Source organism: Litoribrevibacter euphylliae (assembly GCF_042646085.1).
GTDB lineage: Bacteria > Pseudomonadota > Gammaproteobacteria > Pseudomonadales > Litoribrevibacteraceae > Litoribrevibacter > Litoribrevibacter euphylliae.
The window spans coordinates 115,343-173,013 of sequence record NZ_JBHRSZ010000005.1 but is presented as its reverse complement, the minus strand read 5'-3'; the positions used below and the strand labels follow the sequence as shown (position 1 = coordinate 173,013).

General features: G+C 46.5%; 54 protein-coding genes (1 of these 54 cut by a window edge). 25 read left to right on the top strand and 29 right to left on the bottom strand.

Annotation, left to right across the window (positions count from 1 at the left end):
- The 9 genes from ACFOEK_RS13560 to zwf form a co-directional block, all read right to left on the bottom strand.
- On the bottom strand, positions 1-434 hold the 5' portion of the coding sequence (locus tag ACFOEK_RS13560; protein WP_386721839.1) for a YacL family protein. It extends 7 nt beyond the left edge of the window; 434 of the gene's 441 nt are visible here — the first part of the coding sequence; the start codon lies at positions 432-434; its stop codon lies off the left edge, out of view.
- A 59-nt stretch (positions 435-493) separates the two neighbouring features.
- The gene (locus ACFOEK_RS13555) at positions 494-919 is read right to left on the bottom strand and encodes an acyl-CoA thioesterase (protein WP_386721837.1); all 426 of its coding nucleotides are present in this window, start codon (positions 917-919) and stop codon (positions 494-496) included.
- A 13-nt stretch (positions 920-932) separates the two neighbouring features.
- Positions 933-1,694, bottom strand: a complete 762-nt coding sequence (locus ACFOEK_RS13550) for an SDR family oxidoreductase (protein ID WP_386721835.1) — start codon at positions 1,692-1,694, stop codon at positions 933-935.
- Positions 1,695-1,820: 126 nt separating this feature from the next.
- Positions 1,821-3,680: an anaerobic ribonucleoside-triphosphate reductase gene (nrdD, locus tag ACFOEK_RS13545; protein WP_386721833.1), complete on the bottom strand. Its 1,860-nt coding sequence runs from the start codon at positions 3,678-3,680 to the stop codon at positions 1,821-1,823.
- Complete coding sequence (gene nrdG / locus ACFOEK_RS13540) at positions 3,667-4,341, bottom strand: anaerobic ribonucleoside-triphosphate reductase activating protein (protein WP_386721831.1); 675 nt, start codon at positions 4,339-4,341, stop codon at positions 3,667-3,669. The genes nrdD and nrdG overlap by 14 nt, the downstream gene beginning before the upstream one ends.
- Before the next feature lie 270 nt (positions 4,342-4,611).
- Complete coding sequence (locus tag ACFOEK_RS13535; RefSeq protein WP_386721829.1) at positions 4,612-5,256, bottom strand: bifunctional 4-hydroxy-2-oxoglutarate aldolase/2-dehydro-3-deoxy-phosphogluconate aldolase; 645 nt, start codon at positions 5,254-5,256, stop codon at positions 4,612-4,614.
- Between the two features lie 11 nt (positions 5,257-5,267).
- The gene (edd, locus tag ACFOEK_RS13530; protein WP_386721827.1) at positions 5,268-7,094 is read right to left on the bottom strand and encodes a phosphogluconate dehydratase; all 1,827 of its coding nucleotides are present in this window, start codon (positions 7,092-7,094) and stop codon (positions 5,268-5,270) included.
- On the bottom strand, positions 7,091-7,789 hold the full coding sequence (gene pgl / locus ACFOEK_RS13525) for a 6-phosphogluconolactonase (RefSeq protein WP_386721825.1): 699 nt from the start codon (positions 7,787-7,789) through the stop codon (positions 7,091-7,093). Before pgl ends, edd begins: the two co-directional genes overlap by 4 nt.
- A gap of 58 nt (positions 7,790-7,847) precedes the next feature.
- Positions 7,848-9,314, bottom strand: coding sequence for a glucose-6-phosphate dehydrogenase (gene zwf, locus ACFOEK_RS13520; protein WP_386721823.1), 1,467 nt, complete (start codon positions 9,312-9,314; stop codon positions 7,848-7,850).
- Positions 9,315-9,694: 380 nt separating this feature from the next.
- Between zwf and ACFOEK_RS13515 the strand changes: the two genes are divergently transcribed.
- From ACFOEK_RS13515 to ACFOEK_RS13500, 4 genes are all read left to right on the top strand, one after another.
- Positions 9,695-10,552 carry a PhnD/SsuA/transferrin family substrate-binding protein gene (locus ACFOEK_RS13515; protein WP_386721965.1) on the top strand — a complete coding sequence of 286 codons (858 nt, stop codon included), beginning with the start codon at positions 9,695-9,697 and terminating at the stop codon, positions 10,550-10,552.
- Positions 10,553-10,709: 157 nt separating this feature from the next.
- Positions 10,710-11,528 (top strand): flagellin N-terminal helical domain-containing protein, encoded by an 819-nt coding sequence (locus ACFOEK_RS13510; RefSeq protein ID WP_386721821.1) that lies wholly within the window; start codon positions 10,710-10,712, stop codon positions 11,526-11,528.
- Between the two features lie 321 nt (positions 11,529-11,849).
- Positions 11,850-12,968, top strand: a complete 1,119-nt coding sequence (locus ACFOEK_RS13505) for a DUF917 domain-containing protein (protein ID WP_386721819.1) — start codon at positions 11,850-11,852, stop codon at positions 12,966-12,968.
- Positions 12,969-13,010: 42 nt separating this feature from the next.
- Entirely contained in the window at positions 13,011-15,074 is a 2,064-nt protein-coding gene (locus tag ACFOEK_RS13500) for a TonB-dependent receptor plug domain-containing protein (protein ID WP_386721817.1), read from the top strand.
- Between the two features lie 98 nt (positions 15,075-15,172).
- Here the strand turns inward: ACFOEK_RS13500 and ACFOEK_RS13495 are convergent, their stop codons facing one another.
- Positions 15,173-16,081: an ABC transporter substrate-binding protein gene (locus ACFOEK_RS13495; RefSeq protein ID WP_386721815.1), complete on the bottom strand. Its 909-nt coding sequence runs from the start codon at positions 16,079-16,081 to the stop codon at positions 15,173-15,175.
- Between the two features lie 113 nt (positions 16,082-16,194).
- Complete coding sequence (locus tag ACFOEK_RS13490; RefSeq protein ID WP_386721813.1) at positions 16,195-17,073, bottom strand: PhnD/SsuA/transferrin family substrate-binding protein; 879 nt, start codon at positions 17,071-17,073, stop codon at positions 16,195-16,197.
- Positions 17,074-17,218: 145 nt separating this feature from the next.
- Between ACFOEK_RS13490 and ACFOEK_RS13485 the strand changes: the two genes are divergently transcribed.
- The 6 genes from ACFOEK_RS13485 to ACFOEK_RS13460 all read left to right on the top strand — a co-directional run bounded on the left by ACFOEK_RS13485 (position 17,219) and on the right by ACFOEK_RS13460 (position 26,026).
- The gene (locus ACFOEK_RS13485) at positions 17,219-17,620 is read left to right on the top strand and encodes a response regulator (RefSeq protein ID WP_386721811.1); all 402 of its coding nucleotides are present in this window, start codon (positions 17,219-17,221) and stop codon (positions 17,618-17,620) included.
- Positions 17,621-17,743: 123 nt separating this feature from the next.
- Entirely contained in the window at positions 17,744-19,681 is a 1,938-nt protein-coding gene (locus ACFOEK_RS13480; RefSeq protein WP_386721810.1) for a sensor histidine kinase, read from the top strand.
- An 80-nt stretch (positions 19,682-19,761) separates the two neighbouring features.
- Positions 19,762-20,019, top strand: coding sequence for a hypothetical protein (locus ACFOEK_RS13475; protein WP_386721808.1), 258 nt, complete (start codon positions 19,762-19,764; stop codon positions 20,017-20,019).
- A 135-nt stretch (positions 20,020-20,154) separates the two neighbouring features.
- Entirely contained in the window at positions 20,155-22,617 is a 2,463-nt protein-coding gene (locus ACFOEK_RS13470) for an efflux RND transporter permease subunit (protein WP_386721806.1), read from the top strand.
- A gap of 3 nt (positions 22,618-22,620) precedes the next feature.
- Complete coding sequence (gene parC / locus ACFOEK_RS13465) at positions 22,621-24,885, top strand: DNA topoisomerase IV subunit A (protein ID WP_386721804.1); 2,265 nt, start codon at positions 22,621-22,623, stop codon at positions 24,883-24,885.
- Between the two features lie 415 nt (positions 24,886-25,300).
- Positions 25,301-26,026 carry a substrate-binding periplasmic protein gene (locus tag ACFOEK_RS13460; protein WP_386721802.1) on the top strand — a complete coding sequence of 242 codons (726 nt, stop codon included), beginning with the start codon at positions 25,301-25,303 and terminating at the stop codon, positions 26,024-26,026.
- A gap of 143 nt (positions 26,027-26,169) precedes the next feature.
- Here ACFOEK_RS13460 and ACFOEK_RS13455 read toward each other — a convergent pair whose 3' ends face one another.
- The 4 genes from ACFOEK_RS13455 to ACFOEK_RS13440 all read right to left on the bottom strand — a co-directional run bounded on the left by ACFOEK_RS13455 (position 26,170) and on the right by ACFOEK_RS13440 (position 30,375).
- A complete protein-coding gene (locus ACFOEK_RS13455; protein WP_386721800.1) occupies positions 26,170-26,928 on the bottom strand; it encodes an amino acid ABC transporter ATP-binding protein in 759 nt (252 codons plus the stop codon).
- A gap of 52 nt (positions 26,929-26,980) precedes the next feature.
- Positions 26,981-28,060 carry an amino acid ABC transporter permease gene (locus ACFOEK_RS13450; protein WP_386721798.1) on the bottom strand — a complete coding sequence of 360 codons (1,080 nt, stop codon included), beginning with the start codon at positions 28,058-28,060 and terminating at the stop codon, positions 26,981-26,983.
- 9 nt (positions 28,061-28,069) lie between these two features.
- The gene (locus ACFOEK_RS13445) at positions 28,070-29,248 is read right to left on the bottom strand and encodes an amino acid ABC transporter permease (protein ID WP_386721796.1); all 1,179 of its coding nucleotides are present in this window, start codon (positions 29,246-29,248) and stop codon (positions 28,070-28,072) included.
- Between the two features lie 113 nt (positions 29,249-29,361).
- Positions 29,362-30,375 (bottom strand): amino acid ABC transporter substrate-binding protein, encoded by a 1,014-nt coding sequence (locus ACFOEK_RS13440; RefSeq protein WP_386721795.1) that lies wholly within the window; start codon positions 30,373-30,375, stop codon positions 29,362-29,364.
- Positions 30,376-30,591: 216 nt separating this feature from the next.
- On the opposite strand from ACFOEK_RS13440, the gene ACFOEK_RS13435 reads away from it, so the two are divergent.
- Positions 30,592-31,200 (top strand): DTW domain-containing protein, encoded by a 609-nt coding sequence (locus ACFOEK_RS13435; RefSeq protein WP_386721794.1) that lies wholly within the window; start codon positions 30,592-30,594, stop codon positions 31,198-31,200.
- 46 nt (positions 31,201-31,246) lie between these two features.
- Here ACFOEK_RS13435 and rsmD read toward each other — a convergent pair whose 3' ends face one another.
- On the bottom strand, positions 31,247-31,891 hold the full coding sequence (rsmD, locus tag ACFOEK_RS13430; protein WP_386721792.1) for a 16S rRNA (guanine(966)-N(2))-methyltransferase RsmD: 645 nt from the start codon (positions 31,889-31,891) through the stop codon (positions 31,247-31,249).
- A 332-nt stretch (positions 31,892-32,223) separates the two neighbouring features.
- On the opposite strand from rsmD, the gene ftsY reads away from it, so the two are divergent.
- The 6 genes from ftsY to trmB all read left to right on the top strand — a co-directional run bounded on the left by ftsY (position 32,224) and on the right by trmB (position 37,715).
- Positions 32,224-33,504: a signal recognition particle-docking protein FtsY gene (gene ftsY / locus ACFOEK_RS13425; RefSeq protein WP_386721790.1), complete on the top strand. Its 1,281-nt coding sequence runs from the start codon at positions 32,224-32,226 to the stop codon at positions 33,502-33,504.
- A gap of 55 nt (positions 33,505-33,559) precedes the next feature.
- Positions 33,560-34,219: a cell division ATP-binding protein FtsE gene (ftsE, locus tag ACFOEK_RS13420; RefSeq protein WP_386721788.1), complete on the top strand. Its 660-nt coding sequence runs from the start codon at positions 33,560-33,562 to the stop codon at positions 34,217-34,219.
- 8 nt (positions 34,220-34,227) lie between these two features.
- The gene (ftsX, locus tag ACFOEK_RS13415) at positions 34,228-35,412 is read left to right on the top strand and encodes a permease-like cell division protein FtsX (protein WP_386721786.1); all 1,185 of its coding nucleotides are present in this window, start codon (positions 34,228-34,230) and stop codon (positions 35,410-35,412) included.
- A 133-nt stretch (positions 35,413-35,545) separates the two neighbouring features.
- A complete protein-coding gene (gene rpoH / locus ACFOEK_RS13410) occupies positions 35,546-36,409 on the top strand; it encodes an RNA polymerase sigma factor RpoH (protein ID WP_386721784.1) in 864 nt (287 codons plus the stop codon).
- A 178-nt stretch (positions 36,410-36,587) separates the two neighbouring features.
- On the top strand, positions 36,588-36,986 hold the full coding sequence (locus tag ACFOEK_RS13405; RefSeq protein ID WP_386721783.1) for a DUF423 domain-containing protein: 399 nt from the start codon (positions 36,588-36,590) through the stop codon (positions 36,984-36,986).
- Between the two features lie 12 nt (positions 36,987-36,998).
- The gene (gene trmB / locus ACFOEK_RS13400) at positions 36,999-37,715 is read left to right on the top strand and encodes a tRNA (guanosine(46)-N7)-methyltransferase TrmB (RefSeq protein WP_386721781.1); all 717 of its coding nucleotides are present in this window, start codon (positions 36,999-37,001) and stop codon (positions 37,713-37,715) included.
- A 31-nt stretch (positions 37,716-37,746) separates the two neighbouring features.
- On the opposite strand, the gene hemW is transcribed toward trmB, so the two are convergent.
- Positions 37,747-38,907, bottom strand: a complete 1,161-nt coding sequence (gene hemW / locus ACFOEK_RS13395; RefSeq protein ID WP_386721779.1) for a radical SAM family heme chaperone HemW — start codon at positions 38,905-38,907, stop codon at positions 37,747-37,749.
- Between the two features lie 209 nt (positions 38,908-39,116).
- Between hemW and ACFOEK_RS13390 the strand changes: the two genes are divergently transcribed.
- A complete protein-coding gene (locus tag ACFOEK_RS13390; protein WP_386721777.1) occupies positions 39,117-40,742 on the top strand; it encodes a methyl-accepting chemotaxis protein in 1,626 nt (541 codons plus the stop codon).
- A gap of 80 nt (positions 40,743-40,822) precedes the next feature.
- Here ACFOEK_RS13390 and ACFOEK_RS13385 read toward each other — a convergent pair whose 3' ends face one another.
- From ACFOEK_RS13385 to ACFOEK_RS13350, 8 genes are all read right to left on the bottom strand, one after another.
- Positions 40,823-41,419, bottom strand: coding sequence for an XTP/dITP diphosphatase (locus ACFOEK_RS13385; RefSeq protein WP_386721775.1), 597 nt, complete (start codon positions 41,417-41,419; stop codon positions 40,823-40,825).
- A 36-nt stretch (positions 41,420-41,455) separates the two neighbouring features.
- Entirely contained in the window at positions 41,456-41,929 is a 474-nt protein-coding gene (locus ACFOEK_RS13380; RefSeq protein ID WP_386721773.1) for a DUF4426 domain-containing protein, read from the bottom strand.
- A gap of 9 nt (positions 41,930-41,938) precedes the next feature.
- The gene (gene metW, locus ACFOEK_RS13375; protein ID WP_386721771.1) at positions 41,939-42,547 is read right to left on the bottom strand and encodes a methionine biosynthesis protein MetW; all 609 of its coding nucleotides are present in this window, start codon (positions 42,545-42,547) and stop codon (positions 41,939-41,941) included.
- A gap of 67 nt (positions 42,548-42,614) precedes the next feature.
- Positions 42,615-43,766 carry a homoserine O-succinyltransferase MetX gene (metX, locus tag ACFOEK_RS13370; protein WP_386721769.1) on the bottom strand — a complete coding sequence of 384 codons (1,152 nt, stop codon included), beginning with the start codon at positions 43,764-43,766 and terminating at the stop codon, positions 42,615-42,617.
- A gap of 140 nt (positions 43,767-43,906) precedes the next feature.
- Positions 43,907-45,877: a dynamin family protein gene (locus ACFOEK_RS13365; protein ID WP_386721767.1), complete on the bottom strand. Its 1,971-nt coding sequence runs from the start codon at positions 45,875-45,877 to the stop codon at positions 43,907-43,909.
- A 306-nt stretch (positions 45,878-46,183) separates the two neighbouring features.
- A complete protein-coding gene (locus ACFOEK_RS13360; RefSeq protein WP_386721765.1) occupies positions 46,184-46,786 on the bottom strand; it encodes a YggT family protein in 603 nt (200 codons plus the stop codon).
- A gap of 102 nt (positions 46,787-46,888) precedes the next feature.
- Positions 46,889-47,713 carry a pyrroline-5-carboxylate reductase gene (proC, locus tag ACFOEK_RS13355; RefSeq protein ID WP_386721763.1) on the bottom strand — a complete coding sequence of 275 codons (825 nt, stop codon included), beginning with the start codon at positions 47,711-47,713 and terminating at the stop codon, positions 46,889-46,891.
- A 52-nt stretch (positions 47,714-47,765) separates the two neighbouring features.
- On the bottom strand, positions 47,766-48,482 hold the full coding sequence (locus ACFOEK_RS13350) for a YggS family pyridoxal phosphate-dependent enzyme (protein WP_386721761.1): 717 nt from the start codon (positions 48,480-48,482) through the stop codon (positions 47,766-47,768).
- A 331-nt stretch (positions 48,483-48,813) separates the two neighbouring features.
- On the opposite strand from ACFOEK_RS13350, the gene ACFOEK_RS13345 reads away from it, so the two are divergent.
- From ACFOEK_RS13345 to pyrI, 4 genes are all read left to right on the top strand, one after another.
- Entirely contained in the window at positions 48,814-49,848 is a 1,035-nt protein-coding gene (locus tag ACFOEK_RS13345) for a type IV pilus twitching motility protein PilT (RefSeq protein ID WP_386721759.1), read from the top strand.
- Between the two features lie 78 nt (positions 49,849-49,926).
- Positions 49,927-51,060 carry a PilT/PilU family type 4a pilus ATPase gene (locus ACFOEK_RS13340; protein WP_386721757.1) on the top strand — a complete coding sequence of 378 codons (1,134 nt, stop codon included), beginning with the start codon at positions 49,927-49,929 and terminating at the stop codon, positions 51,058-51,060.
- 336 nt (positions 51,061-51,396) lie between these two features.
- Positions 51,397-52,323, top strand: coding sequence for an aspartate carbamoyltransferase (gene pyrB / locus ACFOEK_RS13335; protein ID WP_386721755.1), 927 nt, complete (start codon positions 51,397-51,399; stop codon positions 52,321-52,323).
- A gap of 11 nt (positions 52,324-52,334) precedes the next feature.
- On the top strand, positions 52,335-52,808 hold the full coding sequence (pyrI, locus tag ACFOEK_RS13330; protein WP_386721753.1) for an aspartate carbamoyltransferase regulatory subunit: 474 nt from the start codon (positions 52,335-52,337) through the stop codon (positions 52,806-52,808).
- Here pyrI and ruvX read toward each other — a convergent pair.
- From ruvX to gshB, 4 genes are all read right to left on the bottom strand, one after another.
- Positions 52,805-53,227, bottom strand: coding sequence for a Holliday junction resolvase RuvX (ruvX, locus tag ACFOEK_RS13325; RefSeq protein ID WP_386721750.1), 423 nt, complete (start codon positions 53,225-53,227; stop codon positions 52,805-52,807). The genes pyrI and ruvX overlap by 4 nt on opposite strands.
- Positions 53,228-53,309: 82 nt before the next feature.
- Positions 53,310-53,861 (bottom strand): YqgE/AlgH family protein, encoded by a 552-nt coding sequence (locus ACFOEK_RS13320; protein WP_386721748.1) that lies wholly within the window; start codon positions 53,859-53,861, stop codon positions 53,310-53,312.
- A gap of 36 nt (positions 53,862-53,897) precedes the next feature.
- The gene (locus ACFOEK_RS13315; protein ID WP_386721746.1) at positions 53,898-54,842 is read right to left on the bottom strand and encodes an energy transducer TonB; all 945 of its coding nucleotides are present in this window, start codon (positions 54,840-54,842) and stop codon (positions 53,898-53,900) included.
- A gap of 160 nt (positions 54,843-55,002) precedes the next feature.
- Complete coding sequence (gshB, locus tag ACFOEK_RS13310) at positions 55,003-55,965, bottom strand: glutathione synthase (RefSeq protein ID WP_386721744.1); 963 nt, start codon at positions 55,963-55,965, stop codon at positions 55,003-55,005.
- A 315-nt stretch (positions 55,966-56,280) separates the two neighbouring features.
- Between gshB and pilG the strand changes: the two genes are divergently transcribed.
- From pilG to ACFOEK_RS13295, 3 genes are read left to right on the top strand one after another with little or no spacing between them, the layout of a single operon-like run.
- Positions 56,281-56,667, top strand: coding sequence for a twitching motility response regulator PilG (gene pilG, locus ACFOEK_RS13305; RefSeq protein ID WP_284379640.1), 387 nt, complete (start codon positions 56,281-56,283; stop codon positions 56,665-56,667).
- Positions 56,668-56,704: 37 nt separating this feature from the next.
- Positions 56,705-57,085 carry a twitching motility response regulator PilH gene (gene pilH / locus ACFOEK_RS13300; RefSeq protein WP_386721742.1) on the top strand — a complete coding sequence of 127 codons (381 nt, stop codon included), beginning with the start codon at positions 56,705-56,707 and terminating at the stop codon, positions 57,083-57,085.
- Between the two features lie 35 nt (positions 57,086-57,120).
- Positions 57,121-57,648: a chemotaxis protein CheW gene (locus tag ACFOEK_RS13295; protein ID WP_386721740.1), complete on the top strand. Its 528-nt coding sequence runs from the start codon at positions 57,121-57,123 to the stop codon at positions 57,646-57,648.
- Positions 57,649-57,671 lie beyond the last annotated feature (23 nt).

The window sequence follows — 57,671 nt, the reverse complement described above, 5'->3', positions numbered from 1 at the left end:
TCTGTTCCAACAAACTCCTGCCACGCGAGAATTAGGGTCTGGAAATCTTCTAAACCACAGATGGCATGACCTTGTTGATCATCCAGTGACAGTTCTTCCGAATCAAAACCCATTGACTCATCGTCACCTAACAAAGCCTCGTGATCATCAAACAGCGAGTCGCCATAATCACCTTGGCCACCCTGTTCCGCATAGGTGCTGGTGGCTGAAATGATGGCATCTTCCTGCGTTAACTTAAGTCGGTAATCGGCCCAACGCTTTTGCCATTGATTCGTTTGCTTGTTCAGCAAGCGATCCAGCTGGCTGAGAATGTCTGCAATTTGTTGATGATGAGCACCAAGGTCGTGGGTTAGCCAGTCACCAAAGGCTTCGTGATCCATTGAGCAGCATGCTACGGGGCGGTTAAGGGCGTCGAAATTGAATTGATATTCCATAAACTAAGCGATCGAAAACAATAAAAAAATAGAGTTAGAATCAGATAACTGACGTTGGGTTACTGGGTGAGGTTTTGGAACAGGTTTAACAGCTCCGTCGGGGGGCTGGCAAATTTTCGGGTGCTGAGGTTAATCCAACTGCCTTCCACTGACACGGTGGCGGCTTTGATGTCTTTGCCTGACTCTTTGGGCAACCAGAAGTTATGAGCAAACTTCCAACGTTTACCGGTTTTACTGAGTTCGACCACTTCAAAATCTACCGTGAACGAATCGGACATACCGATTTCTTTTCGAAACGTGGTCTCTTCCCGAAACAATACCGCGCCTATGCCGAGCTCCATAAAGCGTCCTTGTGAAAAGCCGTGTTCTTGCAGAAAGGTAAAGCGAACTTGTGTTGCGAAGTCGTTATAGGCGCTATGGCGTACATGCTGGTTCGGATCGAGATCCGACCAGCGTGGCTGAAATTGCATTTGAAATAATGACATGAGGATACGCGCTTTAGGCGTCAGATTTATGAATGGACAGCGGCGACCAGCTTTGGCAGGTCGGCATCACTTCCAAGGTATTTACATTGACGTGTGCAGGGGTATTGGCAACCCACAAAATGATATCGGCAATGTCATCCGGAGTAAGGTGTTCAGTGTTGTCGTACAAAGAGTCAGCGCGACCTTCGTCGCCCTTAAATCGAACCAGCGAAAATTCGGTTTTGGAAAAGCCCGGTTCGATGTTGGTGACTTTAACGCCGGTGCCGTGCACGTCAGAGCGAAGGTTACGGGTAAATTGTTGAACGAACGCCTTTGAGGCACCGTAGCAGTTACCGCCAGGGTACGGCCAGTTTCCGGCCATGGAGCCAACGTTGATTACGTGACCGTGTTTGCGTTCAACCATGCCTGGCAGGAGTGCTCGGGTGCAGTACATCAAGCCTTTGCAGTTGGTGTCGATCATGTCTTCCCAATCGTCCAGATTGGCTTTGTGAGCCGGCTCCAAGCCTAATGCCAAACCGGCGTTGTTGATCAGCACATCCGGTTGATTGAACGGCTCTGGCAGTTCATAAAAGGCATCCAGCACACTTTGGCGTTCACGTACATCCAGCGAGATGGCATGGACGTCGGTGATCTTAGACAGTTCGTTAGCCAGTGCATCCAGTCGCTCTTTACGACGACCTATGATCACCAAACGATAGCCGTCTTCGGCAAACTTCTTTGCACACGATTGACCAAACCCGGACGTGGCTCCTGTGATGATGGCTGTTTTTGACACCTGATTGCTCCTTCCAGAAAAACGAATACGTGTTCAGACATTGGCTGAAAGTTTAATAGTTCGCCTAACGGAAAGACAGTTTCTTTTCTCAAGTGTAAAAAACAACGGATTACGTTCCGGTGAAGATCAACTCACCGTTTCGGCTGTAGTCATGGAAAGACTATGGTCTCCCGGCTGTTGATTGGATTGGCTATACGGTTGTCGATGGTAGTGTCGCAACTGATGCTCTTCTTGACGCGCCTGACTGAAGGCCGAGACTCGTTTGAGATAACCAATCACGCGGGTACCGTAATCGATGTTCTGACTGTGGCATTCCGGGCAGGCGTGCAGAGTCCGCTTGTCAATGTGATCACATTCATTGCAGATGGTGATTTTGACATTGATGCAGAAGTAATTGCAGCCTGTGGTTGCCGCGATGTTATACAGCCTCAGGTATTGTTCGGGGGTTAACGCTTCGTCGAGATTGAGGTGCAGGGCTGAACCGCCATCAAGGTATTCAGTCAGTTCTTTACCGTGCAGGATAAACTTATCCACCGCATTGCAATCATCGTCTTCTACCACATAAAAATAGGAGTTGTAGCAGTCTCGGTTCACTTGGTAGCCGTCGGCTCGATCCCACTTGGCGTTCTTAACACCGAGGTTTTCGGCTGGTACAAACTCGGTATTAAACAGGTAACCGGTTTCTTGTTTTGCGGCTTGATTAGCTGCGTAGATCACTTTTAAGCGTGCTTGCACAAAAGCCTTATAGTCGGCGTTATTTCCGACGGTAATGCCTTGGCTTTCAGCGGCTTCGGCCATGCCGTTGATACCGATGGTAAGAAATTGCTTGTTCAGGCTGATGAAGCCGGAGTCATAGACCGGTAGCATGCCATGTTCCTGATATTCTTCCATCAAAGTACGGTAGGCCATCTGATACTTTTGAATCTTTTCCACTTCCGCTTTTAAGTCACGACCATCCTGCTCCAACCGATTCATATTCAGGGTGATGACGTTGATGGAACCGGTAGAAACCCCACCAGCACCTAAGGTGTAAGAGAAGGTGTTGTCGGTGATTTCGTTACGCAGTCGGCAGCAGGAGGCCAAAGAATCGGCACTGTCCGATTGATAAATAAAGAAGCTGTTGCCGTCGGCCATTTGTTCGGCACAGAAACGGCTGAACTCGGTATCCCGACATTGGCCTTGGCCGGTCAGCATCGCTGCAGTAACAACCGGGAAGGTGAGAATGGCCTTCTTGCGTTCCTCATTAAACCAACTCATAAAGAAACGCTGCAGCGCATCCACCGATTGCCATTGAGGTTTGCGCATTTCACCCTGCTTATCCGGGGGAAACACAAAGTCACCAAACATGGAGTCGAAGTAATATTGATCGTAAATGGAGATGTTCCAAAACACGCTTTGATAACCGCGTGCTGCCGCCGGCTGATTCAGCGCATAGACCACATGCTGCAGATGATTGGCGATGGCTTTGGGGTGATCTTGCAGATAATTCTCACCATAGTCCTGACGGGCAAAGTGATCGAAGTAAGTGAGAAACTCCACGGTGGCGACCGCCCCAGCAAATTGAGCGCTGACCGCAAAGACCAGATTCACAAAAGAACCGCAGAAGGATTCGAGGTGTTTCGGCGCACCGGATTCGCCGCCCAAACCTTTCAGGCCGTCTAATAAAAACGGGTACATGGTGATGGAGGTACAGTAAGGCTTGAGACTGGTTTCATCGTGAACATAAATCTCATGTGCTTCGATCTGACGTTCGTATTCCTCGGCCAGTTCATCACCAAAGAGCTGCCCGATTTGTTGCTTCACCTTCGCTCGATTGATCTGAATGATGGCGTCCTTCATTAATTCAGCTTCCAGTGTGGCGATATTCTTGTGCGTAACGTTGGCGTTGGCGTCCACTTTTGAGCCTTCCGCCGCGTTATTGGCGTGAATATAAGACTCGATGAAATCCAACTTGTCGGTGATTTGTGCTGAATTAAGCCGAAGCATATGAAACTCCTTGCTGATGGGTAAATGTGTTAAGTGTCTGTGTCGTGTGAAGGTTGTTTTGAGACGAGTTTTGAAGCATGTTTTGTTGCGAGCTTGACGAGGCGTTTTGTTGAAACCAATGCGTACGGTCTTGCCAGAGCTCGCCGTCTTTTAATTCGATAAAACGTTGGTTGGTGATTGTGCTGTCTAAGCCGCCTAAGGTTTCGATCCAGGGGCCGAGTTTGACGAAATCGAGATGGGCTCTGAGTGAACGAGCAACATGATTGCCGCCCGTGTATAAACAGGTGGTTAGCCCTTGTGCTTTGGCGAGTTTAAGTTTGTTGGTCAGTGCCTGTCGATTCCATTCGCCACCGAGAAATACCACGGCGGATATCAATCCTTGATATTGCGACAGATAAGCCAGAAAGGCGTCATCGGTCAGCGCATTCCCACTCTCGGCATCCCAGGTGTGTTCGCTGTGACATCCCGCGCAGGCGAATGGGCAGCCATGAATGGTAAACGCCAGGGAAATGTGGTGTGGCAATTCCTGAAACACCACATCAGGCGCCGAACAGTTAAAAGCATTGGGTGATTCGTGCTCTGTGATGTCATCAAGATTAAGCAGAGAAACAGATAAAGGAGGGTTCTGAGCGTCTTTCACTGTGTCCGGCGTGGTGTCCATGACAATATCCATATGGTTAGTGTGTCTATATGTAGTGGCTATTTATTTTTATAGGTACTATATGTAGTGTGTCTTGGTTTCGCTAGGCGAGTTTATTGATCTGGATCAAGAGTTGAAATGGCAAAAGAGGACGGCTTGGCAAGGAAGTTGTTTGTCTAAATCAGCACGAAATATGGGGAAAAGCCGGGATGACTGGCATCCCGAAGCAAGGGTGAGTGTCAGAATGAGATGAATGTGTTGGACGCATTCATTGATGCTTTAGATTGCACGTTATTGTTTGAGGTGGGACGTTGCAATTTGAGAGAGCCGGGTGATTTCTGCCCAGTTTTGTTGCTCGATTAACGGACTCGGACACACCCAGCTACCACCGACCGCCATGGCTGTGTCTAACGACAAATAAGCGCCTGCATTTTCGGCGTTAATACCACCGGTAGGACAGAAGCTCAGTTCTGGAAAGGGCGCTGCGAGCGCTTTGAGCATGGGAATGCCGCCCGCTTGCTCGGCGGGGAAAAACTTCACTTCATTGATGTTGTGTTCTAAAGCCAGCATGGCATTGGACGCATTGGCAATACCTGGCACAAAGGGAACTGGGCTGTCTTGCGCGTAATGAGCCAGCGTTTTGGTGATGCCGGGGCTGATCAAGAATTCCGCGCCCATATCCAGGCAGAGCTCGAATTGACGTTCGTTGATGACAGTGCCAGCGCCAACACAGGCTTCGGGTACTTCTTGTTTGATCAGTTTAATGGCTTCCAGCCCGTGTTCGGTGCGCAAGGTAATCTCCAGAAAGGGAATACCACCGGCCACCAGTGCCTGTGCTAACGGCACCGCGTGCGCCAGATCATTGATGACAATGACAGGCAAGATAGGCTTTTGATCGGGGCTGTAGTTTTCTATCAGTTGTTTAAATGAATTCATACGCTTCCCTTCTATCCTTGTTCTTCCCATTGAATGCTGATTGCGCCCTGGCTGGTTGGTCCGACCGAATGACGGAAGACACTGAACAGCTCGCGTCCGATGCCGGTGACATGACCACTTGGCGGTTGCGCAAAAGGGCGGGTACTGAGGTCGCTGTTGGTCACTTTGAGTTCGCCAGTATGGCAGTTGAGCTCCACCATATCGCCTTCTTCAATCTGGCTGATGGCACCCAGCTGCATGGCTTCCGGACAAACGTGTAGCGCCGCCGGGACTTTCCCCGATGCGCCGGATAAGCGCCCATCAGTGACTAATGCCACTTTCTGGCCGCGATCTTGTAGCACGCCGAGCAATGGCATCAGTTTGTGCAGTTCCGGCATACCGTTGGCTTTCGGGCCTTGAAAGCGAACCACCGCCACAAAATCCCCGGTCAGTTGATTGTCATGGAAAGCGTCCATGAAATCGGCCTGATCGTGGAAAATCCGCGCCGGGGCGTGAATGTGCCAGTGTTCTTCTGGTACCGCTGATACCTTGATGATGGCGTCTCCCAGATTGCCTTTCAGACGTTTAATGCCGCCCATGGCCGCAAACGGGTCGGCAACGGTTCGGATGATGTCTTTATCTGTGCCTGTGCCAGCCGGGTGATAGCGGATGTGATCGTCTTTAAACTCCGCTCTGTGGGCATAAGCGCGTAATCCTTGGCCTGCGACGGTTTTTACGTCCTCGTGTAACAGGCCTGCCGCAAGCAGCTCAAAAATAACCTGACTGGTGCCGCCGGCATCATGGAATTGGTTGATGTCGGCCTGCCCGTTCGGATATACCCGAGCGATCAAAGGAACCACCGAGGACAGTTGATCAAAGTCATCCAGGGTAATCTTGATCCCGGCACAGCGCGCAATGGCGGTCAGGTGAATAATGAGGTTGGTGGAGCCACCGGTAGCCAGTAAGGTGACCATGGCGTTGATGATGGATTTCTCACTCACCACATCGGCAATGGGGGTGTAGTGCTCGGTTAATCCAGTAATTTCAGACACTCGTACCGCCGCTTGTTTTACAAAGGCGTGGCGCAACTCGGATTCTGGTGAACAAAATGCGGAGTCAGGTAGGTGTAAGCCCATCGCTTCCATCAGCATCTGATTGGTGTTGGCGGTGCCATAGAAAGTACAGGTGCCAGGGCTGTGATAAGACTGAGTTTCGGAATCCAATAACTTGTCACTTGAGGCTTTGCCTTCAGCAAATAATTGTCGGGTCTTGGCTTTTTCACTGTTACTGATGCCTGTGGACATGGGCCCGGCTGGAACAAAAATGCAGGGCAAATGCCCGAAACGTAATGCCGCCATTAACAGACCAGGAACGATCTTATCGCAGACCCCCAAACACAAGATGCCATCGAAGACGTTATGCGACAGCCCGACAGCAGCAGCCAAGGCGATGGTGTCTCGACTGAATAATGACAGCTCCATTCCTGCCTGGCCTTGAGTCACGCCATCGCACATAGCCGGAACGCCGCCTGCGACCTGTGCGGTATGTCCCAGCGCGAGCAAGGCGTGTTTGATGATGTCGGGGTAATCTTTGAGTGGTTGGTGGGCCGACAGCATGTCGTTGTACGCAGTGACAATGCCGATGTTGGCGTTGCTGTGCAGCTGTTTCAAAATGACTTTTTCTGATGCTTCCGATGCCGCAAAAGTATGTGCAAGATTGGTACAACTGAGTTTGGATCGGTGCGGTTTGGTTTCCGCCTGTTGACGCATCAAGGCTAAATAATTGGCTCGGGAAATGGCACTGCGTTCAGTTATTTGATCCGTTACTTGTTGTACGACAGGGTGTACCGGATGACTCATGAATTAGGGCTCCAACATAGCGTGATCGGACAGGTGGCTTTTTTCAGTAGATGTTCAATAGGTAGGTTGGGGTTGTCGAGGTTGGTTTTCGCTTTTTCAAAGACCTCTCGTTTCGAGCCCCCGGTGATTAACAGATAAATGTGTTCACTGTTTAATAGCGCGGTGAGACTCAGACTGATGCGAGCGCCTTTGCTATCGGAATTTACCGCGATTACGGGTTCGGAGTGGGGTGCCGTTAAGCCGTGTTCCAGCTCGTTGGAGTCAGGAAACAGCGAAGCAATATGGCCATCGTCGCCCATTCCAAGCAGTACCAGATTGAATGGCTTGTGCATGGTCATCAAGGACTGATTGATCACGGCTGGAGCGTCACTGAACGGGCAGCTTGGGCGAAGTGAAACCAGGGATGCCTCCGCCGCGGCATGTTGTAGTAGCGTTGCTTCGATCATGGTCTGATTGCTGTCCGGGTGACCGAGTTCAACCCAACGCTCATCGGAAGGGCACACGGTGACTCTGTCCCAGGCCAAGGGCTGGTGGCTGAGCTCTTCATAAAGCGGCTTTGGGGTATTGCCGCCACTGACAATGAAGCTGGCCTGACCGTAATGTTCAATGGCACTTTTAAGGTGATCACTGAGTTGCAGTGTGACACTGTCAATCATGGCTGGGTGATTGGCGAAGGTTTGCTCTTGCAGTTTCATCGGATACCTCCCGAATGGACAACAAAGGAGTAGACGTTGCTCGGTTTGGTTATGCACATCAGTGATTTTCCTGCCAAAGTCGTCCGTCTCGTGCTAACAAAAGGGTGGATGCCGCCGGCCCCCAGATTCCACCGTGATAGAACTCCGGTCGTGAACCGCTTTGTTTCCATGCGCTTAGAATAGGGTCAATCCATTGCCATGCGGTCAGTAATTCATCTTCGCGCAGGAACAAGGTTGGGTTGCCTTCGATGGCATCTGATAGCAGTCGCTCATAGGCGTCCGGGGCTCGATCTTTACGCGCGTGCTCGGCGGTAAGATTGAGCAGCACAGGTTTAACGCTCATGCCTTTACCGATGCGTTTTTCGCACAACTGCAGCTTAATGCCATCGTCGGGTTGCAGACGAAAGATTAATTTATTCGCCATGGACGCCGGATTTTGCAGTTCGAATACCGAGTGCGGCACTTCTTTGAATTGAATGACGATTTCACAGGCTCGGTCTGGTAAGCGCTTTCCAGTTCTGAGATAGAACGGGGTGCCCGCCCAACGCCAGTTGTCGATTTCGACTTTCATGGCAACGAAGGTTTCGGTATCTGAGTGTGGATTAACACCGGGTTCTTGGCGATAGGCTAAGGTTGGCTGGCCGTGTTGTGACCCTTCCTGATATTGGCCTCGCACCACGTTGGCATTGATTTGATCTCCAACGATGGGCTTCAGCGCTTTCAGTACTTTTACTTTTTCATCGCGAATGGACTCGGCGTCCAGTTGTGCTGGAGGTTCCATGGCGACCATACAAAGCAGCTGCAGCAAATGGTTTTGCATCATGTCTCGCATGGCTCCGGCGGACTCATAAAAGCCGGCGCGTTGCTCGACACCCAGTGTTTCTGCAATGGTGATTTGGATGTGGTCGATGTAACGTTGGTTCCACTGATGCTCAAAAATAGAGTTCGCAAAACGCAGTGCTAACAAATTCTGTACGGTCTCTTTACCGAGGTAATGGTCGATTCGATAGATCTGCTCTTCGTTGCAGTATTTGTCGACTTCTTTGCAGACGTTGACGGCACTTTGGTAATCCATGCCAATGGGTTTTTCTAATACAACTCGAGCGTCACCGGTTAACATTTGATGGCTGTACAGGTGCTGGCAAATGGTGCCGTACATGTCGCTGTGGGTTGCGAGATAAAAAATCTTGGCAGCTTCCGGCCGATTCAAAAAGTGCTTCAAGGTGGTGTCGTAGCTGCTGGGATCGGTAATGTCCATTTGAGCGTAGCTCAGACGTTTCGAAAAGCTGGTCCAGGTTTCTTCATTAAAGAGGTCTTTATTGAGGTGCTTGACCAGAGCTTTCTTAACGATGTCCAAAAAGTCCGAGCGTTCATAATCGCGGCGTGCGACCGCAATGATTCGACCTTCGGGATGAATGCGTTGATCAAGATGAAGGCAATAGAGTGACGGGATCAATTTGCGCAGGGATAGGTCACCCGCTGCACCAAATAGAATGAGTTCAAAAGAATTTGTAGAGTCTGACATCATGTCTCCTACCTGAGTCCTATGCGTGTCTTTCAGTTGCGTAGTGTGCTTGCAGTTGTGTTGAGAAAAACCAATGAATCCCTGGGGTTATCTCTTGTTCGATGTTACCGGTGTCCTGATTTGATCTCTATTAAGTTTAGATGAAGAAGGTCAATTCAGAGAGCCGGTGACTGTTTTTCGGTTGCTTAAGCCATCCGAGAATTACTTATCTTTTTTACTCTTATACCAAGCTATCCAATTACTGTGCCAGTGATTTTATGTACAAATTGTATCCAGATTGGGTGCCGTAGGTGAAAGTGTTTAAAAAATGATCTGAATCAATGGCAAGAGAGTCGATCTCTATTAACCTAGTAAAACAGTCAGGTATGAGCGTGCAAACAATGTCAACGAATACCCCTCTCCGTGTGCTGCTGTTGTTTGTGCTTAGGCTGATACCTTACTTGTCATTTTCTAACCCTCCTTTGCCTTTACGGAATCGTAAAGGCATTTTTTTGTTTCTGTGTTTGGGGCTAACGGCGGGTAGTGTATGGCCAGCGACCGCTCTGGCCGAGACGATAAGTTTCGGTATCAATACTGCGGAAGGTGGCATTACCAAACCGCGTTATGTGACGGCGTTGGAATCCTGGTTGGTAGATAAATCCTGTCAGATCAAGGTGACAGCACAAGTTCAAGGTTCGCAAGGCGATTTGGTGTTTGACCTTCGCAACGTTGTTGAAGCGAAGGACTCCCCTTTGTTAAGGGCTTCGGGCATATCATCGACGGACTTAAACAGTGTCTGGTTAATTAAGCGTGTGTCACTTGGTGGCGGTGTGGCCAGTCTAAAAGGAGAGCGAGTGGCCTTGTTGTCGAAGGCCTCTAAGATTGGTTATCAACGACCGATCGCTCAGCTCGCATCTTTTGGGGTAGCTACCGAGGATCTGACGGTTCTACACTCTGATCAATATCAAGGTGTCATGACGTTACTTCTGCATGGAGATGTGTTTGCGGCGGCCGTACCGCGTGTATTTGCAACTTTGTGGATGGAGCCTAATGATCTTGCCATGTTGATCGAAGATTCTTCAGATCATAGGACGTCTGCTGTTCAGGCCGGGATCTGGCTGGACTCGGAGGCGTTATCGCAGTCTTCGGATCTAGTACGTTGTATTCAGGCTCTGTCTCAGTTGAACCGCGAAGGTCGTCGGGATGTAAAAATGCGACTCTTTCCTGAGTGGGTATCGGGGTTTACGCTGGAGCCTTAATCGGTGAATTTCCGGCTGGAAAAGCGACTGTTCGATAGTATAAAGAGCAATATCGTTTAACATTTTGATAACGAACTGTTGCTAACCGATGCTTGTTGAGTACGTTAATTCGGTTCACACTTAGTTTGTATGAAAGTTGAACAGTTTGGAGTGCATTATGGCCGTGAGTTTTAATACCGGAGCTCAGCAAGCCGCGTTTGCTCAAAATCGAATTCAAAATGATCCGAGCCAGAATTTTCAGCGAATTGGCTCGGGCAGTCGCATCAACTCGGCAGCAGATGATGCGGCGGGTATTGCCATCAGTACTCGCTTTGATGCCTCAATTTCCGGTTCTGAACAAGCCATTCGCAACAGTAACGATGCCATTTCGTTATCGCAAACGGCAGAAGGCTCAGTCAGTTCGGTACGTGATGACTTACAGCGTATTCGTGAGCTGTCAGTTCAGGCGGCCAATGGCACCTTGTCAGATACGGATCGCCAAGGCTTACAAGCGGAAGTTGATCAACTGGTCGAGAATATCTCTACCACCATTGAAGACAGCAACTTTAATGGCATTCCTCTGCTGAATAACGACAGTGAAACGCAATTTCAGGTCGGTCCGAATGCGGAAGATCAATTGTCAGTGGGTGGTAATAATCTGCAACAAGCGCTTGAGGATCTGGGAATCAGTGACATCGACATCTCCACTCAGAGTGGTGCGGTGGACGCCATTGGGGTTGCCGACGATGCGCTGGATGCGACCAGCGAGGTGTCTGCCAATTTAGGCGCAACTCAAAATCGAATTGAATCGAGCATCAGTAATCTCCAAGTTAGTGTCGAAAACGAAGCCGCTGCGAACAGTCGAATTGCGGATGCGGATTTGGCTAAAGAAATTTCAGAGTTGGCGGCGAAACTGGTGAAAGAGCAAGCTCAAACGTCGGTGCAAGCTCAAGCGAACGACAACTTGAAAATTATGCTGAGATTGTTCGAAGCGTAATATTCATCCAATAAGTTACTCACACTCTGTGTGGATAACTATGTTGGTAAGCTTTTCACTACTCTCCTAAAGCCCGTAATTACGGGCTTTTTCGTGTCTGCTTCAAAAACAAACAGCGGTTAAATAAACAGCAAGTAGGTTCTGTTCTAGGCAAACAGGAAAGCTCGAACTCTGTATTAAAAGTGTGATCATGTTCACATTTGTTATTAATTTTCTTTAATTGTTAAAAGTGGGTTTTCACGGTAGCAAGTGAACCTGATTCAGCTATATTCATTACTTGGATTAATAACAATAACGTAAAAAATCAAGAAGGATCTTACTATGAAATCTTATACAGAATCTGATCTGAAATTAGTGGTTAATGGTGCCAGCTTTCTAGCCAGTGGTGGTGGTGGAAGTGTTGCTGCAGCTAATAATGTGGTGAAAAACATCATAGGGTTTGCTTCAAGTGTTGATGTCATTACGGTCGATGAACTGGACGACAGCGACAACTTAATGATGATTTGTGGTGTTGGTGCGCCTGATGCCAAAAACATGAACTTTGAAGACTCCCCAGGCTATGCCTTTGATCTGCTTCAGGCCATGACGGGACACAAGTACCATGGCATCTTTCCGATTGAAGTGGGTGCAATGAACAGTGTTATTCCCATGTTGGCTTGTGCTCAGCGAGGAATGCCAATTGTCGATGGTGACGGGGCGGGCCGCTCTGTTCCTCAAATGGACATGTGTACGTACGCTGAAAAGAATTTTACGTGTTCAAACACTATTGTGGTCAGTGAAGAAAGAAAATCTTTCCCCTTGCATCCGCAAAATGCTCAGCAGCTCGAAAGTCAGGTTCGAAACGTAGTCAGTACCGAGTTGCATGATATTGGTACCACCGGAACTTGGACGGTCACTGGCGCTGATATGAAACAGCCAGGAGCTATTGTAGCGGGGTCTTTGAGTTTGGCTCGGGAAATTGGTGTGGCGATGGCCAGCGATCAGCCACTGAATAATGTCAGTATGTTGTTGAACGACTTCTATCCATCGAGTTCAGTTCTTGCCAAGAAGGCCACCGTTATTGATTGTACGAATACAGTACAAGATGGCTTTGATGTTGGCTCCATTAATTTACAAGATGCAGATGATGCCAATAGAACCATTAAGATTTTCTTTGTAAATGAGAGTTTATTAGCCGCCGTGTATGAACAGGGCGAGTTAAGTTCGGTCATGATGGGGCCTGATATGATCTGCTGTATGGGGGTGGATGGACAGCCGATGACCAACTCTGAAATTGCCAATGACTATGAGCAAGGCAAAGACGTTTCTATTTCTCTGGTTTGGGTCGAAGCGGTTAAAGCCATAAGAACACCGGAGATGTGGGCTCAATATATTGAACTTATTTTGGAAAAGTTTGGTGAAGAAGCTCAACCTATGGTCGATAAGATGCGAGGAAGCTGATAATTTATTGGTTAATAGAAAAAGAATAACCAGGAGTTAAGGGTGACAAGGATTTCAGGGCGTGTCTATTGGGGAGTGCTGGGACTGTGCAGTTCATTATTTTATACCTCTGCGAGTCAGGCAGACTCTCCTTTAGATATCCCCCTAAATGCACTTCAAGACGAAATTAAATGGTTGCAAGAAGAAGTCTATGTCACCACCGCCACTAAGACCCGCGAAGCGGTCAGTAAAAGTGGTTCCTCTATGTCCGTCATTACTGCGGAAGATCTCCGGGCCATGGGAGCCCGCACTTTATTGGATGCACTGAAGCGTTTACCGGGTCTTGGTATCAGTGATGTTAATGCGGGTATGACCTCTCTAGAAGTTCGAGGTGTCAAAACCGATTTCGCTGAGAAGGTACTATTCTTGATCAATGGTCATTCCATCAACAACAATCTAGCCAACGGTGGTGCCAGCACTTCCTACAATACATTTATTGTGGATGATATTCGTCGAGTAGAAGTGGTTCGTGGGCCGGGATCGGCATTGTATGGTGCGAATGCGTTCGTTGCTGTGGTCAATATTGTGACTAAAACCGCCGATGATGTTCAAGGCGTAGAAGTAACGGCCAAAGGGGGAAGTCATGATACGGGGGTGGTAAATGTACAGCTTGGCCAGCACTTTGATGATGCCAAGTTTGCCATGAACCTTCACTATTTCGATACCAATGGACTGAATGAGCGTGTTGAGTCGGATGCCATTGGGCAATCCAGTCGAGTCGATTATTCCGAGCGCCGTTATGAGGCTGGCCTAAATTTCACCAAAGGCAGCTTTTTCTTACAAGGAAAATACCTGCGTCGAGAAGCCGGTAACTTTTTCAGCATTACCAACATTATTAATGACGATTCAGAACAAGAGTACATTGATTACTTTCTTGAAGGTGGTTTTAAGAAATCGCTTTCCAGCAGTACATCAGTGGAAATAAAGGCGTATACCGATCACTTTGAATTCGATAATACCTGGGAGCAATTTCCTGAAGGTTATTCTAATCCTGGCGGAAGCTGCCCAACACTCATTTCCTGCCCCGATGGTTTGAAGATTCGCACTCCGGTTAAGCAAGATATGGTGGGGGCAGAAGCTCAAATTTCCTATGACTGGTCATTGAGTCAAAAGTGGCTTATGGGGGTGATGTATGAGCATCAAAGCCAGTATGACGTTGAGTTATGGTCTAATGGTGGCCAAGGAGAATTACAAAATATCTCGTCGGTGGCTAATTGGAATGACAGTCAGAATCGAGATATTTCTGCTATTTATCTTCAAAATATTTGGGATATTCGTGATGATCTCAGATTGATTGCTGGTGGCCGGTATGACCACTACAGTGACTTTGGGGGGACTTTAAATCCCAGAGCCAGTTTAACTTGGTCATGGCGCCCGCAGATGCGTTTTCTTGTTTCCTATGGTTCTGCCTTCCGTGCTCCGACTTTCTCTGAGCTTTTTAACAGTAACAACAGCGGTATTGTCGGCGATAATTCGTTAGACCCTGAAGAAATCGAAACGCTCGAAATGGGAGTTCTCGGAGATTTTACGAGACGCTCAAGCTATCGTATCTCTTGGTTTCGAAATAGCATTGATGACTTGATCGCGCCCATAGCGACTAATACTGCCGTGAACACTTCTGCAAACGTCGGGAAATTAAAAGTTGAAGGGGTGGAGGTCGAAGTTTCTCATCGCTTTAATGATGGTTCGACAGTGGCAATGAATTACACCTATCAACATCCTATTAATCAGTTATCTCATGAGCGAGAGGCGGATGTTCCGCTGCATCGAGCGAATCTTAATTATCAATACCACGTTTCACGTAATATTGGTGTATTTACCGGTCTGCTTTATAAAGGGGAAACCATTCGTGAGGATGGGGACAATCGAAGTAATGTCGATGATTATGTGACGGTGGATCTTGCTGTGGTGGCAAAAGAGGTTTGGTTAAAGAATCTGGAGTTGAGAGCGTCGATTTATAACTTGTTGAATAAAGAGTATGAAGATCCTGCGCCTAATGTCATGTTGTCGGATTACCCGAAAGATGATCGCAACTTCATGGTTGAAGCAACGTATTTGTTTGATTAGATGACGGTTGATTGGATCTCTGTTTATTAGCCCTCTGTTTATTTGCCCACTCTGTATTTATTAAGTATCTATGTATTAAGTCGTTATGTTTTACGTGATTATTCGATTAACTCGTTCACTGATCCTAGGGCTTGATAGTTGAGTTCTAGTTGATACTCCATTGTACGATTCATATTTAAAATGATGTGACTGCCCGCAGGGTAATGTACTTGCGTCTCATGTTGTTGAGTATTCTTTATCAGAATCGCTGCTTGTCGGCCTATAGTTGGAAGATCAGCACTTACCACCAAGGTTGCTCCTAAGTCCTTAAACAAACTGTTAGAGCTGAAAATCGGTAATTTGTCTTGGTGTGCCAGTTCAAATATTTGCGTTGTCGTATGAATGGATGACAGAACCACAGGGTCAGGAATCAACCAAAGTGCCTGAACCTGATCGGACAAGAACTGAATATGGTGGTCGATGTCGTCATTGTCTTCCATCTGTACGGGATGGAGCGTTATTCCCAAGCTTTCTGCCGCACTGACTGCCTGCTTGATACGAGCTTTATTGGTGTCGCTGTAAATCACTCCAACACTGGTTAGCTCGGGGAAGAAGTGCTTAAACATGGCTAATTGCGAGGTCGGTGCAATATCGCTGGCAATGCCTGAAATTCCTTCTTGACCTTGGAAGCGTTGCCAGTTTAAAACTGAGCTGAAGACAATATCTTGTTCCGGGGCAATATAATCTATGCTGCCTAATGCTTTCGCTCCAATACAGTAGATGTGCTCAAATTGGCCATGGTTCAACACGTCTTGTAATAAACCAACGGGATCATCCTCATTCATCAGATCGATAATGTTATAAGAAGTGCCTTGGATGCTTTCAGCAAAGGCTTGCTCGGCAATTCGATAGCGTTCAACATGGGAATTTGAGTTAACAACCAGTATTTTGTCGATCTCAGCCGCGGTCTTTTTGTGATGTGACGGAGTAATTGCTGAAACCGTTTGGCAGCCTTGTGAAAGAGTCAACAGGGCTACTATCAATGGTGTTAATAGCAAGGTCCGTCTGTTGAACTTGCGTGTTCTTCCGTTACGTTTTGCTATCACGAATGTCCGCGCTATTGCGGTTCGGCATAGTGATATCATGGCTTCCTGCCTCCTTGCGACTTCCCTATCACCCTAGGTGTTACCTGTTGTACTGGCTGTGTCAGGGAAACGGCGTCTTTAAATTGCATCCAGCGATCCAGGCCAATCAAAGAAAGCGATATCTTTCCTGCCTGGTGTTGTTCCATGTGTTCCAGTTTTTCTATTAATTGATCCACCTGCTCTGATGCTTCTCTGGGCGTTACCACTAGGGCACGCATGAGAGGCGTACTGCTACCGAGAATCTTTAATTTCTGATGTTGGTTGCTGTAGAAACGTTTCAACTGATTCAGACTGTCTTCGGTACTCAGAGCTGCCTGCGCCATCCCAAAGCCCACAGATAACAGCGCGTCGAGATCCTTCGGAACGTGCAGAATTTGTGATGACTTAAGGATATCAGGGCTGGCAGAAGAGGAGGTTTTGAGTATGTTTTGCAATACTGAGCTGCTGTACGACGGTGCGCCGGTAGACGCAATAATCAGATTCGCGGCATTGCTTTGATTATGATCTTGATGAATTACTAATAGCTTTTTAAAGAATGGTGTGTTGTTCTTTACACCGACCAGACGGGCGGTCAAATCGGATTTATTAGTTAAGGTCTGATAGAACCAGCTGGACATGATAAAAACAGCTTGGGGTTGTGTTTCAATGAGCTGGGAAAAAATTTTACGGTCGGTGACGGGTTGAAATTGATAGCTGCCTTGTTGCGCCAAAAAGTTATCGAGTTTTTGCTTTAATGTTGAGTTACGGCTGACGTTAATTTCCGGATTATAGAAGTAAATGGAGGTCAACTTTTCTGCAAACGTCGGCACGCTGGTGATGAGTAACATACTCATACACAGTAAGCGGTACTTTATTTGGTTTGCAAATGAACGCATGAAAAGTTGATATTCCCGCAAGTTTTTTATATTACTTCCGATAACTAGTTGTGTTTTAAGCCCTTTTCCTACAGAAAAAGACAAAATATCTCGAACGAGTATAGACTATCCTACAATTGGGCTGGATTTAAAAGGTGGTTATTGAATGGTGAAAGATTACATATTGTGTGTAGATGACGACAGAACCATTCTGATGAGTTTACGTGCCCAACTTAAACGGCATTATGGTGATCAATACGCCTATGAGATTGCTGAAAGTGCTGAAGAGGCGTGGGAAATCATCGATGAGTTGTTTTCGGATGGGCACAAGGTCGATGTGGTCATTTCTGATTGGTTAATGCCGGAAGTCAAAGGTGATCAGTTCTTGATTGATCTTCATAAGGTGTATCCTGATATTATTAAAATTATGCTGACCGGTCAGGCAGATCAATCTGCAATTGAGCGCACTAAGCAATACGGCAACTTAGCTGAGTGCTTTGCTAAACCCTGGACCATTCAGGAGTTAGCCGAGACCATTGAACAGGCAAAAATGGAGCAAATCTCCTGATAATGGGGAGGCTCTTTTTTGACCTACAAGGCGTAACCAAGTTATAACTAGGGTTCAAAGTAGGGTTATCGAACAAGAGTAAATCCAACAAAGACACATTTCCCAGCAGGAATCTCTGATCGCATGGAGCGAACGACTGTCACTGACACACCAGACTTAAGAATACGAAACGGCATTCGAAAGCGTTTCTCTTTGGCTATGGTGTTTTTGGTTTTGGCGGTTTCGACGCTTCTGGCTATTCTTCAAATTACCAGTCAGAAAAAATTACTGGAAGCGGAGTTATCAAAGCGCGTCTTGTTGATGCAAGAAAATCTGCAGCGTCGGGGCTTAGCCCTTTCGCATCAATTAAAGCGTCAGACTGAAGATGAAATTGCTTCCTACAATCTCTATTACTTGGCCAGCGAATTGTCGCAACTGGTGCACAGTCATCCCGACTTGGAACTAGTGGTACTGGTCAACCGCGATAATAACGTAGTGCTTCACACGACAGATCAATCCTTACAGCAAAAAGCCTATCAAGCACCAGACTCTCAGTTTCATCAGCAAGTGATTTTGGACGGTTTTCCTCTGTCTTCCTCTGTGGAAGAAATATTGGCAAAGACTCAGATCAAAGACACCACTCATTGGTTGGATTACTACCTGCCTATCACAGTAGGTACGCAACGTTGGGGAACCATGGTGTTGAGTTTTTCCTTGCAGCAATTAAATGATGAAATTCGTTATTCCCAAGCTGAAATTGAAAACAACATTCGAACCAATACTTATAAAACCTTGGCGATTGTTTTAACACTTATGTTGGCGACGTACTTGGTGATTGCCCAGTTATCTCAGCGTTTGAGTGCTCCACTGATTCGTTTGACGCATTATGCAAAGCAGATTGCGGATGGTGATTTTTCCATTGGTTCTCAATTGCCCAAGGGTAAAGAAGATGAAGTGGGTGTGTTGTCTGACAGCTTCATTGAAATGGCGGGGCGGCTGAGACGCTATTATGAGCAATTGGAAGAATACAGTTTAACCTTGGAAAGACGTGTAGAAGAACGCACGCGGGAGTTGGCAGACAGTCAACAGCAGCTGGTGCATTCTGAGAAAATGGCGGCGCTGGGGTTGTTGATTGCCAGCATCGCTCATGAAATTAACACGCCGCTGGGGGCGATTCAGGCTTCTTCGGAAAACGCTGAGAAAGGCTATGCCAATTTCATTCGTAATCTGGCGCAGTTGGTAAATTCGACGACAGAAGAGGATCAAGCGTTTTTTGCGGAGCTCTTAAGAAATGCCAAAGTGCAAGTAGCGATGACAACCCGTGAAGAGCGTAAGATTCGTCGTGCGATGGAGCGTCGTCTCGAAGAACACAGCGTCAAGTGGGCGGAAGAAATCGCCTTGCTGTTTGCTGAGATGGGCTTAAGTGATTCATTGGATGCCTTGATGCCTTATCTGGAAACTCACGATGCGTTGGATTTGGTGCGCAGTGCCTATCAATTATTCAGTATACATTCGAGTTTAAGCACCATTGATTCGGCCACGGCGCGGGCTTCAAAAGTGGTGTTTGCGTTAAAGCATTTTTCCCACAGAGAGAGCAGTGGCGAAAAGGTGCTGACCGACATCAATCAAGGTTTGGATACAGTGTTGGAGCTTTATCGTGGGCTGTTCAAACAGGGCTGCGAAGTGGTGCGCAAGTTTGAAGACTTACCTCAGCTTAAATGTTACTCGGATGAGTTGAATCAGGTGTGGACCAACCTCATTCATAATGCCTTGCAAGCCATGGATAATAAGGGTGTCATTGAAATTGAAACCTATACCGAGCGTAAAGGGCAGCAAACCGCTATCGTCGTGACCATTACTGATGACGGGCCGGGCATTCCTGAGCATTTAACTCACCGCGTGTGGGAATCCTTCTTTACTACCAAAGCTGCGGGTGAAGGCAGCGGTATGGGCTTAGGCATTTGTAAACGGATCATTGAGAAACATCAGGGTGAAATCACCTTCGAAAGTGAGGCGGGTAAAACCCAATTTAAGGTGCGTTTACCGCTCTCGGAGGACGTGATACCAACGGCCATGGCATAGCACGAAAGTGGTGTCCGTTCATCTATGTCGTATACTGATAGTATTCCTCGTCTCAAATGCCGGTTGGGCAGGAGGTGTGTATGCATCAGGATGCAAAGCAAGAGGTGGATGCCATCGTTGAATTGGCCGTTGAAACCATCAACGAAGTCACAAATAAGTACAACGCTGACCAGCAACTCGTTTTGGAGCGTCTACTCAGAAAAATTGGGTATTTGGCGGGGTTGGGCGGTTTTGATCTTGGCGAATTAGAAGCCAGTTTAGATGACGGTTTTCAGCAGGGTGAAAATCAAATTTTAGATCATCTAGATGCTATTTTTGGGACCGGATCTTCGGATTAATCATTAATCCGTTTGAGGTTGGCCTTTACTATTTAATAGCACTCAATAACGATAAAAATAACAGTAAGGCGTCATTCATCAGGAGCACTCGTTTCTTGGGGCTGATGTCTGGAAAAATACGGACCAGAGTCAGGCATGTTTAGTCGTTATCTTTGCTTTCTAGAGACGCACTCTCGAAGTGTGGTGTTTATGTGTTTGGCGCTGAGCCTGCTGTTGGCATCCGGGATGACTCGCTTAGGACTGAGTTCTGACTTTCGTGTCTATTTCAGTGATGATAACCCCCAGTTGAAAACCTTCGATGCTTTGGAAGCTCAGTTTTCCAAAATGGATAACTTGTGGATTTACATCGAATCCGAAGGCTCTTCATTTTTTTCGTCCGACCGTTTACCCATTATAGAAAAGTTAACCGAAGAGGCTTGGACCTTAGCGCATGTGATTCGAGTGTCTTCGTTAACCAATTATCAGCATACAGATGTTGAGGGCGATGAGCTGTGGGTCAACTTTTTGGTGGAAGATGCGCCGTCGTTGTCGTCAGAACAATTGCAAAAAATTCAAGCCATTGCACGTTCGGAGCCGGCCTTAAAAAGCAATGTGATCAGCGAGGATGGTCAGGCCGCGTTGATTCAATTGCGGTTGGCCTTGCCCGATGACGGAGAGGGGCGTATTGCGGCAGGACAAGAAAGTTTAGCTCAGGCCCGAGCGTTAATGGCAGAGTATCGAACTGCCTACCCGGATGTGCGTTTCTTATTGGCTGGATCAGTCGCGTCAAATGTCACCATGCAGGAGGCGGTAGCTCAGGATCTTGGTTCCTTGGCCATTGTCAGTTATCTCATGCTCTTGGCGATCTTGTGGCTGTTACTGCGCAGTGTGTTCGGCATGATGATTTCTTTGGGCATTATTTCGATGTCTTCGTTGGGTACGTTAGGCTTTTTTGGTTGGTTAGGCACCACTTTGGCGCCTGTGGCGGGGTTCGTATTAACGGCCATCATGACGCTGGCGATTGCCGATTCCGTCCATTTACTGGTGAGTTACTTCCAACAGCTCGGAGAGGGAAAAAAGAAACGGCAGGCCATTCGCGAGAGCTTTCGTATTAACTTAGGGCCGGTGTTTGTCACCAGCTTGACCACCATTATCGGCGTGCTTTGCTTGAATACCAGTGATTCTCCGCCGTATCAGGATTTGGGCAATATGATCGCGGTGGGTGTATTTATGGCGTGGTTGTTGTCGATGACCTTAACGCCAGCTTTGTTGTTCTGGTTACCGGAACCGTCCAACCATTCCTCTGACTCTCAACAATCCGTTGGCGGCTTGCAACGGGCTCTGTTAGCGCTGGCTGAACGCGTAATTCGCTATCCGAAAGCCTGGTTTGTTGGTTGTGGTTGTGTGGTGTTGGTTCTGTGTTACAGCGTGTCGTTTAATAAGCTCAGTGAAAGCTGGCATGAGTTCTTCGATCACACCTTTGAAATTCGCCAAGCCGTTGAGCGTATCAATGAAACCATCAGTGGTAACAACTTGATGGAATTCAGTATGGAAACAGGGGTGGCAGATGGTATCTATGAACCAGAGTATATGCAGACCTTGGCTGATTTTAGCGATTGGTTACGAGCACAACCTGGCGTCGCCAATGTTTATACTGTGTCCGATACGGTGAAGCGACTGAACCGGGATTTAAATCAAGGACAGAGTGATGCGTATCGAATTCCGCAGTCCCGAGAGTTGATTGCGCAGCAGCTGTTGCTCTATGAGTTGTCTTTACCGATGGGGTTAGGCTTAGAGGATACGATCGATTTGGATCGTTCCGCCACCAGAGTGGGGGTGACCCTTAAGAAAATGGATTCAGAACAGATCATTGCCATCGAGCAGAATGCCCGTTTATGGCTTGCGGAGCATGCGCCTCAATTGGTTGAGACCGAAGGCACCAGTTATGCGGTGATTTTCGCGCATATTGTGCATCGCAACGTGGTGAGTCTGGTGATCGGTACTATGATGGCGATGCTGGTGATTTGTGTGGTGCTGATGATTTCACTACGTTCGGTCAAGCTCGGGCTGTTAAGTTTGGTTCCTAACATCGCTCCCGCAGCGTTGGCTTATGGCATTTGGGGTATGACAGAAGGATACATTGATACCTCTGTGGCTGTGGTGATGTGTATCAGTTTGGGCGTGGTGGTCGATGATACGGTGCACTTTATGAGTAAGTATCTAAGGGCTCGGCGGGAACACGGCATGAGTGCGCCGGAAGCGATTCGATACGCTTTTCGAACGGTGGCTGTTGCGCTGCTTATTACCACAATCACGTTGGTGGCTGGCTTTTCGGTGATGATGTTCTCCCATTTCACGCCGAGCGTGGCAACAGGAACCTTGATGGCGTTGACTTTGGCGCTGGCCTTGGTGGTGGATTTCCTTTTCTTACCTGCTCTACTGTTACTGTTCGATAAGATGTCGTACTATCAGTCACACACTGAACAGGTATCATCGAGTGGGTTGCTCGACGAGTCTCGTGGTGATGACCGAGACTTCAAGTCTCATGACAACGAGCTCCGCACTATGATGGCCAGCCGCGTGACGCAAGGTCACGTCCAGAAAGAAAAAACAAGGTAGTTCATGACGGATCAGACCAGCTATACCGAAGACGGTATCGAACGCTTCTCTTTAAGTGAATATACAGAGAAGGCGTATCTTGATTATTCCATGTATGTAATTCTCGACCGGGCTTTGCCACACATTGGTGATGGTTTGAAGCCGGTGCAGCGCAGAATTATCTATGCCATGTCCGAATTAGGACTGAAAGCCACCGCCAAGTATAAGAAATCTGCGAGAACCGTGGGTGATGTGCTGGGTAAGTTCCATCCTCACGGGGACAGTGCTTGTTATGAAGCGATGGTGTTGATGGCACAGTCGTTCAGTTATCGCTATCCGCTGGTGGATGGTCAGGGTAACTGGGGCTCGGCGGATGATCCTAAATCCTTTGCAGCCATGCGTTATACCGAGGCGAAGTTAGCAAAATACGCCGAGGTGTTGTTGTCTGAATTAGGTCAGGGCACTGTCGATATGGTGCCGAACTTTGATGGCACGCTGGAAGAACCTTCGTTATTGCCGTCGCGTTTACCCAATGTCCTATTGAATGGCTCAACCGGTATTGCGGTGGGCATGGCTACCGATATTCCTCCGCACAATCTTAGAGAAGTGACCAGTGCCTGTATTCGTTTACTGGATGAGCCAAATCTGACCGTTGAGCAGGTCTGTGACATTATTCAGGGGCCGGATTACCCGACCGATGCGGAAATCATTACGCCTCGTGAAGACATCATAAAGCTGTATGAGCAAGGGCGTGGTTCCGTCAAAATGCGCGCGACCTATTTGATTGAAGATGGCGATGTGGTAGTAACGGCGTTACCGCATCAAGCATCAGGCGCGAAGGTACTTGAGCAAATTGCATCGCAAATGCAGGCCAAAAAATTACCCTTGGTTGCGGACTTACGTGATGAATCGGATCATGAGAACCCGACTCGCTTGGTGATTGTGCCTCGTTCCAATCGAGTGGATGTTGAGCAATTGATGGCGCACTTGTTTGCGACGACGGATCTTGAGAAGAGCTACCGGGTTAACCTCAATATGGTGGGGCTGGATGGCCTGCCGAAAGTTCGTAATATTCAGGAAATTCTTACTGAGTGGCTGGAGTATCGCCGTCAGACGGTTACTCGTCGTATTGAATTCCGCCTCGATAAAGTCAAAAAGCGTCTTCATATTTTGGAAGGCTTACTTGTTGCTTTTCTTAATATTGATGAAGTGATTGAAATCATTCGTACCGAAGATAAACCTAAACCGGTACTGATGGAACGTTTCGGTATTAGTGATATTCAGGCTGAAGCGATTCTGGAATTGAAACTTCGTCATCTTGCGAAATTGGAAGAGATGAAGATCCGAGGCGAGCAAGATGAATTAAGTGCTGAGCGTGAGATGTTGGAGAAGATTCTGAAATCTCCGGCGCGTATGCGTAACCTCATCAAGAAAGAACTGCTAGCGGACGCTGAAACTTATGGCGATGATCGTCGTTCTCCGATTGTTGCGCGTACCGAAGCGAAAGCTATGACCGAAGCGGATTTGGCAACGTCTGACCCGGTGACCGTGGTTCTATCGAAAAAAGGCTGGATTCGAGCCGCGAAAGGCCACGATGTTGATGCGGAAGGGCTGAACTATAAGTCCGGTGATGGCTATGCGTTGTCGGTATGCGGTAAGAGTAATCAACAAGTTACCTTGATTGCTTCAACAGGTCGGGCCTATTCGATTCCTGCTCACACCTTACCGTCAGCTCGTGGTCAAGGTGAACCCATCACTGGGCGCATTAACCTCGATGCCTCCAGCTCCATTGCCACCGCTTACATGGGCAATGATGATCAGATGCTGCTAATGGCCTCTGATGCAGGGTATGGCTTTGTGACCAAGCTGGGCGATCTGTTTACCAAGAATAAATCGGGTAAAGCCGCCATTAGCTTGCCTGAAAATGCACAGGTGTTGCCTGTGCAGGAAGTGGATTCGCCCGAGCAAGGTTTGTTAGTCGCGGTCTCAAATGAAGGGCGCCTACTGGTCTTCCCTTTGGCGGATCTTCCTGTGCTGAGTAAAGGTAAGGGCAATAAGATTATTAACATCCCTTCGGCGCGCGCGAAAGATCGTGAAGAGTTGCTGGTGGCATTAGCGGTTGTTGATGAAACTGATTCTCTGGTGGTGCAATCGGGTAAACGTACTTTGACCTTGAAGCCGGACGATCTGGAACATTATCGTGGTGAACGCGGACGTCGCGGAAATAAACTGCCAAGAGGCTTCCAGAAGGTCGATGGTGTTGAGGTGCTGAAGCCGAGTTCTGATTAACCTTCCTTAGTGGTCGATTTCTATTCGAGTCACCTTCTTTGCATGTCACTTAAGTGGGAATAGCCGTAGCAACGGTTATTTCCATCTAAGAGCGCTCTTTTGAACGTCCCCTACTTTTTAATTTCAATCCCATTTCTGTTCATTCCATTACTCTTGATAATTATTTTCTTCATAGCTCTTTTCTTTGTGAATAACCACACGCCTAAATCGGCTTATTGATAGTAATGGTCTAAGTTGAATAGTGGGGAATAACATAAATATAAGATGAATGTTCAGTGTACTGATTGAATGGTAGTAACTTGCGATGAGGCTTTTCATAGTATCAGTGTTTAAAAGCGTCTTAATCTTGTTAGCGCATGCTTGTTTTCATCAATCCGCGTCGGCAGACCAACGCTCTTCCAGGCAAGTGATACACGTGTCTGCTATTGATTGGTGCCCTCAGATTTGTCCCCAGACGCCTGATAAGCCCGGATATATGGTTGAAATGGCGAATGATGTTTTCAAACATTCAGACTTTGATCTGGAGTTTGAGTACGTCCCTTGGAGTCGGGCGATTTATCGAGTGAAAGTGGGTGAGACGGATGCGTTGCTTTCGCCGTCCAAAGATGAGGCACCGGAATTACGTTACCACTCAGAACCGTTATCTTATCAAACACACTGTTTTTGGACGCTAAGGAATTCAGGCTGGCATTTTGATGGCGTAGAAAACCTGGTTAGACAGCCCTTTGTTATTTATCGAGATCATTCATATGCGTCGTTCTTTGCTTCTGGGGCTGTACCGATCACGAGTGATCATTATTTTGAATTAATTTATGACGAGCGATACATTCCTCGAGCAATTCAATTGCTAGAAGCCAAACGAGCGAATGCCTTCATTTTTACGGCAAACTCCGTGATTTTCTATCAGAAGCGGTATGGTGTTCAGTCACTGGCTATTGGTGAGTGCATAAAACGGGATGAATTGTGGTTTGCACTGTCACCTCAGCCATCGGATAAAATTGATGGAATTCAGGCGCATCTGGATGATTACCTAGCACAATATAAGAAAACAGAGCGTTATCGAGCTTTGTTAGAAAAATACGATATCGTTTTACCTGCTTTGTATAATGAAACGACTGCCCCAGCTTTTACCCAGCAATAGTCTTGTATCTCTTACGTCGGGATTTCTGATTATTTTGGGCATGAGAAACATTGCTTACGGAATGGCCGAGATACTGACAGGCATAAAAAAGCCTCTGGCTCATGCAAGCCAGAGGCTTTTTTCATTGTTCTAAAGATTGGATCCTAGTTGTGTAGAATCTGGCTCAAGAACAGCTGGGTACGCTCGGATTGAGGATTGTCGAAGAACGCATGCGGTTCATTTTGTTCGATAATTTCACCGGCATCCATGAAAATCACTCGGTCAGCAACTTTCTTAGCGAAGCCCATTTCGTGGGTAACACACAACATAGTCATGCCTTCTTCTGCCAGCTCGACCATTACGTCCAGTACTTCTTTGATCATTTCCGGATCAAGAGCAGAGGTTGGTTCATCGAACAGCATGATGTTAGGGTTCATACACAAGCTTCGTGCAATCGCCACACGCTGTTGTTGACCACCGGATAACTGACCTGGATATTTCAAGGCTTGATCAGGAATCTTAACGCGCTCAAGGAACATCATTGCTGTTTTTTCAGCTTCTTTACGTGGAACTTTCTTCACCCATTGAGGGGCCAGACAACAGTTGTCCAGAACCGTTAGATGCGGAAACAGATTGAAGTGCTGGAACACCATGCCCACATCCTTACGGATGGTTTCGATATTGCGAACGTCACTGGTTAGCGGTGTGCCTTGGATAATGATGTCGCCTTTTTGGTGTGCTTCCAACCGGTTAAGGCAGCGAATCATTGTCGATTTCCCGGAACCCGATGGGCCGCAGATGACGATTCGCTCGCCCTTACGCACTTCAAGATTGATGTCTCTTAGTACGTGGAAGTCGTCATACCATTTGTTGACGTTGTTTAACTTAATAATAATTTCGTCTTGTAGATGTGGCTGAGCCATAGTCTTTTTCTCTCAATATTCTTTATCTGAGTGGCTGTCTTTGTGCCGCTGTTTACTTATGTCCGGTATGCAGTTTGTTCTCTAAATGCATACTGTAGCGAGACATGCTGAAACAGAAAATCCAGTAAATTAATGCTGCAAACAGATAGCCTTCGGTTGCAAAACCAGGCCATTCTGGATCGTTCAATGCTGCTTTCATGATGCCGGACAGTTCGAATAGGCCAATGATCAAAATCAGACTGGTATCTTTAAACAAGGCAATAAAGGTGTTCACGATACCTGGGATCACAAGTTTCAACGCTTGAGGAAGAATGACCAGCGCCATTTTCTGGAAGTAGTTCAAGCCTAACGCATCCGCCGCTTCATATTGGCCTTTCGGGATGGCCTGCAAGCCGCCTCGAATCACTTCTGCCATATAGGCGGACTGGAATAGCGTAATACCAATCATTGCTCGCACCAGCTTGTCGAACGTCACACCTTCTGGCATGAACAACGGCAGCATCACCGACGCCATGAATAGGATGGTAATGAGTGGTACGCCACGCATGACTTCAATGAAGGAAATGCATATCCAACGGATGATCGGCATTTCAGAACGGCGACCCAGTGCCAATAAGATACCGATAGGCAAGGATGCAATGATCCCCACAGTGGCGATCACCAATGTCAGCATTAAGCCGCCCCATTGCTCAGTATCGACTTGAGCTAAACCGAAAATATCACCAGCGAACAGCCAGTTGGCAATGATTGGATAACCGATCAGAATGAAACCAACAATCCAACCTTTTCTTGGCACTCGTTCAATAAATAACGGGATAACCAGAGCGATCAAAAACACAAAAGCAAGATCAACACGCCATTGTTCTTCACCTGGATAGAAACCGTACATGAATTGATTCATACGGGCATCAATGAAGACCCAACACGCGCCTTCTTTAGAGCAGTCTGCACTTGTGCTGCCACTCCAGTCGGCACTTAGGAACACCCAATCTATCGCACCGGGTACGAACGTAAACAAGGTATAAATAACCAAGATGGTTAACAGACTGTTAAACCAATTGGAAAATAGATTGATTTGTAGCCAACGCAGTGGGTGCTTGGTGAACGGGGGAGAATGTATCGGTTCTAACATAGTCTCCTCCTATCGCTCAACCAGCGCCATGCGCTTGTTATATATGTTCATAACGAGGGAAATAGCCAAGCTGATGGTTAAATATACGGCCATAACCATGAAGATAATTTCAATGGCCTGTCCTGACTGATTCAATGTCGTACCTGCGAAGATGGATACCAAATCCGGATAACCAATGGCCGTTGCCAGTGATGAGTTTTTCATCAGATTTAAGTATTGGCTGGTCAATGGCGGGATGATGACGCGCATCGCCTGTGGAATAACGACCAAACGAAGCATTTGGCTGTTCTTCAAGCCCAAAGCACGAGAGGCTTCAAGCTGACCTTTAGGTACAGACTGAATACCGGCACGAACAATCTCAGCGATAAACGCCGCAGTATAAATCGTCAGTGCTAACAAGAGTGCTGTAAATTCAGGAAGAATGGTAATGCCGCCCTTAAAGTTAAATCCTTTCAGAGCAGGGTATTCCCAAGTCATGGTGGTACCTGAGATTAGGTAGGTGAGACCAGGAATGACAATTAATAGGGCAATTGCGGTATAAAGTACCGGGAATTGTTGGCCGGTGTCGTCTTGGCGTTTATGAGCCCAGCGCTTTAAGAACCAAACACCAATCAAAGTGAGCACGATGCTACCAATAACCAGGCCAATCCCTTCACTAAACTGCGGATCTGGAATATATAAACCACGTACGTTCAGGAAGATGGCTTCTCCCCAAGAAATGCTTTGTCTAGGGTGCGGCATAACCCCGAGTACCGCGAAGTACCAGAAGAAAATTTGAAGCAGCAGTGGAATATTTCGAAATGTCTCAATATAGATAGCTGCCAGTCTTGAAATAAGCCAGTTCGTAGATAATCGTCCGATACCGACCAGGAAACCTAATAGGGTCGCAAAGGCAATACCTAATAACGAAACCAATAAGGTGTTTAAAATACCAACGACGAAGGTTCGTCCATAGGTGTGAGTTTCGTTGTATTCAATCAATGATTGAATGATGCCAAACCCGGCTTCTTGATTTAAAAATGCAAAACCGGTGGAAATACCACGGACTTCCAGGTTGTGCAGAGTGTTATTAACAATGAAGGCAAAAAATGCAATCAGTGCTGTAAGTACAACACCTTGGAAAACGCGGCCTCGAAAGACGGGGTCATTCCATATTTTGCCTGATGGATCTTGATTTGGGGTTTTCATATGAAATTACATGATAACTGTTTGATTTTCTGAGCTCTTTACAGAAGGCTCAAGGATTTTACTGTTCGCTAGAAATGAAAACGGGCCCCATCTGGAGCCCGATTTAGCATACTTTAGCGAACTGGAGGAGCGTATAGGAAGCCGCCCTTGTTCCACAATGCGTTAATGCCGCGTTGAATCTTAAGTGGCGAACCAGTACCTACGTTGCGCTCAAATACTTCACCGTAGTTACCTACTTGTTTCACAACGTTGTACGCCCAGTCGTTGCTAAGGTTCAGTTTAGAACCTAGCTCACCGGTTACACCCAGCAGGCGTTGTACGTTAGGGTTAGTAGACTTAGTCATGTCATCTGCGTTTGCTTGAGTAATACCTAGCTCTTCAGCGTTGATCATGGCATTAAGTGACCACTTAGCAATGTTGAACCACTCGTCGTCACCTTGACGAACGACAGGGCCTAGAGGTTCTTTAGAGATAACCTCAGGAAGTACCATTGCATCACTTGGGTTCTTCAGTTTACTGCGGATTGCATACAGTTGAGATTGGTCACTGGTCAGCACGTCACAACGGCCGTTCTCAAATGCAGTAGAGGTTTGGTCAGAGGTATCAAACGTAATTGGCTTGTACGACATCTTGTTGGCACGGAAGTAGTCCGCAAGGTTCAGTTCGGTGGTTGTACCTGCTTGAACACATACAGTTGCACCGTCTAACTCAAGTGCACTTTTTACACCGATTTTTTTACTTACCATGAAGCCCTGACCGTCGTAATAGTTTACGCCAGCAAAGTTAAGGCCCAGACCTGCATCACGGGTTAGAGTCCAAGTTGTGTTACGGCTTAGAATATCTACTTCACCAGATTGCAATGCTGTAAAACGCTCTTTTGCAGTTAGAGGAACGTATTTTACTTTGTTAGCATCACCAAATACTGCGGCTGCAACTGCACGACAAGTATCAACATCGATACCTTTCCACTCACCTTTATCATTGGTAACTGAGAATCCTGGTAATCCAGTACTCACGCCACAGTTGATAAATTTCTTCGCTTTTACGTCTTCCAGAGTACCGGCTTGGGCGGAGGCCGCCAGAACCAGTGAGGTTGATACGATAGCAGTTGAAAGAAGTTTTTTCACAATGTGTCTCCCTGTTTTAGGTCTTTCCCACTGAGTTGAGTAAAGTTCTTGTTTGACCATTTAGTTAGCAAAAAAAGAACCAAATTTAATTATTATTAGTTCTAAACCATTTTTGTTTAGAATTTTCGCCTTATATATAGCGCTTATTCAATATAATGTAGTTTTTTCAAAGCGAAAGGCAAGGTCTATCTTGCCTAAAGTTCAGTTCAAGAATCTATGTCATTACATTATTGTCCAGATTGTCGGTTATTGGTGAGCCATTGTATTTGTGCTCAACGGCCCAGTTGCGTTACAGGGATGCACTGGCGCTTGTTGATGCATCCTAATGAAGCAAATAAGAGAAATAACAGTGGTTTTCACGTACAACGATTGTTGGGGGCTAAGGTTCGCAGGGTGTACTGGGATAGACGGGCCCAGCAAGAGATGGCAACGCAGGCGGCCTTGGATGGTCAACAGCCTGTGTTGTTGTTTCCGAAACACTTTGCCGTGGAATCAGCCATTTGCTCTGATAGCTATTTGGGCGAGTGGTCTAATCGACCGCTGATGATTTTAGATGCAACCTGGCAGCAAGCTCGCAAAATGTATCGCCAGTCTTCGTGGTTGCAGTCATTGGATGTATGGTCGCTTCCAATTGAGCAAAAACAAGCGGTGCCAGAACTCGCCGACTTTCAGTATCGCTTGCGAAAGAATCAAGCAACGACCGGCTGCTCTACCATAGAGACAGTGGCGTTTGTGACACACCTGCTTGGGGAAACGGCCATCGCCGAACAAATGTTGAATTACTTCGAGTTGTTTCAACGCGACGATAACGACCCTTCTCATTAATTAGTGCTGGAATGGGGCGTATTGAAATGAGCAAGTCATGAATTCTCTAAATGGCAATTCGTTCAGCCAGACCGTAATGTGTTTGGCCTGCTTTTTTCTGTTTGATCAGCTTCCAGTTGGTGGGCAGGTTTAATTGCTCCAGAGGAATTTCTGACTCGATATAGATATGGCACTGAGGTTTGAATATGTCGAGTTGTTCTAGCGCTTGGCAACAGTTTTCTAAGAGTTCTTTCCTAAACGGTGGATCGAGGAAAAGAATATCAAACTGCATAGGGAAGGAACTTTCATCTACGGTTTCGCCTTTGAACCCTGTTAATTGATAGCGTGCAGGATCGCAGCGAAGTAGTTCAAGTTGAGATTGAAGGGTGCTCTTGACCTGAGGATTCAGTTCGTTGATGTGAACCGATTTCGCGCCACGGGATAGCGCTTCAAAGGTAAGTGCGCCGCTGCCAGCGAATAAGTCCAGACAGTCTGCGCCTTCCATATAGGGGGCGAGCCAGTTAAATGCCGTTTCTCGTACCCGATCCAGGGTTGGCCTCAATCCCTCTGCCGGGAAAAATGCTAATTTCCGACTACGCCATTCACCGCCAATGATGCGTAATTGAGAACTTACGGCTTTCTCTGGGCCTTTGGTGTTTCTGGCAGAGCTTTTATGGGCATGTTTGGAAGCAGGTGTACGTCGACGAGTCATTATAAAGCCGTGTTCGGAGTCATTGGATTGATTGCTGAATTGTGCGATGACATAAATGTATGGATCACAGGGTATGAAGAAACCAGATTAACGGGATCAAGATAATAATGATCAACCATCGCTGTTTCTTCGTAGGTCGGAAGATTGATTTGCTACGTTCCGGCGGTTCTACAGGCCATTGATCGGACATGCTGTATCCATTGATATTCATCAAGTTCACTTTAAGCGACTGCTTAATGATATTACATAATGGTCTGGTCGTGTTAGGATAAGCACCTTGTTTTTGTTCTCGCTGTGCTGGTGCGTGGTGAGGCTAGATTGAGAAGAATTGAATGAGCGAACAGCAACCCAAAAAAGGCTTTTTCAGCCGTTTCAAGAAGTCCAATAAAAAAGCAGATTCCACAGAAGCACAATCTCAGCCGCAGGATATCCAAGAGTCGGCGCAACCCGCTCCCGAATATTCACCTTCTGAACCGTATTCAACGCAGCATCAAGAGCCAACTGAAGGTGCTGTCCCTGCTACTCCGGTTGAAACACCAGAGGCTACTGCTGAGGTGGTATCTCCGAATCAGCCCGCTGTCTCGCCAAGTACCGTTTCAGTAGAGCAAAATGCGGTATCTCCTGAACAAGATTCAGCGCAGCATGACCAAACGGTCGCTCCGTTGGATGAAGGCGAAGAGAAAGGGCGTTTCTTTAAACGCATGAAGTCAGGTTTGTCGAAAACGCGCAAGGCCATGTCGAGCGGTATTGGTACGCTGCTTCTTGGTCGTCGTGAGATTGATGATGAGCTGTTTGAAGAATTAGAAATGCAGTTGGTGATGGCGGACGTTGGTGTTGAAGCGACTCGTCAAGTGATCGACAACCTGGAGCAGCGCGTTGAACGTCAGGAAATGGCGGACGGTCATGCCTTGGTTCGTTCTTTAAAACAAGAGTTAGAGAATATCTTAGAGCCTTGTCAGGATGCTCTGACTGTTACTAAGCCTCAGAATGGCCCCTTTGTATTGTTGGTGGTTGGTGTCAATGGTGTAGGTAAAACCACCACCATTGGTAAGATGGCGAAGTTTTATCAGCAGCAAGGCAAGAGTGTGATGCTCGCGGCAGGTGATACTTTCCGTGCGGCAGCGGTTGAACAGCTGCAAGTGTGGGGTGAGCGCAACGATGTACCTGTGATTGCACAGCATACCGGTGCCGACAGTGCGTCTGTTATTTTTGATGCGGTTGAAGCGGCGAAAGCTCGTGGTACAGACATTATTATCGCGGATACCGCAGGCCGTCTTCATAACAAGAGCAACTTAATGGAAGAACTGTCCAAAGTTGTCCGTGTTATGCAGAAACTGGACGTAAGCGCGCCTCATGAAGTGTTGTTGGTGTTGGATGCAGCGACCGGGCAAAATGCATTGAGCCAGGCGGAGCATTTCCGTAAGGCCGTTGGTGTGACAGGCGTGGCCTTAACCAAATTGGATGGAACCGCCAAGGGTGGTGTGATCTTCGCCATTGCCAAACAGCTTGGCCTACCTATTCGCTTTATCGGTGTGGGTGAGCAAATTGACGATTTACGTCCGTTCCGCTCAGAAGACTTTGTTGAAGCTTTATTTGAAGATTTGGAAATTTAATTCCTTAGTCTTAAAACTCTTAAACCCTATTCAGGATGCTGGGGTCTGATAACCTATGATCACCTTTGAACAAGTGACGAAACGCTACGAAACGGGTCAGGAAGCGCTGGCTAATGTTTCGTTTCAGGTTGATCGAGGTCAGATGGTATTTCTCACCGGCCACTCTGGTGCCGGTAAGAGTACCTTGTTAAAACTGATCATGCGTATGGAAACGCCGACCTCAGGTCGAGTTCAGGTGGCGGGGCAAAACCTTACGCAACTTCATAAGAAAGATATTCCTTTCTATCGTCGCCATATTGGTGTGGTCTTTCAAAATCATCAATTATTGTTTGATCGTACCGTCTTTGAAAATGTGGCCTTGCCAATGAGAATCAGTGGCCAGTCAGAAGTTGAGATTGGCAAACGAGTTCGAGCGGCGTTGGATAAAGTCGGTTTACTGCACAAAGAAAAATCCAATCCTGTGTCTTTGTCTACGGGTGAACAACAGCGTGTTGGTATTGCTCGTGCCGTAGTGAACAAGCCTGCCTTATTGTTGGCTGATGAACCGACCGGAAACCTTGATCCGGAACTGTCTCAGGAAATCATGAATTTATTTCGCGACTTTCAGCAGGTGGGTGTGACCGTGCTTATCGCCAGTCACGATCATGAGTTGATTCAGTCGATGGCATTACCCGTAATGACCTTAGCCGATGGTCAGCTAGTCAGCTTTGGTTAGGAGCGATTATGTTTGGTAAGAAGGATAAAGCTGACAGTCGAAAAGCGGTGAAAGGGGCAACCGTCAAAGGTGCTCGTTCTAAAGATACTCAAGGCAAACCTGCTCAGGTTAAAGGCGCCGTTAAAAGCGGTGCTTCAGTCACTTCAGCTTCCGCTGTGAAGGGTGCAACGCGTCAGACTGCATCTCGCCCAGCAAAACCTGCAGCAAAAGCGCCCGTGGCGAATAATGCCAGTAATGAAACCACTCGGCGTTCCGCTAAGAAGCCTTCATCATTTGGGTCTTTAATTCAATATCATCGCGATTGTATGCGCTCTAGCTGGCATCGGTTAAATGATGCTCGTCTGGCAACGGCGATGACTGCAGCACTTGTGGCGATTTCGATGAGCTTGCCGATGTTGCTGTTATTGGTGGTTTCGAATCTTCAACAGCTGTCCTCCGATTGGCAGGATCAGACCTCGCTCTCTGCCTATCTTTCGCCTGGCATGTCAGACGCTCAGCAATTAAAGCTGACTCATCAGGTTCAAGGCTTAGCGGCGGTGGATAAAACCCGCTTAATCTCTCCGGATGAAGGTCTGGAAGAGTTCAAAGGGCTGGCGGGCGCTGAATTATTAAGTCTGTTTGATAGCAATCCGTTGCCTGCGGTGATTGAAGTTGTTCCGAATATTGATAGGAGCAATGAAGGTTATCAAATTGAAATCAGTGACTTGGTTCGAGAACTAAGTGCGATGCAAGGCATTGATGATGTTAATTACGACATGCAGTGGGTTGAACGATTGGTTAATTATGTTGGCCTGGCCGAACGCTTTGCTCTGATTATTGGTGTACTGCTGGCGTTGGGGGCGGTGTTGGCAATCAGTAACAGTATCCGTCTGGAGATTGAAAATCGCCGTCAGGAAATTATTGTGATTAAGTTGGTTGGTGGAACAGATAGTTTCATTAGGCTGCCTTTTCTCTATAGTGGCTTCTGGTATGGTGTCGTTGGTGCAACCCTTGCCACGCTGTGTTTGTGGTTGGTTGGTTTTTGGTTGTCGCCCTATGTAAGTCGTCTATTGTCTTTGTATTCCTCGGATGTGGCGATTAATTATTTGGGGATGACTGACATCTTTTGGCTATATTTTTGTGCCATAGTGTTGGCTGTAGTGGGTGCTTGGCTGGCTGTTTATCGGCATCTTGATGAAATCGAGCCCGAATAGCCTTTAGTCTATCGTTGCCCCTTGAAACAAATAACAAATCCATTATATTTGATGGTCGGTTGGGCGCTGGATGATGGAACTTTCCCTAGAGCGTGTAGTCCAACGAACAGGTTAAATTGGAAGCAGGAAGATTATGAGTAAACAGTTACAAGCCGTAGATATGACTACCCCGGGCGCTAACCTGGAAGCCTATCTTTCATCGGTGAGCGCTATTCCCGTATTGACTGTAGAAGAAGAGCGAGAACTAGCGGAACGTTTGCATTATCAAAACGATCTTGAAGCGGCCCGTCAATTGGTTATGTCGCACCTTCGTTTTGTGGTTCATATTGCAAAAAGTTACTCTGGTTATGGCTTATCTCAGGCTGACCTAATCCAAGAAGGTAATGTGGGTCTGATGAAGGCGGTAAAACGTTTTGATCCAACGGTTGGTGTTCGCTTGGTTTCTTTTGCGGTGCACTGGATTAAAGCCGAAATTCACGAATTTATTTTGAAGAACTGGCGTATTGTTAAAATTGCGACCACCAAAGCGCAACGCAAAATGTTCTTCAATCTTCGCAGTGCTAAGAAGTCTTTGTCTTGGTTTACTAACGACGAAGTACACAAGGTTGCTGAAGATTTGGGTGTGGAACCGCGAGTGGTTCGTGAGATGGAAGGTCGTTTGGCTTCTGTTGATACTTCTTTCGATGCACCGGTGGATGCCGATGATGAGTCTGCACCAAACGCACCTGTGTATTATCTTGAAGATAAGAGTGCAGACCCTGCGACTTTGCTTGAGCACTCTGACTGGACTGAGAATTCTAATTCTCGTCTACAGGAGGCGTTGGCCGATCTGGATGAACGTAGCCAAGACATTTTGATGCAGCGTTGGTTGAAAGAAGAGAAAGCCACACTTCATGATTTGGCTGATAAATATTCGGTTTCTGCAGAGCGTATTCGTCAGCTAGAAAAGAATGCGATGAAGAAACTGAAAGCTGCGATTGAAGAAGACGTCGCTTAAGTTTTAACGGCTAATAAAAAACCGTTCTGGGGAAACTCAGAACGGTTTTTTTATATCTTATTTTCGTGTATCTCTAACACTAGTGAGCCAGTATTTTTCTTGAGCAGTGCTTTATATCTGGGTGAATCACTCTATAATGCCCGACCAGTTTACTGACGAAATATAAGGACAAACGCTAGTGTTAACACTTGCAGCCATTAGTGGATTTCTAGCCGTTGCCTTAGGCGCGTTTGGGGCTCATGGATTAAAAACGGTGTTATCGCCAGATATGATGGCGGTATACCAAACCGGTGTTCTGTATCATTTGACCCATTCCATTTTGTGGCTGGTGGTTTCCGCGTTATCCGTGTTCGATCCAGAGAACCCTTGGTTGAAACGAAGTGCTGTGGCGCTGGCTGTTGGTGTTGTACTGTTTTCTGGAAGTTTGTACTTACTTACAATGACAGGTTTGAAAACATTGGGGATGATTACTCCCGTTGGTGGCGTAAGTCTGCTACTTGGCTGGCTGATGTTAGCGATAGCAGGTCGTAAACTGTTGGCATTGCAGGCCGAAGGGTCTGAAAGAACGAAAACATAATAGGTAGTTAAAATGTCGGATTCTATAGAACAAAACCCGGACGCAGGTCAGCAACGAAAGAGAACCATTCGTAGTTTTGTTAAACGCACAGGTCGTATGACGGAAAGCCAGCAGCGTGCGATGGATGAGCATTGGCAACAGCTCGGGCTAACACATGAGCAAGGCCAATTGGATTTGGCTCAGGTGTTTGGTCGTGAAGCGCCTTTGGTTGTGGAAGTAGGCTTCGGAAATGGTGATTCGTTAGTCGAGATGGCACAGCGAGAGCCAGAGAAAGATTTCATTGGCATCGAAGTGCATGAGCCGGGTGTGGGTCGGTTAATTAATAACGTGGTGAGCTTAGGGCTAACCAATCTTCGAGCCTATTGCCATGATGCCGTTGAAGTTTTTTCGGACTGTATTGCCGATGAGTCTATTGATCGTATGCAGCTGTTCTTCCCTGATCCTTGGCATAAGAAACGTCATCATAAGCGTCGAATCGTACAGCCTGAGTTTGTCGAGATGGTTCGACGTAAACTTAAAAAAGGCGGTGTTTGGCACATGGCGACGGATTGGGAGCATTATGCTGAACAAATGATGGAAGTGATGTCTGAAGCGCCAGGGTATAAGAATGTGGCCGCTGACGGGCAGTATGTTCCGCGTCCTGACACTCGTCCACTGACTAAGTTTGAACAGCGTGGCGAACGTTTAGGGCATGGCGTTTGGGATTTGATGTTCGAACGTATCGATTGATCCTTTCTTGATATCTTGTTTCCTGGGCTGGCTAGCTCAGGAAACGTTCTAACAGTTCATTCAAATAGACTCGGCCCTTATGCGTCGGGCGAATGTAATCTGTTCCCTCTACAATAATACGCTCCAGTAGTTGCTCCTGAATTGCTTGCTCGACTTTAGGTTGAATTGTATCCAGCGTTTGTCCTGTCGTTTGGGAATACAGTTCGGTAGAAAACCCTTGGGTGAGTCGCAGTGTGTTCATTAAAAACTCTAACGGTAAATCGTCCGTTTCAATGGGCTCAATGGCCGCCGTTGTCGACAGTCTGTTGTTATCCAAATAGTGGTTAGGCTGACGCACTTTACGGTAGCGGAAGATCTGACCGTCTGGCTGGGTGATTTTGCCATGGGCACCGGCTCCGATGGCTAAGTAATCGCCAAACGTCCAGTAATTCATATTGTGTTGGCTTTGATGATTTGGTTTGGCGTAAGCGGATACTTCGTATTGGGCAAAGCCCGCTTCACGAATTCTCTCTTGTCCGGCGTCTATGATGTCACAGAGAATGTCTTCTTCCGGTAGAGCCGGTGGTTGACTGTAGAACTCAGTGTTGGGTTCGATGGTCAATTGATACCATGATAAGTGTGTTGGATTGAGACTGATGGCAGTATTGAGATCAAACAATGCATCGTCAATGGATTGTCCGGGAAGCCCGTGCATCAGGTCGATATTAAAATTATCAAAGCCGGCGTTTATTAATGTCTCGATGGCGGCGAGGGCGTTATGTGAAGAATGAATTCGACCCAGCTGCGTGAGTTTGTCATCTTGAAAGCTTTGCACGCCCACCGAAAGGCGATTAATTCCGGCGGCTCGATATGCCTTGAAACGATCTGCTTCTACCGCACCAGGGTTGGCTTCCATGGTGATTTCTATGTCTTCTGAAAGCGTCACGATTGAACGGATGCCGTCGAGCAGTGCTTGATAGAAGTCACCTGATAACAAGCTCGGCGTTCCGCCTCCGATAAAGATGCTCTTCACTGGCCGATTGAAAGTCCATTGGCTATCTTCTTGTAGATCCTTTAACAAACGCGCCAGATATTCCGCTTCTGGTAGCTTCTTTGGATCCATCTGATGAGAGTTGAAGTCACAGTAAGGGCACTTCCTGATACACCAAGGGGTATGAATATAGAGGCTTAGAGGTGGAAGAGGTGTGCTCATTGGATGGATATTCTCATAACAAGGGATCAGACATGAAACGTTGATATCAATGGATCTTTATAGTCGTTGGTTAAGATTTAACTGGGTTTGCCGATAAGGGTTACTGGAGTGTGTTTGTATTCCAGTGAATGGATATTGAATATGGAAGCAAACGTGTAAACCAAACAGATCTGCAATTCTAACAATTATTTCAGCAGTCGGATAATAATATGAAATGGTATACCCGCCTTAGCATTCGTTGGAAACTACAACTAGGTTTTTTTGTGGTTACGATGCTGACCACTATCTTCAATCGCTGGATGGCCACTTTAGAGTTAAATAAAGCGATTAATACCGCAGAAGAATTCTTAGCACCTCAAGATTTAATTGATGCCTTGGTTGCTCAAAAAGAAACCTATATCTTTAATTCTATTTGGGAATCCGGCATTGAATTCGCAATTCAGTTTGCAGTAATTGGACTGGTGGCGAGTATCTTTGTTCGCCCGTTGTTAGAATTGATCAAGAGTCTGAAAGCGGTTGGTAAAGGCGATTTAACGCAAACCATTGAAAGTAAAACAGAGGATGAGATTGGTACTCTGGTAAAACAATTTAATGAGATGTTGTTTCAGTTGAACAGTGTTCTTTCCAAGGTGGATTCCGGTTCCGCTTACATGAAGCAGTCGGCTTATCAAATTTCTTTAGTGTCCCAAGAAATTGCCTCAATTGGGCAAGATGAGAATCAGGACTTTCAACACGTTTCGAATGTCATTCGCGATATGCATCAGATCTCTGATCAAGTGATGTCCTTGGCGGTGCAATCTCGTGAAATGTCGGACGAAGGTAAGAACTCAGCGGTTGTTGGAATGCGCGATCTGAGAAAGAACATTAATGATCTGGCAGAGGTCAGTGGTCAAATTGAAGACGCTTCGAGCAAAGTGGAAGAGCTCAATAAATCGGCGGACAAGATCTCTCAGATTGTAGGCAGCATTCGTGAGATTGCCGAACAAACCAACTTGCTGGCATTGAATGCGGCGATTGAAGCCGCGCGTGCGGGTGAGCAAGGTCGAGGTTTCGCAGTGGTCGCAGATGAGGTTCGTGCGTTGGCAGAGAAGACCACCAGTTCATCCGGTGAAATTAATGAAATTATCGAGCATTTCTCTGAGCATGTGGGAGATGTTACTAAGACTATGGCGCGAGTGGTTAAACGCGTTAAAAAGAACAGCGACCAAGCCGAAGAAACCGTTCAGAAAATTGCCGTAATGGAAACCGGAGCCGAGACCTCGGCATCCAATGCTGAAGAGATTGAAGTCAATTGTGATCGCCAACTTAAAACGTTCAGTGAGTTGGAAAGTGCGATGGATCAGTTACTGTATGGTTTAGAAAAAAACACCGTTAAAGTGACCAATACTGCGAACATCAGTGAGTCTTTATATCGTCTGACGGAAGATATGTCTGCCATGTTGAAAGGGTTTACCTTTTCTCATTTGTCTTCGGGAGATAGTAAATCGGTTCATGACGATCGCCGCAATCATCCACGGGCGAACAGTAATCTGTTGGTGAGTATTAAAGATGGTAAAAATTGGTTTGATGGTTTTTGTTTGGATATCAGTCTTTCGGGCATGCGAATCTCGTTGCCCATTATTATTGATACCGATAAAGAGATCGCACTGCAGCTAAGGATGCCAACCAAAGACCTGAGTGATTATCAAGATCAAGAGCCGTTAAGTATCAGAGCTAAAGTGGTGCGCGAAGCCGGTGATGATGGTGATCGCCACAATTATGGGCTTAGATTCTGTGAACTGGATAAGTATCAGAAAACCCAGTTAGAACGTTGTGTTGAGTTTTTTGAGCAGTGACGCTAGTTCACTCCGTTGAGCAGAAAAAAGCCTGCGTGACTGCAGGCTTTTTTGCGTATTACAGAGTTCTTTCGAAGGCGTCAGGCTTGGAATTGAGCTAGCTTCTCTTTAAATTCTGCCAGAGCTTTGGCTCGATGACTGAGTTTGTTCTTTTGTTCTGGAGACAATTCTGCAGAACTGGTGTTGGTTTCTGGCACCCAGAATAGCGGGTCATAACCAAAGCCGTTTTCACCTTGAGGTGCTTCTAAGATGTTTCCGTGCCAGGTGCCGTCACAGATAATCGGTGTCGGGTCGCTGGTGCTGCGGAAGAAGGCTAAAACACAATGAAAATGTGCCGACCGGTTATTTTGGTTGGTCATCTCAGCAAGCAGTTTCTGATTATTATCCGTATCGGTTGCATTCTCTCCGGCATAGCGGGCTGAATAGACGCCAGGAGCACCATCAAGTGCATCTACAGATAAACCTGAGTCGTCGGCCAGGGCCGGTAATCCTGTTTTTTCTGAAACGTAGCGAGCCTTAAGAATGGCATTTTCCACAAAGGTGGTGCCGGTTTCTTCTGGTGAAGGCAGGTCGAAGGCACTCATAGGGAGAATCTCGATGTCGAGCTCGGCCAGGATACGGCTCAGTTCTTTGATTTTTCCCTGGTTGTTACTGGCTAAAACAATCTGTTTGGTCATGCTGTACGTGTTCCTATTGATCCTGGCCGGATAAGCTTACTCTGGATAAACTGCTTGCCTGAATGAGACAACTAAGGCAGGTTTGTTCGGGTCTGGTTGAACGTCCAAATTAAAGGTCAAGGTATCTTCGGTCGAGATTTTGAACTCGGCAATATGGTAGATTGCGTCGCTTTCTATGATCGGGCGAAAGTTCAGGTTGTTGGTTTGCTCGATCAGGTTTTTGACCTTACCTTTGATGAAGGCGCGAACCGGAGTGGTACTGCCATCGGCACCTTTTTTCAATACCGTGATGTTGACCACGCCTCGATATTTCGAGCGTTGAATACCATAGCTTTCTGCAATTTTAGGTTGCAGAAATGCGCTGTTAAATGCGCTGTAGTGTACTTCGTAATCGCCAAACACTTGTTTTTGTTCTGCCCAGCTGACAGACGCTGTAATCAGAGCAAAGAAAAAGGTCAGGTATTGAATCAAGCTAACTGGCTTGCTGAAACGAGTGGGGCGCTTGTCCATGATGATCTCCTAACGCTTGGTTATGTGGTAGATGGCTACCTGACCGAGCATGTTTGGCCAGAGCCGAACCGCCCAACTGTCTTTGAGTTCGTTATCTACCACGGTACGATTAATGACTTTGATTCCTTTATCATAGCAGAGGGCTTCAAAATCTTTGAACGTACATAAGTGAATATTTGGTGTGTCGTACCAGCTGAATGGCAGCGCTTCTGACATTGGCATTCTGCCTTTGAATAACAGGTAAAAACGGCAGCTCCAATGACCGAAGTTAGGGAAGGTAATGATAGCCTCGTTGGCGACTCTGAGCATTTCATCCAGCAGCAGATCCGGGCGTTTCACTGCTTGCAGTGCTTGGGTCATAACAACCGTATCGACACTGTGATCTTCGAAGTTATCCAATCCTTTATCAAGGTCTTGCTCGATGACATTGATGCCTTTGAGAATACACTCAGTGATTGCATCTTCTTCGATCTCCAAGCCATAGCCGGTGATGTCTTTGGACTTAATCAAATGATCTAATAACAGACCAGACCCACAACCCAAGTCTAAGACTTGTTGCTTGGGTTTGATCCAGTTAGCGATGATGTCCAGATCCGCTCTTAACTGAGAGTCACTCATATGATTTCTCTATTGGTTCAAAGGTAAAGACGTAGATTGAGTCGTTTAACTGCTATACGTGTGGATTTCAATTCAGACCGATATTGTTAGCAACCCGTCCCATAAAGGCATGAAACACGCTCATGTATCTTGGAATAGGTAATAAGAACGCGTCGTGTCCTTTATCCGATTCAATTTCCACATAACTGACGTCTTTATCTGCTTCCATTAACGCATTGACGATTTCTTCGGAGCGTTTTGGTGAAAAGCGCCAATCGGTACTGAACGACATAACCATGAACTTGCATTGTGCTTGTTTTAAACATTCGGCCAAGTTGTCGTCGTAGGCGGCAGCTGGATCAAAATAATCAAGCGCCTTGGTCATTAATAAGTAGGTGTTGGCATCAAACTGACCTGAAAAACGTTCGCCTTGATAACGTAGGTAGCTTTCAATCTCAAATTCCGAGTCGTAGTTGAAATTGAGTTTGCCCGCTTTCAGATCACGGCCGAATTTTAGAGCCATGCCATCGTCGGACAGGTAAGTAATGTGCCCTAGCATTCTAGCTTGCATCAGGCCACCTTTTGGAATGGTGTCTTTTTCCAGATAGTAGCCGTCATGGAATTCGGGGTCTTTAACAATCGCTTGTCGAGCAACTTCGTTAAAGGCGATGTTTTGGGTAGTCAATTTAGGGGCTGAAGCAATCACCACGCAGTGAGCTACTCGTTCCGGGTATTGGATTGACCAACGCAAGGCTTGCATTCCGCCGAGACTGCCGCCGACTACTGCAGCCCACTTTTGTATGCCTAAACGATCCGCAAGGCGCGCTTGGCTGTTCACCCAATCTCTCACACAGAAAATAGGGAAGTCTGATCCGTACGGTTTACCCGTAGCCGGATTGATTGACGTTGGCCCGGTACTGCCTGCACAACCGCCGAGGTTGTTTAATGCCACCACGAAAAACTTATCTGTATCAATGGGCTTTCCTGGCCCAATGGCGCTATCCCACCAACCTGGCTTCTTATCCTCTTCTGAGTGATAGCCAGCGGCGTGATGATCTCCACTTAATGCATGGCAGATTAGGATGGCGTTGGATGCGTCATTATTCAGTGTGCCGTAAGTCTCAACCATCAGCTCGTAGGCGGGTAACTCTTGCCCTGAGCGCAATGTCAGTGGTTCATCGAAAGAAAAGACTTGCGGTGTCACAATTCCGACTGAGTTCTCTGGTATTTGTGTAGGCATAAGGCGTTGTTTTACGGTGAGAATAAATACTGAACGGGCAGTCTAAACGGTGAGACTGCCCGGTTCAATAGTTTCCTGTGGTATCAGTTTTCATGCGCCGTGCGGTTTCAGAAAACCAGAAAGACGGTATGAAAGTGGGGTTAGCCAGCCTGAAGCTTGTTCTTCGCTTCTTGAAGGTCAATGACTTTGGTATTTTTGTTTTGACCCGGCATCTGAATGTCTTTACAGATGGCATCGATCTCACGAATGTTATTTTCAAACTCTTTCAGCATTTTTTCGGTAATTGCTTTTTGCTGTTTACGTGTTTTGCCGGTTTGAATTAACTCTTTGAAACGCATCATTTGTTGTTCAAGAATGCGTTTGTGTTCATGAGTATTTTGCACCAATGGGCGAATGGCTTCGTTTGGCCAGTGATTCACTTCGTCTCTGAGCTCGTTGTGAAGTTCTTTAACTTGATTAACCAGCGTACCGATGAAACGTTTAACTACTATGTGTTGCTCGGTAAGAATGGTTTTTAAGTGCGTTCGGAACTTGTCTGCTTGCAAATGAAGCTTGTCCAATTCCTTTAAGTAGCGTTCTGAATCAATTTCAGGCGATTCAATGGGGTCACCCGACTGTTCAAAACGCCCATAAATACCATGCAGCATCCGGTTGGCCAGTTCCGCTTCTTTGTTGAAATGCTGTAATTCATTTGAAATATGTAGGAAGAAACGCTCAATGGCTCGACCCATACCGAGCGTGCTCCAGCTGCCTAATAGTTTGTGGTGAGCTTCCAGAATCGCGGTGTTTAGTGCCTTGGTAGAGGCCTTCTCATTGAGCATCTTCCATTGCTGCTTGACCAAAGATTTGCTGGATTTAATGGTTAGCAATTTCTTTTGATAAATGCCGTATTCGCGTTTTAGGTTTTCATTAAGGCGTTGAATTTCCTTACTCTGGTCAGGCGCTTTATCCAGTTGATCCAATTGTTCGTGCAGCATTTGATAATGACCAGACACGGTTGCGCGACTGGCGAGAGCCATAGCTGTAATATCTTTAAGCATTTGATTGCGAATGATGTGTTCGCGTGTCGAAATCAGACGCTGAGCTAAGGCTTTCTCTAGTTGCTGCATGCCGCTCTTCTTGAGCAGTTCGTCATTGCCTCGGATTTTAGCCACCAATCCTTGCTTCGCAGACAGCGGCATGATGTCTTCAGCATTTAATTCAAGAATGCGCGCGGTGTTCTGGTGAACGTGATTGATTGCTGATTGCACCATCTCCGGCCCATCCAGATCATCCCAGAGGGCATCAATTTTATTCATTACCGCATACTTAACCATATAGCGAGATTGGGGGAGAGAGCCTATGTGGGTTTCCCAAACTTCCATATCGCTGGCAGTTACACCGGTATCTGCAGACAGCACAAAGACCACTGCTTGTGCTTTTGGCAGCATTCGCAAGGTCAGTTCCGGCTCAGAGCCTAATGCGTTGAGTCCAGGGGTATCAAGAACTCTAAGACCTTGTTTAAGTAATGGATGCTCAATGCTAATAATCGCATGTCGCCAGCAAGGAATGATGACCATTCCCGATGTTTCTGGACACTTCTCCAGATGCTGTGGGTCAAAACCTAAATCACGCGCTTGTTTAGGAGGAACGCTCTTAACCTTTGACACTTGTTTCAGTGCGTCCGCCATAGTTTCAGGTTCGGATGGATTTATCGGAATTTCATGCCACCAGTCGCCGAGTTCAGACAACTCGCTCATGCTGCTGTTGGCTTGGCGAGTTTCGATTGGAAGTAACTTGATATAGCAGCGCTCTTCCTGGCGATCATAAAAGATCTCGGTAGGGCACATGGTTGTACGCCCTGCCTTGGATGGCAAAATTCGCTGATCGTAATCAGCAAAGAATAGCGCATTAATGAGTTCAGTTTTACCGCGTGAAAATTCACCAACAAAGGCGATCAGAAGGTCATCTTGACCGAGTGTTTGAATGGTTTCTTGGAGACGAGTATTTGCTTCTTCGGTAAGAAGTTGATTGCGTTTCAGCCACTCTTCGTAATGACTGATGCTCTCAATAAGAGATTGCTTCCAAGCCCAGTGAGTCCCTACTCGGTTGGAGAATTCGTTATACGCCATGAACTCAATCCTCGTTAATACTTCCGCTAGTTATAATAGTTGTTTATTTTTTGTTCATAGTTGTTGCGTGTTAAACCATTCAGTATGGGCCGACGAACGGTGTTAGGCAATAGTATGACTATTAACTTGTCTCGTTTTTTGACCGTTTGTCCGAAGATTTGAAGAGTGAAGGTGAATTCTTCAGGATATCTTTAGGGCACTTTGAGAGGTGGAAATGAAAAGTATGAAGGCAATCAAGAAGTCGAACGGTGTTGTGCACACCATTCGACTTCTCTGTTGGATAAATGTCTGATTCGAGTTGCTAGATTAAAGCCCAAGAGCTAATTGAGTTAGTTTGCTTGGGAAGTCAATGGCTTCTGCAATGGGTCGCAAAAAGATTTCAATAACCTGAATAAGCAAGAAGGCTACGATTGGGGATAGGTCGAGCATACCCATATCAGGCATAATTTTTCTAATGCGAGATAACATCGGGCCTGTTAGTTGATGCAGAAGTAAGACCGCAGGGTTGTAACTCTGCGGTGCAATCCAGCTTAAAATCACAATGATTAAAATCGAAAACATATAAATGTTTAAAAGTGTTTGAATCAGAGCAATAATTGCCCAGCCACATAGATTCAAAATAGGCGGGATTTGTCCCCCATATACCAGAGCGTAGACCAACCCCATGCCGATAAACTCAACTGTCCAAGCAAGAATCAAGGACGAGAGATCAATTCCGCCAACACCAGGAACGATTCGTCGAATGGGCACCAAGACAGGATTGGTGGCTTTGACGATAAACTGAGATACCGGGTTATAGAAATCTGCTTTAACTACTTGCAGAAGGAATCTGAGTAATACAATCAGAACATACAGATTCACAAAGGTATTTAGTAACAATAAGGCGACTTCGGTTAATGGGCCTGACACGCGATATCCTCTTCTTAGTAGTCCTGTTGTTCGTATCTTGTTATCTAACCAGCTAAACGCATCATATTGAAAGCGTTTAGCGGGAGCAATTATCTGTTGTAATTATTGAGCTAGAATTTTCGACAGTTCTTTCGAACGATCCGACGCCGCTTTCATGGCCTCTTTGACCAACGACTCCAGATTACCTTGCTGGAAGGTGTTAATTGCTTGTTCAGTGGTGCCACCCGGTGAGGTAACTTTACGACGCAGTTCGGAAGGCTCATCGCTGCTCTCCAGTGCCATTTTTGCAGCACCTAATGCTGTTTGAAGGGTCAGCTGTTTGGCTGTTTGACTGTCCAGACCTAAGGCTTCACCGGCTTGCTGCATCGCTTCCATAAATAAGAAATAGTAGGCAGGGCCGCTGCCTGAGACAGCGGTGACGGCATCTATACCGTCTTCGTCTTTCACCCAAAGAGTGATGCCTACCGCATTCATCAACTGTTCGGCAGCTTCGGCTTGGGCATCTGATACTTCCGGTGTTTTGTACAAACCTGAGGCGCCACACTGCAGTAATGCCGGGGTGTTCGGCATGCAGCGAACAATGGCCATCGGTTGTCCGACCCATTCTTGAAGCGTTTCAGCTTTGATGCCTGCGGCGATCGAGATGATCAATGGGTTCTTGGCTTTTAGTGACTCGGATAGATCAGTGATCACGTCTTTCATGATCTGCGGTTTGACAGAAAGAACGACAACATCAGCCTGAGCGATTGCTTGATGATTATCTTGCGTAGTATTGACCTGAAATTCTTGTTCCAACTTGTCCAGGCTGCTTTGATCAATATTGGTGGCCCAGATTTTTTTAGGATCAACGCCTTGTTTAACTAAGCCTCCAATAATGCTGAATGCCATATTGCCTGCGCCGATGAATGCAATGTTAGGAGTCGTCATGGGTGATCCTTATGTAATGAGTTATTCAGGTCTTGCGTGTTTAGTTTTATCGTTACTGGTGTTTGGCCGGACGTGGGCCAAAGATCGCGGTACCAATTCTAACGATAGTTGCACCACACTGTATAGCGGCCTCCATGTCGCCTGACATCCCCATTGATAGCGTATCGAACTTTTGGTCGTCAATATTGCTTTCTTTCAAGGTGAGTTTCACTTGATCAAACAAGGTCTTCATGCGAGTAAAGCTCTGTAGTTGTTGGTCTTTATCCTCTGTAGCCTGTGGGATAGCCATTAAACCGCGCAATGTTAAATGGGGATACGTTGATACTTCCAATGCCGCTTCGATGACTTGATCGGCTAAAAAACCGGATTTTGTTGGCTCGCTATCAATGTTGACTTGAATGCAGACATTGAGTGGTGGCATAGCTTCCGGTCGTTGTTCATTCAATCGTTTGGCGATCTTTAGTCGATCAATGGTGTGTACCCAGGCAAAGTTCTCTGCGGCTAAGCGTGATTTGTTGGATTGCAGCGGCCCAATAAAGTGCCATTCAATGGCGTAGTCTTTGAGTTGTTGGATTTTATCCACCGCTTCTTGAATGTAATTCTCACCAAAGGCGCGTTGTCCCAGTTGATGGACTTCCAGAATTTCTTCGCCTGATCGGGTTTTGCTAACCGCAAGTAGATCTACACTCTGGCCAAGTGGTTTTGGGTGTTGTGCAATATCCGATGTAATGGTTTGAAAGCGTTCAGCGAGCTGTGTCATTTCGGTCATGTCATTTCTGTCATTATGTTTGAGGGTGGTGATTTGGAGACCAACAAATTGTACGGTTGACCAAAAATGGCTAAGACAAACCGTCAAGTTATGCCTAATATTAATGGCGACATAGAAAAACTCTAGTTATTTGGTGAGTCCGATGAGGAAAGTTACTTTGCTAGCTTTAATGTGATTGTTAAGGGTTGTAACTTAAGTCGTTGATTCAGATTCAAAAAAATACTAAGTTTTTTGAAGTTGAGCGTTAATTTTAAAGTGTTTTTTGATATTGTCGTAAAAATAAATAGAAGTAGCTCGGTCTTAATACGAGACATAGTCTGGAGAAGGTTGCATGGATATTACGGAACTGTTGGCATTTAGTGCGAAACAAGGCGCATCGGATTTACACTTGTCGGCGGGTCTGCCTCCTATGATTCGTGTGGATGGAGACATGAGACGTATTAACGTTCCTCCTATGGATCACAAACAAGTTCATTCGCTTATCTATGACATCATGAACGATAAGCAACGAAAAGATTATGAAGAATTTCTAGAGACCGACTTCTCGTTTGAAGTACCTGGTGTCGCCCGTTTCCGTGTGAATGCGTTTAACCAGAACCGAGGCGCAGGCGCGGTGTTTCGTACCATTCCTTCCAAGGTGTTGACCATGGAAGACTTGGGTATGGGTGAAGTATTTAGACGTGTTGCTGATCAGCCAAGAGGTTTGTGTTTGGTGACGGGGCCAACGGGTTCCGGTAAGTCGACTACCTTAGCGGCTATGCTCGACTATTTGAATGAAAGTAAGTACAAACACATTCTGACCATTGAAGACCCTATCGAATTCGTTCATGAAAGTAAGCGGTGTTTGGTTAACCAGCGTGAAGTGCATAGGGATACACTTGGATTTAATGAGTCACTCAGATCTGCATTACGTGAAGACCCGGACATCATTCTGGTCGGTGAGATGCGTGACCTCGAGACCATTCGTCTGGCGTTGACGGCTGCGGAAACAGGGCACATGGTATTCGGAACCTTGCACACCACATCTGCGGCTAAAACCATTGACCGTATTGTCGATGTATTCCCCGCCGAAGAGAAATCCATGGTTCGATCCATGTTGTCAGAATCCCTGCAAGCCGTAATTTCACAAACACTGATGAAGAAAATCAGTGGGGGCCGTGTTGCAGCCCATGAAATCATGATTGGTACGCCTGCGATTCGGAACCTAATTCGTGAAGATAAAGTGGCGCAAATGTATTCGGCCATTCAGACCGGTGGTTCTCTGGGGATGCAGACGCTGGATCAATGCCTACAGGGGCTGTTGCAGAAGAATTTAATTTCGGTCGATGCAGCACGCGAGAAAGCTAAAATGCCTGATAATTTTTAGGTGAGCATCCATTGATGGAATTATCATTCCTTTAGGACGCTAAAGGATACATTCAAGGATAAGTAACAGGTAACACTGGTGGAAATTGAAAAACTCTTAAAATACGTGGTTGAAAACGAAGCTTCTGATTTATTTATCTCTGCGGGTATTCCGCCGAGTGTGAAGCTGAATGGTAAGTTAACACCGTTAACCAAAAATCCACTATCACCAGAAGAAACGCGCCAAACGGTGCTAGGGGTGATGACAGAAACCCAGCGTAAAGAGTTTAAAGAGCAGCGCGAGTGTAACTTTGCGATCAGTGCGCGAGGCATTGGTCGTTTTCGTGTGAGTGCCTTCTATCAGCGTAACTTGGTGGGTATGGTGTTGCGTCGTATTGAAACTCAAATCCCAACCATTGAAGATCTTGGGTTGCCGGAAGTGCTTAAAGAGCTTTCGATGACTCGTCGTGGCTTGATCATTTTTGTGGGTGCGACCGGTACAGGTAAGTCCACGTCTTTGGCGGCGATGATTGGGCACAGGAATAAAAACAGTAAAGGTCACATCATTTCCATTGAGGACCCGATTGAGTTTATCCATCAACATCAAGGCTGCATTATTACTCAGCGTGAAGTAGGACTGGATACTGAAAGCTTTGAAGTGGCGTTGAAGAATACACTTCGTCAGGCTCCGGATGTCATCATGATTGGTGAGGTGCGAACCAAAGACACCATGAACTATGCAGTGACCTTCGCAGAAACCGGTCACTTGTGTCTGGCAACACTGCACGCCAACAACGCCAACCAGGCGCTGGACCGTATTATTCACTTTTTTACTCCAGAGACGCACAATCAGGTGTGGATGGATTTATCGTTGAACCTGAAAGCCATTGTTGCTCAGCAATTGGTACCGACGCCAGATGGTAAAGGTCGTCGAGCTGTGGTTGAGGTGCTTCTGAATACCCCTCTGGCGGCGGATTTAATCCGCAAAGGCGAGGTGCATAAACTGAAAGAGTTGATGAATCGTTCTACGGAACAGGGAATGCAGACCTTCGATCGTGCATTGTACGATCTCTACAGTCAGGGCGAGATTACATACGCCGATGCCTTGTCTCATGCGGATTCTGCAAATGACCTGCGCTTAATGATTAAGATGGGGGCTGATGCTGATCCGGAGCAGATGTTGAATTCCAACAGCGGATTAACCTTGGATGACGACGATTATCACCGTCGTTAATAATGACTGGATAAAATTGAACAAAAACTTAACCGTGTGACTTGATTCACTTTATGCGGAGTGTATAATTCGCGCCGGTTTATGCATGAAGCTATTGTGGTGATGGCTTCATTTGGGCAGGAACAGAATGTGATCATGATGATTGTGAGTCGAATTGGTAGCGTTTATTTTGGCTTCCTGCCTGCTGTGGATTCCTTTTTGTAGCCTCTGACATTGTCAGAGGCTTTTTTTTGTCTGTTTGTTAGGGCTTGCTATGTAAGCAGTCCGGTTAAACGGCGTTAGCAAAGACGATTTACCAAAAATAACCAGAACCTAAAACGGCTTGGTGTTGCTCATATGACAAATCCTCTCTATCAGAAGCACATTGTCTCAATATCGGATCTTTCCCGCGAAGACATTGAATTAATTATTAAAACAGCAGGCCGTTTAAAGGTGCAGCCGGAGCCCGATTTGCTGAAAGGGAAGGTGATCGCCAGTTGTTTTTTTGAAGCCTCCACTCGAACGCGCTTGTCGTTTGAGACCGCGGTGTTGCGCTTGGGTGGTTCGCTGGTCGGGTTTGATGATGCTGGCAATACCTCGCTGGCGAAAAAAGGTGAAACCTTGGCCGATTCGGTTCAGGTGATTTCCTCGTACACGGATGCCTTCATCATGCGTCACCCGCAGGAAGGGGCTGCCCGCTTGGCTTCCGAGTTCTCAAGTGTACCTGTGATCAATGGTGGTGATGGTGCGAACCAGCATCCAACTCAAACTTTGTTGGATCTTTACACTATCTATGAATCCCAGGGAACGCTCGAAGGGCTGAAAGTTGCCCTTGTTGGGGATTTGAAATACGGGCGAACGGTACATTCGTTGGCTCAGGCCTTGTCGAAATTTGATTGTGAGTTCTATTTGGTGGCACCGGGTGAGTTGGCGATGCCTGACTACATTGTTGAGGATCTTCAGGATAATGGGGTGACTTTACATCAGTCAGAGGATCTCGAGTCGGTGATTTCTGAATGCGATATTCTTTATATGACGCGGGTTCAGAAAGAGCGCTTTGATCAAACTGAATATATGCACATGGCCTCTAAGTTTATTTTGAAGGCCAGCATGCTAGGCTCTGCAAAAGAAACCATGAAGGTGTTACATCCTCTGCCTAGGGTCGATGAAATCGATGTCGAAGTGGATCAAACGCCTCATGCCTACTACTTCCAGCAGGCCGAAAACGGGGTTTACGCGCGTGAAGCTCTATTGGCTTTGGTCTTAAATGCGGATTTTGAATAGGAGTAGATGGTATGTCTGAGAAATTACAGGTTGAAGCGATTCAGCAAGGCACAGTGATCGATCATATTCCTGCAGGGCAAGGTATTCGCATTCTAAAGCGTCTCCATCTGGAGTCTGCCGGTAAGCGCATTACTGTGGGGATGAATTTGCCCAGTCAAAATCATGGATTAAAGGACATTATTAAAGTCGAAGGGCGTATGTTTACTGAGGACGAAGCTCATCAGTTGGCCTTATTTGCACCTTCTGCGACCATTAATGTGATTGACGACTACGAAGTAGTGAATAAGTTTGGCATGCAGTTACCGGATACTTTGGTTGGGGTGTTTCCGTGTCCGAATTCCAACTGTATCTCCCTCAATGAGCCTGTGAATAGCTATTTTTACATCAGTGTAAAGGGTGAGGCTGATTCCGGCGATGCACAGGTCAAGATGCGTTGTAAGTACTGTGAAAAGTCTTTTAACAAAGAAGTGGTTGTGGGTAATTAGTTTGCCTGTTGCGCAATCCAACTTTCGAATAAAATCTTAGCCACCATACCGTCCACTGAGTGGGCACCAAAGTCATGAATGCCTTGGTCGCGAAGGTCGTATTTGATCTCTTCGCTACTCAGGCGTTCATCGACCATTTCAAAAGGTTTTCCAAAGCGGCCGTGAAGGCGGTTTGCAAATTTCCGGGCGCGCTTGGACATCTCACTTTCTGTTCCGTCCATATTTAACGGCAGTCCGATTAATAAAATATCGGGTTGCCACTCTTTAATCAGTGACTCAATATCCTGCCAGTTTGGTATGCCGTCCTTTGCTTTCAAGGGATTCAATGCGGTCGCCGTGCCTGTGATGGTTTGGCCCACGGCTACGCCGATGCGTTTGATGCCATAGTCGAAGGAGAGGGCTTGTTTAATTGTGGGCATGAAAAGAGGGTTCCTGATCGGCAGCTGAGAGTGGAATGATAAAGGATGTTGCGAGGATGTGAACTGAATAATTGAGCGATGTTTATGCGTGACCGGTTTCTGAGCTCAGTTGTTCAGGATCGATACCTAAGGTTCTGGTTGCTGCAGATAACCTTTGTTCCAGATCGAGATCAAACAGAATGTCTGAGTGTGCCGGACACGTTAACCATACATTATTACTTAATTCATCTTCCAATTGACCTGCATCCCAGCCGGCGTAACCCAGTGTCACCAAAAACTTATTTGGACCGCGATGTTCTGCGAGTGACACCAGCATGTCTTTTGATGTGGTAAGGAATGTACCTGGGCCGGTTCTTAAGGAGTTGCTGATAAAGTCTGGATCATTATGGAGGATAAAGCCTTGGTTGGTGCTTACCGGTCCGCCTGCAAGAACCGGCATCGTTTCGCTTTCCACGCTAGGGTATACATCCAGCTCAAGTAAGATTTCACTGAGTTTAACCGGGAGCGGTTTGTTGATGATCAGTCCTAATGCGCCTTCTTCATTGTGCTCACAGATGTAGGTTAAGGAGCCAGTGAAGATGTCACCTTGTAGATGGGGCATAGCGATTAGAAAGTGATGTCTCAAACTATCCATACCGACTCCAAAGAGGTTCTATCTATCACTATAGGTCTAATACTGGGAAAGGACATTGTTTTTTTGAAATCTCCAGGTGCGAATGATTTCGAGTTCGTCCGTATCTTTTATTAAATCATCAGGAAATGGTGCGAAGGGTGCAGCAAGTCGAACAATTCGAATTGCTGCATCATCGAGTACTTTGTGGCCTGAAGACTCAAGCACCCGGATTTCTTTTAGGGCGCCGTTAGGTAGGAGAGAAACAAGCAAGCGCAGGTCACCAAAAATTCCTTGCTGGCGCGCTTTTTCAGGGTAGTTTAAATTGCCAACGCGTTCGACTTTGTCCAGCCAGGCTTTGACGTAATAGGCGTCGGAGGCGCGTTTGGTTGAGGTCGTAGTAATGGTGCGAATGCGTGGGCTGCGCGTCAGTACTTTTTGTTGATAATCCAGCTCCGCTTCAAGACTGGCAATTTCTAGAGATCGCTGAAGTAATCGCTTAGCTTGTTTAGGTTGTTCTGCCTTGGGTTTGCTAAGGATGTCTTTTGGACTGGTTAACTGCTCAGGAATCGGCGTTACCGTGACTTCCGTTTGTTCTTGTTGGTCAATTTCAGCGGGTGCAACGGCTTCCATCGTTGGTGATGTTTTATTGACTTTGGGCGCTTGGATCTCAGCTCGTTCGGTCGTGGTAAGTTGTTGCGCCTTTTCAATGGGTTGGCCGCTGCCCTGTTGATTCATCTGAGCCAAAAAGTCAGCGTCCTCGGGTTCTTTATGGTGTTCAAACTTGGCAAGCGTTACTTCCAGTGTTGCTGGTTTGTTTGACGTTTTCAAAACCTCAAAGCCAATGCCCATGATAAGAACGAGATGGAGGGCGATGGCGAGAAATACGGTAAAACCCAGGCGATCAGAAGAAGATATTTTAGGAGTAATGGTTTGAGGCGCGTCACCCTGAAGATTTTGAGGTGATGGGCTGAGGCCTGGGTTGTGAATTGTGCCTGACTGCATGAGGTATTACTGATTGACTTCGGAACGTATGGCTAAGTTAACGTGCTTAATGGGATCGAGCAAGGGAATATGATGGAATTGTGACTCCCATCGATAAGTTTTTGCTTGCTCTTGGGCTCTAATCCCAGGTCTTGGTTTGTACAAGACCTGGGGTATGATATTAAAGGGGCTTCCGTTGTTGGAGCTCGGATTCAATTACATCCATTAGCTTTCCGGCGATGTCGATGCCGGTTTCGTTGGCAATTTCTCGTAAGCAGGTAGGACTGGTGACGTTAATTTCGGTTAAATAGTCTCCGATCACATCCAATCCGACGAAATAAAGTTGTCTTGCTTTCAGCTCTTCTGATACTTGATCGCAGATCCAGCGATCGCGGTCGCTCAGTGGTCGGACTTCTCCGCTGCCGCCTGCTGCCAGGTTACCCCTGCTTTCGCCGGCTGCGGGAATTCTTGCTAAGCAATATGGGATTGGTTCGCCATTAATCATAAGAATTCGTTTGTCGCCTTCGCTGATCTCAGGAAGGTATTTCTGAGCCATAATCTGTTGGGCGCCATGATTGGTCAGTGTTTCGATGATGACCGATAAGTTAGTGTCTTGGGCTCTAACGTGGAAGATAGATGAGCCGCCCATGCCGTCTAACGGCTTAAAAATGGTGTCTTGATGTTTTTCATGAAAAGCTTTCAAGCGTTGAGTGTCTTTCGATACTAGGTGCGGAGGTGTGCACTGAGGAAATGCGGTGGCATACATCTTCTCGTTACAGTCTCGTAAACTGGACGGTTTATTTACGATCAATGTGCCTTTTTGCTCTGCGCGCTCCAATAAATACGTGGCGTAAATGAATTCATTATCAAATGGTGGATCTTTGCGCATCAGAATGACATCGAGCTCTGACAATTCAATGTCTTGAGTTGTACCGAATTTGTACCATTCCTTGTCGGACTTGAATACGGATAAGGTGCGGCTATTGGCGCGGGCATCGCCATCTTCAAGATACAGATCGCTCGGTTCCATATAGAACAACTCCCAATTGCGATCTTGGGCTGCCCAGAGCATGGCTAAAGATGTATCTTTTTTGTAGTTGATGGATTGGATGGGATCCATCACGATGCCGAGTTTAATAGTCATGAAAATACCGTGCCTTAATTGTCTTGTGCGGGCGCTATTGTACTTAAGTTTGGTCTTAGACGCCTAATAATGAGTGAAGTAAATAGCTAATTTAATCTTAACCTTAGAGTAAATTGTTGGAGTATTTGTTCAGTTTTCATTGAGAATAGATGTGTTTTTTTGTAATTCCGTGGAATAGAGCTTTAATTAAGATGGATTTAAACTTAAGTTCTATGTTACAACTGACCAGTTAGTGTTTCTTGGCTCGCTGAATTAAAAGGGAGCCTTTTCGCGGCTAAAACAAGAACTATTGCGAACGGTAGAAAAGGCCGAATTATGGATGAAAACTTTGAGAGTTTGAAAGTGATGGTAATCGACGATAGCAAGACGATTCGTCGAACTGCTGAAACTCTACTTAAAAAAGTTGGATGTACTGTGGTTACTGCAACCGATGGATTTGATGCATTAGCAAAGATTGCTGATACACATCCGGATATTATTTTTGTGGACATTATGATGCCTCGTTTGGATGGTTATCAAACATGTGCTCTGATCAAAAATAACAGTGCATTTAAGTCAACCCCTGTAATCATGCTGTCGAGTAAAGATGGTTTGTTTGATAAGGCAAAAGGCCGCATCGTAGGGTCTGACGAGTATTTGACTAAGCCGTTTAGTAAAGATGAGCTGCTTGGTGCAATTAAAGCACATCTCAAGAAAGACTAGTTTGAACTGAATTGTCTTTATAGAACTGGAGAAAAGAATGGCGCGCATATTGATCGTTGATGATTCGCCAACCGAAACCGCTGCTTTTAAAACAATGTTGGAAAAGCACGGTCATGAAGTATTAAATGCAGAAAACGGTGCTGATGGTGTAGCACTGGCCAGGCAGGAACAGCCTGAACTGGTATTGATGGACATCGTTATGCCTGGATTGAACGGTTTTCAGGCTACCCGCCAGCTGTCTAAGGGCGGAGAAACTGCACATATTCCCGTTATCATCGTTACAACCAAAGATCAGGAAACTGATCGGGTCTGGGGTAAACGTCAGGGCGCTAAAGGTTATTTAGTTAAGCCTGTTCAGGAAGACCTGCTAATGACGACTGTGAATAAAGCGCTGGCAGGCGAACCTTTAGACGATTAATTTCATTTCAAAAACAACAATAACCTGAACATATAATGAATCCATTTAAGATCTTACAGGAACTTGCTGCCAAAAGCCGAATTCATGCAGCAGGTTTGCCTGCGCAAGAAGCGGCTGTTAAAACCTGGAGTGGTGTAGCGTTTCGTGTGGCCGGAGGGCGCTTTTTATCGCCTTTGGGCGAAGTGGTCGAAGTATTGGATGTCCCTCGATTTACTCAAATTCCTGGTGTGAAGCCCTGGGTCAAAGGCATTGCCAATGTCCGGGGGCGTTTATTGCCTATCATGGATTTTGCATCGTATCTGGGCTCGAGCTCCAATAAGTTGATGCGCACGAGGAAAGTGTTGGTTGTTGATTATAAAGGAATACTGGCTGGTTTGATTGTGGATGAAGTGATGGGGATGCAGCATTTCCCAGCAGACGCGTTCCAAAAATCAACAGCTGCTATTATTGATGAAGTTCGCCCTTATGTGATGGGTGAGTTTCCAAGGGATGATCGACTGTGGACAGTGATTAGCTTGTTTAAGCTGGCCCAGGATCAAGAGTTCGTTCAAGTAGCGGTGTAGTGAATTACTGAATCGCTTTTGGA

Coding starts and splice junctions, on each gene's coding strand:
- ACFOEK_RS13555 (WP_386721837.1), bottom strand. CDS start 919: ATGTCATTATTTCAAATGCAATTTCAGCCACGCTGGTCGGATCTCGAT.
- nrdD (WP_386721833.1), bottom strand. CDS start 3,680: ATGCTTCGGCTTAATTCAGCACAAATCACCGACAAGTTGGATTTCATC.
- nrdG (WP_386721831.1), bottom strand. CDS start 4,341: ATGGACACCACGCCGGACACAGTGAAAGACGCTCAGAACCCTCCTTTA.
- ACFOEK_RS13535 (WP_386721829.1), bottom strand. CDS start 5,256: ATGAATTCATTTAAACAACTGATAGAAAACTACAGCCCCGATCAAAAG.
- edd (WP_386721827.1), bottom strand. CDS start 7,094: ATGAGTCATCCGGTACACCCTGTCGTACAACAAGTAACGGATCAAATA.
- pgl (WP_386721825.1), bottom strand. CDS start 7,789: ATGAAACTGCAAGAGCAAACCTTCGCCAATCACCCAGCCATGATTGAC.
- zwf (WP_386721823.1), bottom strand. CDS start 9,314: ATGTCAGACTCTACAAATTCTTTTGAACTCATTCTATTTGGTGCAGCG.
- ACFOEK_RS13515 (WP_386721965.1), top strand. CDS start 9,695: ATGTCAACGAATACCCCTCTCCGTGTGCTGCTGTTGTTTGTGCTTAGG.
- ACFOEK_RS13510 (WP_386721821.1), top strand. CDS start 10,710: ATGGCCGTGAGTTTTAATACCGGAGCTCAGCAAGCCGCGTTTGCTCAA.
- ACFOEK_RS13505 (WP_386721819.1), top strand. CDS start 11,850: ATGAAATCTTATACAGAATCTGATCTGAAATTAGTGGTTAATGGTGCC.
- ACFOEK_RS13490 (WP_386721813.1), bottom strand. CDS start 17,073: ATGCGTTCATTTGCAAACCAAATAAAGTACCGCTTACTGTGTATGAGT.
- ACFOEK_RS13485 (WP_386721811.1), top strand. CDS start 17,219: ATGGTGAAAGATTACATATTGTGTGTAGATGACGACAGAACCATTCTG.
- ACFOEK_RS13480 (WP_386721810.1), top strand. CDS start 17,744: ATGGAGCGAACGACTGTCACTGACACACCAGACTTAAGAATACGAAAC.
- ACFOEK_RS13475 (WP_386721808.1), top strand. CDS start 19,762: ATGCATCAGGATGCAAAGCAAGAGGTGGATGCCATCGTTGAATTGGCC.
- ACFOEK_RS13470 (WP_386721806.1), top strand. CDS start 20,155: ATGTTTAGTCGTTATCTTTGCTTTCTAGAGACGCACTCTCGAAGTGTG.
- parC (WP_386721804.1), top strand. CDS start 22,621: ATGACGGATCAGACCAGCTATACCGAAGACGGTATCGAACGCTTCTCT.
- ACFOEK_RS13455 (WP_386721800.1), bottom strand. CDS start 26,928: ATGGCTCAGCCACATCTACAAGACGAAATTATTATTAAGTTAAACAAC.
- ACFOEK_RS13450 (WP_386721798.1), bottom strand. CDS start 28,060: ATGTTAGAACCGATACATTCTCCCCCGTTCACCAAGCACCCACTGCGT.
- ACFOEK_RS13445 (WP_386721796.1), bottom strand. CDS start 29,248: ATGAAAACCCCAAATCAAGATCCATCAGGCAAAATATGGAATGACCCC.
- ACFOEK_RS13435 (WP_386721794.1), top strand. CDS start 30,592: ATGTCATTACATTATTGTCCAGATTGTCGGTTATTGGTGAGCCATTGT.
- rsmD (WP_386721792.1), bottom strand. CDS start 31,891: ATGACTCGTCGACGTACACCTGCTTCCAAACATGCCCATAAAAGCTCT.
- ftsY (WP_386721790.1), top strand. CDS start 32,224: ATGAGCGAACAGCAACCCAAAAAAGGCTTTTTCAGCCGTTTCAAGAAG.
- ftsE (WP_386721788.1), top strand. CDS start 33,560: ATGATCACCTTTGAACAAGTGACGAAACGCTACGAAACGGGTCAGGAA.
- ftsX (WP_386721786.1), top strand. CDS start 34,228: ATGTTTGGTAAGAAGGATAAAGCTGACAGTCGAAAAGCGGTGAAAGGG.
- rpoH (WP_386721784.1), top strand. CDS start 35,546: ATGAGTAAACAGTTACAAGCCGTAGATATGACTACCCCGGGCGCTAAC.
- trmB (WP_386721781.1), top strand. CDS start 36,999: ATGTCGGATTCTATAGAACAAAACCCGGACGCAGGTCAGCAACGAAAG.
- hemW (WP_386721779.1), bottom strand. CDS start 38,907: ATGAGCACACCTCTTCCACCTCTAAGCCTCTATATTCATACCCCTTGG.
- ACFOEK_RS13390 (WP_386721777.1), top strand. CDS start 39,117: ATGAAATGGTATACCCGCCTTAGCATTCGTTGGAAACTACAACTAGGT.
- ACFOEK_RS13385 (WP_386721775.1), bottom strand. CDS start 41,419: ATGACCAAACAGATTGTTTTAGCCAGTAACAACCAGGGAAAAATCAAA.
- ACFOEK_RS13380 (WP_386721773.1), bottom strand. CDS start 41,929: ATGGACAAGCGCCCCACTCGTTTCAGCAAGCCAGTTAGCTTGATTCAA.
- metW (WP_386721771.1), bottom strand. CDS start 42,547: ATGAGTGACTCTCAGTTAAGAGCGGATCTGGACATCATCGCTAACTGG.
- metX (WP_386721769.1), bottom strand. CDS start 43,766: ATGCCTACACAAATACCAGAGAACTCAGTCGGAATTGTGACACCGCAA.
- ACFOEK_RS13365 (WP_386721767.1), bottom strand. CDS start 45,877: ATGGCGTATAACGAATTCTCCAACCGAGTAGGGACTCACTGGGCTTGG.
- proC (WP_386721763.1), bottom strand. CDS start 47,713: ATGACGACTCCTAACATTGCATTCATCGGCGCAGGCAATATGGCATTC.
- ACFOEK_RS13350 (WP_386721761.1), bottom strand. CDS start 48,482: ATGACCGAAATGACACAGCTCGCTGAACGCTTTCAAACCATTACATCG.
- ACFOEK_RS13345 (WP_386721759.1), top strand. CDS start 48,814: ATGGATATTACGGAACTGTTGGCATTTAGTGCGAAACAAGGCGCATCG.
- pyrB (WP_386721755.1), top strand. CDS start 51,397: ATGACAAATCCTCTCTATCAGAAGCACATTGTCTCAATATCGGATCTT.
- pyrI (WP_386721753.1), top strand. CDS start 52,335: ATGTCTGAGAAATTACAGGTTGAAGCGATTCAGCAAGGCACAGTGATC.
- ruvX (WP_386721750.1), bottom strand. CDS start 53,227: ATGCCCACAATTAAACAAGCCCTCTCCTTCGACTATGGCATCAAACGC.
- ACFOEK_RS13320 (WP_386721748.1), bottom strand. CDS start 53,861: ATGGATAGTTTGAGACATCACTTTCTAATCGCTATGCCCCATCTACAA.
- ACFOEK_RS13315 (WP_386721746.1), bottom strand. CDS start 54,842: ATGCAGTCAGGCACAATTCACAACCCAGGCCTCAGCCCATCACCTCAA.
- gshB (WP_386721744.1), bottom strand. CDS start 55,965: ATGACTATTAAACTCGGCATCGTGATGGATCCCATCCAATCCATCAAC.
- pilG (WP_284379640.1), top strand. CDS start 56,281: ATGGATGAAAACTTTGAGAGTTTGAAAGTGATGGTAATCGACGATAGC.
- pilH (WP_386721742.1), top strand. CDS start 56,705: ATGGCGCGCATATTGATCGTTGATGATTCGCCAACCGAAACCGCTGCT.
- ACFOEK_RS13295 (WP_386721740.1), top strand. CDS start 57,121: ATGAATCCATTTAAGATCTTACAGGAACTTGCTGCCAAAAGCCGAATT.